The 54511-nt window shown below is 72.5% G+C and carries 57 protein-coding genes and 3 pseudogenes (2 of these 60 only partly in view); 33 read left to right on the forward strand and 27 right to left on the reverse strand.

Features of this window, described 5'->3' with window-relative positions; genetic code table 11:
• Positions 1–1186 carry the 5' portion of a catalase/peroxidase HPI gene (gene katG / locus ABZ154_RS05200; RefSeq protein WP_356829183.1) on the reverse strand. Its footprint begins 1070 nt before the window's first position, so 1186 of the gene's 2256 nt are visible here — the first part of the coding sequence; the start codon lies at positions 1184–1186; its stop codon lies off the left edge, out of view.
• A gap of 388 nt (positions 1187–1574) precedes the next feature.
• Here katG and ABZ154_RS05205 point away from each other — a divergent pair, with 388 nt between their 5' ends.
• A complete protein-coding gene (locus tag ABZ154_RS05205; RefSeq protein ID WP_356829185.1) occupies positions 1575–1985 on the forward strand; it encodes a transcriptional repressor in 411 nt (136 codons plus the stop codon).
• Between the two features lie 300 nt (positions 1986–2285).
• Here ABZ154_RS05205 and ABZ154_RS05210 read toward each other — a convergent pair whose 3' ends face one another.
• Complete coding sequence (locus tag ABZ154_RS05210) at positions 2286–2501, reverse strand: DUF6243 family protein (protein WP_356829187.1); 216 nt, start codon at positions 2499–2501, stop codon at positions 2286–2288.
• 218 nt (positions 2502–2719) lie between these two features.
• Complete coding sequence (locus ABZ154_RS05215; RefSeq protein WP_356829189.1) at positions 2720–3304, reverse strand: TetR family transcriptional regulator; 585 nt, start codon at positions 3302–3304, stop codon at positions 2720–2722.
• 85 nt (positions 3305–3389) lie between these two features.
• Here ABZ154_RS05215 and ABZ154_RS05220 point away from each other — a divergent pair, with 85 nt between their 5' ends.
• The 5 genes from ABZ154_RS05220 (at position 3390) to ABZ154_RS05240 (ending at position 9778) form a co-directional block, all read left to right on the forward strand.
• Positions 3390–4601 carry an FAD-dependent monooxygenase gene (locus ABZ154_RS05220; protein WP_356829191.1) on the forward strand — a complete coding sequence of 404 codons (1212 nt, stop codon included), beginning with the start codon at positions 3390–3392 and terminating at the stop codon, positions 4599–4601.
• A gap of 191 nt (positions 4602–4792) precedes the next feature.
• The gene (locus ABZ154_RS05225) at positions 4793–6073 is read left to right on the forward strand and encodes a pyroglutamyl peptidase (protein ID WP_356829193.1); all 1281 of its coding nucleotides are present in this window, start codon (positions 4793–4795) and stop codon (positions 6071–6073) included.
• Between the two features lie 135 nt (positions 6074–6208).
• On the forward strand, positions 6209–6844 hold the full coding sequence (locus tag ABZ154_RS05230; protein WP_356829195.1) for a class I SAM-dependent methyltransferase: 636 nt from the start codon (positions 6209–6211) through the stop codon (positions 6842–6844).
• Positions 6845–6906: 62 nt separating this feature from the next.
• Positions 6907–7776: an alpha/beta hydrolase gene (locus ABZ154_RS05235; protein ID WP_356829197.1), complete on the forward strand. Its 870-nt coding sequence runs from the start codon at positions 6907–6909 to the stop codon at positions 7774–7776.
• Positions 7777–7816: 40 nt separating this feature from the next.
• Positions 7817–9778: an acyl-CoA dehydrogenase gene (locus tag ABZ154_RS05240; protein ID WP_356829199.1), complete on the forward strand. Its 1962-nt coding sequence runs from the start codon at positions 7817–7819 to the stop codon at positions 9776–9778.
• Between the two features lie 54 nt (positions 9779–9832).
• Here ABZ154_RS05240 and ABZ154_RS05245 read toward each other — a convergent pair whose 3' ends face one another.
• The 3 genes from ABZ154_RS05245 to ABZ154_RS05255 all read right to left on the reverse strand — a co-directional run bounded on the left by ABZ154_RS05245 (position 9833) and on the right by ABZ154_RS05255 (position 12010).
• On the reverse strand, positions 9833–9979 hold the full coding sequence (locus ABZ154_RS05245) for a hypothetical protein (protein ID WP_356829201.1): 147 nt from the start codon (positions 9977–9979) through the stop codon (positions 9833–9835).
• The gene (locus tag ABZ154_RS05250; protein WP_356829203.1) at positions 9945–11297 is read right to left on the reverse strand and encodes an OFA family MFS transporter; all 1353 of its coding nucleotides are present in this window, start codon (positions 11295–11297) and stop codon (positions 9945–9947) included. The genes ABZ154_RS05245 and ABZ154_RS05250 overlap by 35 nt, the downstream gene beginning before the upstream one ends.
• A gap of 110 nt (positions 11298–11407) precedes the next feature.
• Positions 11408–12010 carry a helix-turn-helix domain-containing protein gene (locus ABZ154_RS05255; RefSeq protein ID WP_356829205.1) on the reverse strand — a complete coding sequence of 201 codons (603 nt, stop codon included), beginning with the start codon at positions 12008–12010 and terminating at the stop codon, positions 11408–11410.
• Between the two features lie 92 nt (positions 12011–12102).
• Between ABZ154_RS05255 and ABZ154_RS05260 the strand changes: the two genes are divergently transcribed.
• Both ABZ154_RS05260 and ABZ154_RS05265 read left to right on the forward strand, forming a co-directional pair.
• The gene (locus ABZ154_RS05260) at positions 12103–13104 is read left to right on the forward strand and encodes an oxygenase MpaB family protein (protein WP_356829409.1); all 1002 of its coding nucleotides are present in this window, start codon (positions 12103–12105) and stop codon (positions 13102–13104) included.
• Positions 13074–13350: pseudogene (locus tag ABZ154_RS05265) on the forward strand (iron chelate uptake ABC transporter family permease subunit); the annotation flags it as partial. The gene ABZ154_RS05260 and the pseudogene ABZ154_RS05265, both read left to right, overlap by 31 nt.
• A 16-nt stretch (positions 13351–13366) precedes the next feature.
• Here ABZ154_RS05265 and ABZ154_RS05270 read toward each other — a convergent pair.
• From ABZ154_RS05270 to ABZ154_RS05295, 6 genes and pseudogenes are all read right to left on the reverse strand, one after another.
• Complete coding sequence (locus ABZ154_RS05270) at positions 13367–13723, reverse strand: hypothetical protein (RefSeq protein ID WP_356829207.1); 357 nt, start codon at positions 13721–13723, stop codon at positions 13367–13369.
• Positions 13724–13829: 106 nt separating this feature from the next.
• A pseudogene (locus tag ABZ154_RS05275) lies at positions 13830–14123 on the reverse strand (hypothetical protein); the annotation flags it as partial.
• Positions 14124–14606: 483 nt separating this feature from the next.
• Positions 14607–14873 carry a DUF4235 domain-containing protein gene (locus tag ABZ154_RS05280; protein WP_356829209.1) on the reverse strand — a complete coding sequence of 89 codons (267 nt, stop codon included), beginning with the start codon at positions 14871–14873 and terminating at the stop codon, positions 14607–14609.
• On the reverse strand, positions 14870–15403 hold the full coding sequence (locus tag ABZ154_RS05285) for a DUF3618 domain-containing protein (RefSeq protein ID WP_356829210.1): 534 nt from the start codon (positions 15401–15403) through the stop codon (positions 14870–14872). Before ABZ154_RS05285 ends, ABZ154_RS05280 begins: the two co-directional genes overlap by 4 nt.
• Entirely contained in the window at positions 15400–15813 is a 414-nt protein-coding gene (locus ABZ154_RS05290) for a phage holin family protein (RefSeq protein WP_356829212.1), read from the reverse strand. Before ABZ154_RS05290 ends, ABZ154_RS05285 begins: the two co-directional genes overlap by 4 nt.
• A gap of 155 nt (positions 15814–15968) precedes the next feature.
• Complete coding sequence (locus ABZ154_RS05295; RefSeq protein ID WP_356829214.1) at positions 15969–17015, reverse strand: YihY/virulence factor BrkB family protein; 1047 nt, start codon at positions 17013–17015, stop codon at positions 15969–15971.
• 78 nt (positions 17016–17093) lie between these two features.
• Between ABZ154_RS05295 and ABZ154_RS05300 the strand changes: the two are divergent.
• Positions 17094–17535: pseudogene (locus tag ABZ154_RS05300) on the forward strand (sigma-70 family RNA polymerase sigma factor); the annotation flags it as partial.
• Between the two features lie 106 nt (positions 17536–17641).
• Here the strand turns inward: ABZ154_RS05300 and ABZ154_RS05305 are convergent.
• From ABZ154_RS05305 to ABZ154_RS05320, 4 genes are all read right to left on the reverse strand, one after another.
• The gene (locus ABZ154_RS05305) at positions 17642–18121 is read right to left on the reverse strand and encodes an ATP-binding protein (RefSeq protein ID WP_356829216.1); all 480 of its coding nucleotides are present in this window, start codon (positions 18119–18121) and stop codon (positions 17642–17644) included.
• A 286-nt stretch (positions 18122–18407) separates the two neighbouring features.
• Positions 18408–20030, reverse strand: coding sequence for an NAD(P)/FAD-dependent oxidoreductase (locus ABZ154_RS05310; RefSeq protein WP_356829218.1), 1623 nt, complete (start codon positions 20028–20030; stop codon positions 18408–18410).
• Positions 20031–20078: 48 nt separating this feature from the next.
• Complete coding sequence (locus ABZ154_RS05315; RefSeq protein WP_356829220.1) at positions 20079–20558, reverse strand: SRPBCC family protein; 480 nt, start codon at positions 20556–20558, stop codon at positions 20079–20081.
• Positions 20559–20687: 129 nt separating this feature from the next.
• Positions 20688–20909, reverse strand: a complete 222-nt coding sequence (locus ABZ154_RS05320; protein WP_356829222.1) for a DUF6480 family protein — start codon at positions 20907–20909, stop codon at positions 20688–20690.
• A gap of 186 nt (positions 20910–21095) precedes the next feature.
• Between ABZ154_RS05320 and ABZ154_RS05325 the strand changes: the two genes are divergently transcribed.
• The 16 genes from ABZ154_RS05325 (at position 21096) to ABZ154_RS05400 (ending at position 36481) form a co-directional block, all read left to right on the forward strand.
• The gene (locus ABZ154_RS05325; protein ID WP_356829224.1) at positions 21096–21512 is read left to right on the forward strand and encodes a CBS domain-containing protein; all 417 of its coding nucleotides are present in this window, start codon (positions 21096–21098) and stop codon (positions 21510–21512) included.
• Between the two features lie 316 nt (positions 21513–21828).
• Positions 21829–22815, forward strand: a complete 987-nt coding sequence (locus tag ABZ154_RS05330) for an NAD-dependent epimerase/dehydratase family protein (RefSeq protein ID WP_356829226.1) — start codon at positions 21829–21831, stop codon at positions 22813–22815.
• An 11-nt stretch (positions 22816–22826) separates the two neighbouring features.
• Positions 22827–24461, forward strand: a complete 1635-nt coding sequence (locus ABZ154_RS05335) for a carbamoyltransferase C-terminal domain-containing protein (protein ID WP_356829228.1) — start codon at positions 22827–22829, stop codon at positions 24459–24461.
• Entirely contained in the window at positions 24458–25447 is a 990-nt protein-coding gene (locus tag ABZ154_RS05340) for a glycosyltransferase (RefSeq protein ID WP_356829230.1), read from the forward strand. The genes ABZ154_RS05335 and ABZ154_RS05340 overlap by 4 nt, the downstream gene beginning before the upstream one ends.
• Entirely contained in the window at positions 25444–25998 is a 555-nt protein-coding gene (locus ABZ154_RS05345) for an HAD family hydrolase (protein ID WP_356829232.1), read from the forward strand. Before ABZ154_RS05340 ends, ABZ154_RS05345 begins: the two co-directional genes overlap by 4 nt.
• Positions 25995–27002, forward strand: a complete 1008-nt coding sequence (locus tag ABZ154_RS05350) for a glycosyltransferase family 9 protein (RefSeq protein ID WP_356829234.1) — start codon at positions 25995–25997, stop codon at positions 27000–27002. Before ABZ154_RS05345 ends, ABZ154_RS05350 begins: the two co-directional genes overlap by 4 nt.
• Positions 26999–27961 (forward strand): glycosyltransferase, encoded by a 963-nt coding sequence (locus ABZ154_RS05355; RefSeq protein ID WP_356829236.1) that lies wholly within the window; start codon positions 26999–27001, stop codon positions 27959–27961. Before ABZ154_RS05350 ends, ABZ154_RS05355 begins: the two co-directional genes overlap by 4 nt.
• Positions 27958–29196, forward strand: coding sequence for a glycosyltransferase (locus tag ABZ154_RS05360; RefSeq protein ID WP_356829238.1), 1239 nt, complete (start codon positions 27958–27960; stop codon positions 29194–29196). The genes ABZ154_RS05355 and ABZ154_RS05360 overlap by 4 nt, the downstream gene beginning before the upstream one ends.
• The gene (locus ABZ154_RS05365) at positions 29193–29819 is read left to right on the forward strand and encodes an SIS domain-containing protein (RefSeq protein WP_356829240.1); all 627 of its coding nucleotides are present in this window, start codon (positions 29193–29195) and stop codon (positions 29817–29819) included. The genes ABZ154_RS05360 and ABZ154_RS05365 overlap by 4 nt, the downstream gene beginning before the upstream one ends.
• Positions 29816–31399 (forward strand): D-glycero-beta-D-manno-heptose 1-phosphate adenylyltransferase, encoded by a 1584-nt coding sequence (rfaE2, locus tag ABZ154_RS05370; protein WP_356829242.1) that lies wholly within the window; start codon positions 29816–29818, stop codon positions 31397–31399. Before ABZ154_RS05365 ends, rfaE2 begins: the two co-directional genes overlap by 4 nt.
• Positions 31400–31404: 5 nt before the next feature.
• Complete coding sequence (locus tag ABZ154_RS05375; RefSeq protein ID WP_356829244.1) at positions 31405–32418, forward strand: glycosyltransferase family 9 protein; 1014 nt, start codon at positions 31405–31407, stop codon at positions 32416–32418.
• 49 nt (positions 32419–32467) lie between these two features.
• A complete protein-coding gene (locus ABZ154_RS05380) occupies positions 32468–33358 on the forward strand; it encodes a glycosyltransferase (RefSeq protein WP_356829411.1) in 891 nt (296 codons plus the stop codon).
• Positions 33355–34251: a glycosyltransferase gene (locus tag ABZ154_RS05385; protein WP_356829246.1), complete on the forward strand. Its 897-nt coding sequence runs from the start codon at positions 33355–33357 to the stop codon at positions 34249–34251. Before ABZ154_RS05380 ends, ABZ154_RS05385 begins: the two co-directional genes overlap by 4 nt.
• Before the next feature lie 483 nt (positions 34252–34734).
• Complete coding sequence (locus tag ABZ154_RS05390) at positions 34735–35094, forward strand: ANTAR domain-containing protein (protein ID WP_356829248.1); 360 nt, start codon at positions 34735–34737, stop codon at positions 35092–35094.
• A gap of 138 nt (positions 35095–35232) precedes the next feature.
• Positions 35233–35454, forward strand: a complete 222-nt coding sequence (locus ABZ154_RS05395; protein WP_356829250.1) for a hypothetical protein — start codon at positions 35233–35235, stop codon at positions 35452–35454.
• Positions 35455–35698: 244 nt separating this feature from the next.
• The gene (locus ABZ154_RS05400; protein WP_356829252.1) at positions 35699–36481 is read left to right on the forward strand and encodes a SigB/SigF/SigG family RNA polymerase sigma factor; all 783 of its coding nucleotides are present in this window, start codon (positions 35699–35701) and stop codon (positions 36479–36481) included.
• Between the two features lie 181 nt (positions 36482–36662).
• Here the strand turns inward: ABZ154_RS05400 and ABZ154_RS05405 are convergent, their stop codons facing one another.
• Entirely contained in the window at positions 36663–37199 is a 537-nt protein-coding gene (locus tag ABZ154_RS05405; protein WP_356829254.1) for an isochorismatase family cysteine hydrolase, read from the reverse strand.
• A gap of 124 nt (positions 37200–37323) precedes the next feature.
• On the opposite strand from ABZ154_RS05405, the gene ABZ154_RS05410 reads away from it, so the two are divergent.
• Positions 37324–38514 (forward strand): zinc-dependent alcohol dehydrogenase, encoded by a 1191-nt coding sequence (locus ABZ154_RS05410; protein WP_356829256.1) that lies wholly within the window; start codon positions 37324–37326, stop codon positions 38512–38514.
• A 34-nt stretch (positions 38515–38548) separates the two neighbouring features.
• Positions 38549–39595, forward strand: a complete 1047-nt coding sequence (locus ABZ154_RS05415) for an NAD-dependent epimerase/dehydratase family protein (protein ID WP_356829258.1) — start codon at positions 38549–38551, stop codon at positions 39593–39595.
• Positions 39596–39638: 43 nt separating this feature from the next.
• Here ABZ154_RS05415 and ABZ154_RS05420 read toward each other — a convergent pair whose 3' ends face one another.
• The 5 genes from ABZ154_RS05420 to ABZ154_RS05440 form a co-directional block, all read right to left on the reverse strand.
• Positions 39639–40907, reverse strand: coding sequence for a cytochrome P450 (locus ABZ154_RS05420; protein WP_356829260.1), 1269 nt, complete (start codon positions 40905–40907; stop codon positions 39639–39641).
• Positions 40908–40984: 77 nt separating this feature from the next.
• Positions 40985–41794, reverse strand: a complete 810-nt coding sequence (locus ABZ154_RS05425; protein ID WP_356829262.1) for an SDR family oxidoreductase — start codon at positions 41792–41794, stop codon at positions 40985–40987.
• Between the two features lie 115 nt (positions 41795–41909).
• Positions 41910–42839: a polysaccharide pyruvyl transferase family protein gene (locus tag ABZ154_RS05430; protein ID WP_356829264.1), complete on the reverse strand. Its 930-nt coding sequence runs from the start codon at positions 42837–42839 to the stop codon at positions 41910–41912.
• Positions 42840–42921: 82 nt separating this feature from the next.
• Complete coding sequence (locus tag ABZ154_RS05435; protein WP_356829266.1) at positions 42922–44031, reverse strand: FUSC family protein; 1110 nt, start codon at positions 44029–44031, stop codon at positions 42922–42924.
• The gene (locus tag ABZ154_RS05440) at positions 44028–44822 is read right to left on the reverse strand and encodes an RNA polymerase sigma factor SigF (RefSeq protein WP_356829268.1); all 795 of its coding nucleotides are present in this window, start codon (positions 44820–44822) and stop codon (positions 44028–44030) included. Before ABZ154_RS05440 ends, ABZ154_RS05435 begins: the two co-directional genes overlap by 4 nt.
• Before the next feature lie 354 nt (positions 44823–45176).
• Here ABZ154_RS05440 and ABZ154_RS05445 point away from each other — a divergent pair, with 354 nt between their 5' ends.
• Both ABZ154_RS05445 and ABZ154_RS05450 read left to right on the forward strand, forming a co-directional pair.
• Positions 45177–46388: a Vms1/Ankzf1 family peptidyl-tRNA hydrolase gene (locus tag ABZ154_RS05445; protein WP_356829270.1), complete on the forward strand. Its 1212-nt coding sequence runs from the start codon at positions 45177–45179 to the stop codon at positions 46386–46388.
• Between the two features lie 88 nt (positions 46389–46476).
• On the forward strand, positions 46477–47307 hold the full coding sequence (locus ABZ154_RS05450) for a VOC family protein (protein ID WP_356829272.1): 831 nt from the start codon (positions 46477–46479) through the stop codon (positions 47305–47307).
• Positions 47308–47346: 39 nt separating this feature from the next.
• On the opposite strand, the gene ABZ154_RS05455 is transcribed toward ABZ154_RS05450, so the two are convergent.
• The 3 genes from ABZ154_RS05455 to ABZ154_RS05465 are packed head-to-tail and all read right to left on the reverse strand — an operon-like array spanning position 47347 to position 48919.
• A complete protein-coding gene (locus ABZ154_RS05455; RefSeq protein ID WP_356829274.1) occupies positions 47347–48015 on the reverse strand; it encodes an HAD family hydrolase in 669 nt (222 codons plus the stop codon).
• A 58-nt stretch (positions 48016–48073) separates the two neighbouring features.
• Complete coding sequence (locus ABZ154_RS05460; RefSeq protein ID WP_356829276.1) at positions 48074–48547, reverse strand: DUF5709 domain-containing protein; 474 nt, start codon at positions 48545–48547, stop codon at positions 48074–48076.
• Positions 48548–48592: 45 nt separating this feature from the next.
• Positions 48593–48919: a plasmid stabilization protein gene (locus ABZ154_RS05465; protein ID WP_356829278.1), complete on the reverse strand. Its 327-nt coding sequence runs from the start codon at positions 48917–48919 to the stop codon at positions 48593–48595.
• Between the two features lie 607 nt (positions 48920–49526).
• Between ABZ154_RS05465 and ABZ154_RS05470 the strand changes: the two genes are divergently transcribed.
• A complete protein-coding gene (locus tag ABZ154_RS05470; protein ID WP_356829280.1) occupies positions 49527–49763 on the forward strand; it encodes a DUF5133 domain-containing protein in 237 nt (78 codons plus the stop codon).
• A 74-nt stretch (positions 49764–49837) separates the two neighbouring features.
• Here ABZ154_RS05470 and ABZ154_RS05475 read toward each other — a convergent pair whose 3' ends face one another.
• The gene (locus ABZ154_RS05475; RefSeq protein ID WP_356829282.1) at positions 49838–50569 is read right to left on the reverse strand and encodes a GAF and ANTAR domain-containing protein; all 732 of its coding nucleotides are present in this window, start codon (positions 50567–50569) and stop codon (positions 49838–49840) included.
• A gap of 220 nt (positions 50570–50789) precedes the next feature.
• Here ABZ154_RS05475 and ABZ154_RS05480 point away from each other — a divergent pair, with 220 nt between their 5' ends.
• Positions 50790–51275: an STAS domain-containing protein gene (locus tag ABZ154_RS05480; RefSeq protein WP_356829284.1), complete on the forward strand. Its 486-nt coding sequence runs from the start codon at positions 50790–50792 to the stop codon at positions 51273–51275.
• 490 nt (positions 51276–51765) lie between these two features.
• Positions 51766–52500: a GAF and ANTAR domain-containing protein gene (locus tag ABZ154_RS05485; RefSeq protein ID WP_356829286.1), complete on the forward strand. Its 735-nt coding sequence runs from the start codon at positions 51766–51768 to the stop codon at positions 52498–52500.
• A 27-nt stretch (positions 52501–52527) separates the two neighbouring features.
• Here the strand turns inward: ABZ154_RS05485 and ABZ154_RS05490 are convergent, their stop codons facing one another.
• Entirely contained in the window at positions 52528–53127 is a 600-nt protein-coding gene (locus ABZ154_RS05490) for an NAD(P)H-dependent oxidoreductase (RefSeq protein ID WP_356829288.1), read from the reverse strand.
• A gap of 212 nt (positions 53128–53339) precedes the next feature.
• Between ABZ154_RS05490 and ABZ154_RS05495 the strand changes: the two genes are divergently transcribed.
• Positions 53340–54511: the 5' portion of an ATP-grasp domain-containing protein gene (locus ABZ154_RS05495; RefSeq protein WP_356829290.1), read on the forward strand. The gene runs 145 nt beyond the window's last position; the window shows 1172 of its 1317 coding nt (coding positions 1–1172); the start codon lies at positions 53340–53342; its stop codon lies off the right edge, out of view.

The following is a 54511-nucleotide window of genomic DNA, read 5'->3' on the forward strand; positions in this document are numbered from 1 at the left end:
GGTCGGTGGTGAGCATCTGCGGCTTGTGCTTCTTCGACGCGTCGTGCGCGTCCGGGATGGTCGCCTCGGCGTCCTTGGCGACCCACTGCTTCGCACCGGCCGGGGACTCGGTCAGCTCGTACTCGTAGGCGAAGAGGTTGTGGAAGAACTCGTTGCCCCACGTGGTCGGGGTGCTGGTCCAGGTCACCTCCAGACCGCTGGTGATGGTGTCCCCGCCCTTGCCCGTCCCGTACGAGTTGCGCCAGCCGAGGCCCTGCTCCTCCAGCGGGGCGCCCTCGGGATCCGCGCCGACGCTCTCGGCCGGGCCCGCACCGTGCGTCTTGCCGAAGGTGTGGCCACCGGCGATGAGGGCGACGGTCTCCTCGTCGTTCATCGCCATCCGGCGGAAGGTCTCGCGGATGTCGCGGGCGGCCGCGATCGGGTCCGGGTTGCCGTTGGGGCCCTCGGGGTTGACGTAGATGAGGCCCATCTGGACCGCGCCGAGCGGGCTCTCCAGCTCACGGTCGCCGGAGTAGCGCTCGTCGTCGAGCCAGGTGGTCTCCGGGCCCCAGTAGACGTCCTCTTCCGACTCCCAGACGTCCTCGCGGCCACCGGCGAAGCCGAAGGTCTTCAGGCCCATGGTCTCCAGGGCGACGTTGCCGGTGAGGATCAGCAGGTCGGCCCAGGACAGCGCCTGGCCGTACTTCTTCTTGACCGGCCACAGCAGACGGCGGGCCTTGTCCAGGTTGCCGTTGTCCGGCCAGCTGTTCAGCGGGGCGAAGCGCTGCTGACCGGCGCCCGCGCCACCGCGGCCGTCGCTGATGCGGTACGTGCCGGCGCTGTGCCAGGCCATCCGGACCATCAGCGGTCCGTAGTTGCCGAAGTCGGCCGGCCACCAGTCCTGCGAGGTCGTGAGCACCTCGGCGATGTCCCGCTTCACCGCGGGCAGGTCGAGCGCCTGGAACGCGGTCGCGTAGTCGAAGTCCGCACCGAGCGGGTTCGCCACCGCGGGGTTCTTGGCCAGGATCTTCAGGTTGAGGCGGTCCGGCCACCACTGGCGGTTCCCCCCGCCCTGTGTGGGGTGCGCCGCGCGGCCGTGGGCCACGGGGCAGCCGCTCGCCTGCGCCTCGGGCACCTCGGGGATGGCCGTCTCAGGCGAATCCGGGACGACGGGGTCGAAGACATGTGACTCGTTGTTCTCGGTCATTGGGTGATCCTTCCGGCCCCGGCGGGACGTGGGGGCGCTGTACGGGGGAGGAGGATTCGGGCCGTGCAGAAGGGGCACCTGTGTTGCCAGGGCCTCGCCGAGGGTCGCCCGAGGGCCTTACGGACCACCGGGCCGGACGGTCCCGGGCGGTGCGACGAGGACGATGCTCGGACGGCGGGCGGCGATGCGCTCCCGACCGGCGGTGTCCCGTCACGTGTCTCTGCTGCCGTACCGGAGCCTTCCTGTCTCTTGGATGTCGCCGGGATCGATCCTACGATGGACTTCGTCCAAGTCAAGAAGTGCGCTAAAACGATAACGACCGGGGTGCGGCGCCGTCGGATCATTCCGGGGCCGCGCGTCCCCCGCGAACCGGAGCAGGTGAGACGAGATGAGCGACCTCCTTCAGCGGCTGCGCGGCCGTGACTGGCGGTTGACCTCGCAGCGGCGTGTCGTCGCGGAGGTCCTCGACGGCGACCACGTGCACCTGACAGCGGACGAGGTGCATCTGCGGGCCGCCGCGCGACTGCCCGAGATCTCCCGCGCGACCGTCTACAACACGCTGGGGGAGCTCGTCGCGATCGGCGAGGTGCTGGAGGTCTCCACGGTGGGCCGGGCCAAGCGCTACGACCCGAACGCGCGCCGCCCCCATCAGCACCTCGTGTGCTCCGGCTGCGGTACGGTCCGCGACGTCCACCCGGTCGGCGATGCCCTGGGTGATCTGCCCGAGGGTGAGCGGTTCGGGTTCGCCGTCGGCTCGGTGGAGATCACCTACCGGGGCTTGTGCCCGGCCTGCGCCTGACCGGCTGCGGCGGGATGCGCGCCCCCCGCCCAGTACGACCGGGGCGTCGGACGGGTCCTACGGGCGTGAGCCCGCGGCGCTTCGCGAGCTGGTGACGGCGCTACGTTGTGAACGGGCTGCGCTGTGAGGCGCCGATGGTGAGCGGCGCGGCCGGCCCCTGGGGCAGCCCTCCAGCCGCGGGGTCCCCCGGGCTGGGCACGGGGAACGCGCTGGTGGCGACACTTCTGGTGCAGCTCGGGGCGGTTGCGGCTTTCGCATGTGCGGCTGCCGCGTGCGGTGCCGCACTGCGGCGGAGGTGGGTCAGCCCTGTGCGGTGTCGTCGCCCGCCTGCTCGGTGCCCTCAGCCGCGCCTGCCTTCTCGCGCATCTTGCGCACCAGCTCCGCTTTCTGGGCGGCTGCACCCTGGCGGTCGAGGTTGCGGTGCGGGCCGTTGTTCTGCCGTTCGGCGCGGGACAGCTTCTTGCGCTGGCCGCCACCCATGCCCACGGGGTTGTTGATGTTCTTGCTCACGGTCATGGGTTCTCCCGGTAGTGATGTGAAGTGATCTACGGATTCATCGGTGGGGGACGGGCGGCGACGTCGGAGGGCGTCAGCCGGGGCCCGTCACGCCCTACTCGTGAATCGGAGTCTGGAAGAACATGACAAATACGTTACCCGGTTCCGCCGGCCCCGCGCACCAGCCTGCTCGCAGCCCACCGGGGCGCCCCCCAGGGTGGCCATGGCCTCCTGGTGCCTCAGGCGGCGAGCACGGCGGCGAGCATGCGCCGGACGACCGGGGTCAGTTCGGTCACGTCGGGTACCGGGCGGCTCGCGGCAGGTGCGCCGGCGAGCCGGTCGTACAACAGGCCGTCGGTCCAGGCGACGAGCAGGTCCGCCGCCTGCGCCGGGCGGGGGGCGCCGAGCGCCGCCAGCAGGGTGATGGCCCTGGAGCGCGCGGCGAGGCCCGCCGTCTCCAGGCCGGCGCGCAGCTCCGGGCGGCGGGTCGCTTCCAGGCTGAGTTCGAAGCGGGCGAGCTGGCGGTCCCGCCCCACGGTCAGCCAGTGGTGCAGCAGTGCGGCCAATGCCTGCGCGGCGGCGTCCGGGTCCGGGCTCCCGTGCTCCGTTTCCCACCGGTCCACGTCGGCGACCGACAGGGCGGCCAGGCGGAGGTAGCAGGCGCTGATCAGAGCGCTCCGCGTACGGAAGTAGTACGACGTGCTGCCGGCCGGCAGCGCCGCGGCGGTGTCGACCGCGCGATGGGTAAGGCCACGCAGGCCGACGGCGGCCACGGTGTCGATGGCGGCGTCGGCGATCAGGTCTCGGCGATCGGGGAGGGACACGCTCCGCACTCTACAGATGTAGAGTGCGGAACGTTGGCCTCTACAGGCGTAGAGGACGTGCGGGTGAGTGAGGGACGTGGCCGATATGGGTGTTCGTCATGCCGTCGTGGCCGGAGGCGGAATCGGGGGTCTCGCTGCGGCGGTGGCCCTGAGCCGCCGCGGATGGCGCGTGACCGTGTGCGAACGGGCTCCCTCCCTCACCGCTGTCGGCGCCGGCATCGTGCTCGCCCCCAACGCACTGCGCGCCCTGGAGTCGATCGGCCTGGGCCCCGACGTGTGGGCGGGTGACGCCCTGCTCGGTCCGGTCGGGCTGCGTACCCCCGACGGCACGTGGCTGAGCCGAACCGGCACCAGTGCCATGTCCTCGCGCCACGGGCCTCCCGCGTGCGCCGTGCACCGCGGCTTCCTGATCGACGCCCTCGCCGCCGCCCTGCCGCCCGGCGTCGTACGCCTCGGTGTATCGGTGACCGGTGTGGACGACGCCGGGGGCGCGGTGGTCGTGCGTACGTCGGGGGGAGACCTGCGCGCCGAGGTCGTCGTGGCGGCCGACGGCATGCGCAGCGTGCTCCGTGGACAGCTCTTCCCCCGGCACCCCGGCCTGCGTCACGCCGGTGAGGCCGGATGGCGGGCGGTGCTGCCCGGCGTCGGCCCGCCGGGCAGGTCGGCGGCCGAGACCTGGGGACGAGGGGAGCGGTTCGGCATCGTCCCCCTCGTCGACGGCCGGATCTATGTCTACGCCACCGCCGCCGTCGGCCCCGGTACGAAGCCGGCCGACCACCACGCGGAACTGACCCGGCGCTTCGGCGCCTGGCACGACCCGATACCCGCACTGCTGGACCGGCTCGGCCGGCGGAACCCCGACGCCGTCGGCATCCTCCACCACGACTTCTACGAACTGGCCTCGCCCCTGCCCCGATTCCACTCCGGCCGGGTGGCCCTGCTCGGTGACGCCGCGCACGCGATGACGCCCAACATGGGCCAGGGCGGCTGCCAGGCCATCGAGGACGCGGTGGTCGTGGCGCACCTCCTCGCGGATGACGCGGACGTACCGGCTGCCCTCGCCGCCTACACGACGGCCAGACACCGGCGCACCACCCGTGTCAGCCGCCGCTCCCGGCGCATCGGTGAACTCGCCCGGCTCTCCCGCCCCCTGGCCGTGTCCGCCAGGAACCTCGCCGTACGGGCCACGCCTCCGGCGGTCACGGCCAGGGCTCTGGACACGGTCCTCGGGTGGCAGCCCCCGTCCTGCCCGGCATCGCCCACGCGCCCATCCGCCACCACCGAGGCGCAACCGTGAACTGCGCGGTCACCTCCAGCCCTGGCCCCGGAGCGGAGTGAAGCCGAGACGGTCATGAGCAAGTCCGCGCTCGTCCTGGATCGTCGTTCGGTACTCCGCGGGATGGCGGCGTCTGTGGTGGTGCCGCGATACTGCGACCAACCGTTGTGTCGAAGCCGTTGTGTCGAAGCCGTACTGTCGAAAGGGTCCACGTGTCGCACCAGTTCCCTGCAACCACCCGGCTCGGTCTGGGCGGGGTGGCGCTCCTGCTCGTCCTCGCGGGCTCCGCCCTGCCTGCTACGGCGTCCCCCGACGACGCCGCGCCCGGCACCGCCCGCAGCACCGCGCAGCCCACCGTCGAGGAGCAGCGCCTGGACCGGGCCGTCCCCCAGGAGATCCTGCGACGCAGCGGATTCGACGCCCTCGCCCCGCACTTCGCCCACGCCCTGGAGGGCGCCCGCGGTCACGCGCAGGCGGAACGGGCGGTGAACCGCCACGCCTCGGCGCTGTGGCAGCGCGCCGTGGACCGCGCCCAGGGCCGCGGACCCGCCGCGGGCGACCTGAGCCGGGGCGACGACCGTCCGTTGTACTGGGCCCGACTCGCGCTCAGCCGTGAACTGCGGGCGTGGAAGCCCCGGTTCGGGCTGGACGACCAGCAGCGCAGGGCCCTGCACACCGCTCTGGAGACCTCCTCGCGAGGGCAGCAGGACATCCGCTACCCCGGCCGTCAGGTGAAGCGGATCCTCGTCACCGGATTCGATCCGTTCACCCTGGACAGGGACGTCCGGATCGGCAACCCCTCGGGTGCGAGCGCGCTCGCCCTGGACGGCACCCTGGTGCGGACCGCCGAGGGGCCGGCCCGGATAGAGGCTGCCGTCTTCCCGGTGCGGTGGACGGACTTCGCCGAGGGGGCCGTCGAGCGGGCCCTCGCCCGGCACCTGCCGTACGTGGACGCGTTCACCACCATCAGCCAGGGCCGCCAGGGCCGCTTCGACGTGGAGCGCACCAACGGCGCCTGGCGCGGTGGCTTCCCCGACAACGAGAACCTCGCGCGCACCGGGACCGTCCCCGTCACCGACCCCGCGTCGCAGCCGCAGTGGACCTCCACCACCCTGCCGTACCGTCGGCTCACCGAAGCGGACACGGGGCGCTTCCCCGTGTACGACAACACCGAGGTCACCGAGATCCCGGCGGGCACCACCCAGCCGGTCACCAGGCCGCACGGGCCCACCCCCGGTTCCACCGCGCGAGCCGGGGGCGGCGGCGACTACCTGTCCAACGAGATCGCCTACCGGGCCACCCTGCTCCGCGACCGGATGGGGCTGACGAAGCTGCCGGGCGGTCATCTGCACACGCCGGTCCTGCAGTTCGGCGCGGGGAACGAGAACCCGGCGACCGGTGAGGTCACCGACCCCGGCTTCGAGCGCAACCGCTCGGACATCGTGCGCCAGGTACGGACGCTGGTGAAGACCGCGGTGAGTGCGACCCGGTGAAACACCCGCGGTGCCGGCGCGGCCCACGACTGCGACGGTGCGGGGGCACCGCACTACCCTCGAAGACGTTCCCGCTCCCTCCGGGTGGGGCCGACCAAGAAGGCACGCTGACATCACCGGGAAAGGCACACCGACATGACCGGAAAACGGGACCGCTGGGCGGAACTGACCGGCGGACAGGCCGGCGAGGAATACGCCCGGCGTTTCGCGCGCCTTGCCGAATCGGGGCACGACATCCACGGCGAGGCCACTTTCTGCGCCGCGTTGTTGGAGCCTGCAGCCCGGGTGCTCGACGCCGGCTGCGGCACCGGACGGATCGCTGTCCGGCTCGCCGAGCTGGGGTATCGCTGCACCGGTGTGGACATCGACGCCTCGATGCTCGCCGTCGCCCGCCGCCACGCCCCCGCACAGGATTGGCTCCTCGGGGATCTGACCCGTACGGACGCCCTCGGCCTGCAACCGGACTTCGACCTGGTGCTGGCCGCCGGAAACGTCATCCCGCTTCTGGCCGCCGGCACCGAAGCGGCCGTCATCGGGCAGTTGGCCGCCGTGCTGCGGCCCGGCGGCCTGCTCGTCACGGGTATGGGACTGGACGCCGCGCACCTGCCGCTGCCGGAAGCGCCCTTCGGCCTGGCGGACTTCGACCGGTGGTGCGACGGGGCCGGACTGACCCTGCGGCAGCGCTACGCCACGTGGAGCGGCGATCCCTATGTTCCGGGCTGCGGCTACGCCGTCAGTGTGCATATCCGTCCGGAACCGGACAGCTACTGAGTTCCGTCCCGGCGAACCGTCCGGACCGATGAGTTTTCGGGGCGGGGACGGTCTGCCCAGGTATGAAGACTCACACGCTCGAGACAGCCGGCGCCGATCTCGTCCACGACGTGCACGGGCCGCTGCCCGCCACCGACGGCCGCCCGCCGCTGTTCATGATCGGGCAGCCCATGGACGCCACCGGGTTCGCCGCGCTCGCGGCCCGTTCCTCCGAGCGCACGGTGGTCACCTACGACCCGCGCGGAATCGGCCGCAGCGTCCGCAGGGACGGGCGGGTCGACCACACCCCCGGGACCCAGGCCGACGACGTGCACGCCCTGATCCAGGAAATCGGCGCCGGTCCGGTCGAGATGTTCGCCAGCAGTGGCGGAGCGGTCACCGCGCTCGCGGTCGTGGCGAGATACCCCGACGATGTGACCGTCCTGGTCGCCCACGAGCCGCCGCTCATCACCCTTACCCCGGACGGCCCCGCCGCCGTGCGGGCGCGCGCCGCTGTCCGGGACGCGTACGAGAAGCGGGGGTGGGGGGCCGGAATGGCCGCCTTCGTGGCCATGACGTCCTGGGAAGGCGAATTCACCGAAGCGTACTTCGCTCAGCCGGAGGCCGATCCGGCCGCGTTCGGGATGCCTGTCGAGGACGACGGATCGCGTGACGATCCGCTGCTGTCCGACCGGTCATGGGCGATCAGCAGCTACCGGCCGGACGTCGCCGCGATCACCGGCGCCCCCACCCGCGTGGTGATCGCCGTGGGGGAGGAGTCCCGGGCCGTCCAGACCGGGCGTACCTCCGCTGCGACCGCCGAACTGCTCGGGCAGCCGGTCACCGTGTTCCCCAGCCATCACGGCGGATTCCTCGACGGGGAGTTCGGCTACCCCGGGAAGCCGGACGACTTCGCCCGCCGTCTGCGTGAGGTACTCGACGGCGCAGCGTGAGTTGCCGCGTGATCGCTCCCGGGCGGGGTAGCGAGAGGTTATGAGCACCGACAGGACATCCACCGCTCCCGCCGGATACGTGCAGCCGGAACTCGACGTCCAGGCCCTCGCCGAGGTCCTGGACGGCGAGTACGCCGAAGTCCGGGACCTGGTCCGCACCAACCTGGTGACGTACGCCTCGGTCCTCGAGGAGGCCGAGGAGCTCGGCATCGACGCGTACCGCGAGCGGGTGCGCGAACTCGTGGTCGAGATGGCGGCGACGGGGCAGACCGGCATGGGTTTCCCGAGGCGGTACGGCGGAGGCGGTGACGTCGGGGCCTCGATCGCCGCGTTCGAGACGCTCGCCTTCGGTGATCTGTCGGTGCTGGTGAAGACCGGCGTGCAGTTCGGGCTCTTCGGCGGCGCGATCCTGCACCTGGGCACCGAACGCCACCACGAGGCCTATCTGCCGGACCTGATCACCGGGAAGCTGATGGGCTGCTTCGCGATGACCGAGACCGGGCACGGCTCCAACGTGCAGGCGCTCGGCACCGTCGCGCGGTACGACGCCGCCGGCCAGGAGTTCGTCATCACCACCGAGGGCGACCAGGCGCGCAAGGACTACATCGGCAACGCGGCCCGCCACGGCGAGCTGGCGGTCGTCTTCGCCCAGCTGGAGGTGGGCGGCGCATCCGAGGGGGTGCACGCGTTCGTCGTACCGATCCGGGTCGGCGGCGAGGCGGCGCCCGGCGTCGGCATCGAGGACGACGGCCGCAAGATGGGCCTCAACGGCGTGGACAACGGGCGCATCCGGTTCGACGGCGTGCGGGTTCCCCGCGAGGCGCTGCTCAACCGGTTCGCCGACGTGACCCCGGAAGGCGTCTACCGGAGCACGATCGACAGCCCCGACCGCCGCTTCTTCACCATGCTCGGCACCCTGGTCCAGGGCCGGGTCAGTGTGGGCGGCGCCGGGGTCAACGCCGCCAAGGTCGCCCTCGCCGTCGCCACGAAGTACGCCCTGCGGCGCCGGCAGTTCGCCGCAGGCTCCCAGGAGGAGGAGCGGCTGCTCCTCGACTACGGCCTCCATCAGCGCCGTCTGCTGCCGCTCATGGCGCAGACGTACGCGCTCCACTTCGCGCAGGACGTCGTACGCACGCAACTGCACGAGGTCTTCTCCGGCGCGGAGGACGACCCGCAGGGGCGGCGCCGGCTGGAGGCACGGGCCGCCGGCACCAAGGCGCTCGCCACCTGGCACGCCACCCGGGTGATCCAGGAGTGCCGCGAGGCGTGCGGCGGCGCCGGCTATCTCGCTGTCAACCGGTTCGCCGCCCTCAAGGCCGACAGCGACATCTTCACCACCTTCGAGGGCGACAACCACGTCCTGCTGCAGCTCGTCGCCAAGGGCCTGCTCACCGACTACGCGAGCGAGTTCGAGGACCTGGACCAGCTCGGCATGGTCCGCTACGTCACCAACCTCGCCGTCGAGACGGTCATCGAGAAGACATCGGCCCACAAGCTGCTCGAACGGGTACGTGACCTGCTGCCGGGCGGCGACGAGTGGGACCAGGAAGCCGGCCTGCTGGACTCGGAGTACCAGCTGGCCATGTTCCGCTACCGGGAGGAGCACATGCTCGCCGGGGTGGCCCGCAGGCTCAAGGCCGGGATCGACCGGAAGCGCGACCCGGGCGCCGTCTTCTCGGAGGTGCAGGACCACGTCATCGCCGTCGCCCACGCACATGTCGAGAGGCTGGTGCTGGAGGCGTTCGTCGACAGGGTGCGTACGTTGCCCGAGGGCGGCGACAAGGTCGCTCTGGGCCTGCTGTGTGACCTGTTCGCCCTCTCGACGATCGAGGCGGACCGGGCGTGGTTCATGGAACACGGCCGGCTGACCGTCCAGCGTTCCAAGGCGATCACCCGCGAGGTGAACGACCTCTGCCGCAAGGTCCGGCCCCTGGCGGACGGCCTCGTCGACGCGTGGGGCATCCCGGCCGCCATGCTGCGCGCCCCGGACCTGGTGGGCTGACCGGCCGACGGCACCCGCCGCCGGGGCCCGGTCCACCGGGCCGACGGCGGCGGTTCAGTCGGTGAACAACTGGGTCGCCTTGCGGAACAGCTCGTACAGCCCGTACGCGAGCGGGGCACCCACCCACACCCAGGTGAAGGCGATCAGCGGCCGCCGGTCCTTCACCTCAGGCGGGCTCTGACTGACGGCGTCGTCGGACATCGGGCGCTCCCTTCTCCTGTGAGACGGCGTCGAGGTGGTGGGACGGGTGCACCGGACGGACCAGCTCGTTGGCCAGGAAGCCGACGACGAGCAAGCCCATCATGATGAAGAGCGACGTCCCGTACAGCTCCGCGCCGTGCTTCCCGGCCGCCTCCTGCCGGTCGGCGATCCAGTTCACGATGAGCGGCCCCAGAACACCGGCGCTGGACCAGGCGGTGAGGAGCCGACCGTGGATCGCACCGACCTGGTAGGTGCCGAAGAGGTCCTTGAGATAGGCGGGGATCGTGGCGAAGCCACCGCCGTAGAAGGAGAGGATGACCAGAGCGCACAGGACGAACAAGGGCTTGGAGGAGCTGCCCACCAGCGCGATCAGCGCGTACATGAGGACGCCCGCGCCGAGGTAGACGCGGTAGATGTTCTTGCGCCCGATCAGGTCGGACGTGGAGGACCAGCCGATGCGGCCGGCCATGTTGGCCGCGGACAGCAGGGCGACGAAACCGGCGGCGGCCGTCGCCGAAACGGGTGTGGGGGTGTCCGCGAAGAAGTCCGCGATCATCGGCGCGGCCTTCTCCAGGATGCCGATGCCGGCGGTGACGTTCATGCAGAGCACCACCCACAGCAGCCAGAACTGCGGGGTGCGCAGAGCCTGACGCGCCGGCACCTGGGGTCCCTTCGGCGCCGCGGTGTGATCGGCCGCCCCCCGCTCCTCGCCGCTCGGGCGGGGCACCCGGATCAGCAGGACGCCGAGCAGCATGAAGACGGCGTAGGACAGGCCGTGGACGAGGAAGGCCAGCGCGATGCCGGAGCCGTCGCTGCCGAAGGACTCCAGCATCTGGGCCGACCAGGGCGAGGCGATCAGCGCGCCGCCGCCGAAACCCATGATGGCGATGCCCGTGGCCATGCCGGGACGGTCGGGGAACCACTTGATCAGCGTCGAGACGGGCGAGATGTAGCCGATACCGAGGCCGATCCCTCCGACGAAGCCGTACCCGAACACGATCAGCCAGAACTGCCCGGTCGCGGCGCCGAGAGCGGAGAGCAGGAAGCCGGAGGAGAAGCATACGAGGGCGACCGTCATGGCCCAGCGCGGTCCTCGGCGCTCCACGAGGGTGCCGCCGAAGGCGGCGGAGAGGCCGAGCATGACGATGCCCAGCTGGAAGGGCAGTGCGCTCTGCGTGCCGCTGAGGCCGAGGGCGTCTTCCAGCGGGGGTTTGAATACGGACCAGGCGTAGGCCTGGCCGATGGAGAGGTGGATCGCGAGGGCCGCGGGCGGCACCAGCCAGCGACTCCAGCCCACGGGGGCGATGGGGGGACTCATGGGTCCCCAACCGTACTGAGTGGGAAAGTGGTTGAGAAGGTCGTTGTTTAATCTTTTACCGTGTTCGTTCTATGTGACGGCAGGCGTACGCGTCTCGCACCAGGGGAGGGCTATCCCCGGGGCGACGTCGCCGCCAGCACCAGTTCCACGCAGTGCGCCTCCAGCCGCTCGCGTGGCACGTCGAGCGTGCCGTGCAGCCACCCCGCGAAGAGGTTCGCCAGGCCGCCGACCAGGGCGTGCGCGGCCATCCGGCGGTCGACGGCGTCCCCCGTACCGGCGAGCTGACCGCCGACGAGGTCGGTGAACACCGGCATGAGCCGGTGGCTGTGGGCCCCGAGAACCGGGTCGGCGAAGGGCTCCAGGAGGAGCAGGCGGCCCTTGTGCGGCGCGTCCAGGACCAGGGCGACGAAGGCGGCGACGGCGGCCCGGGCCCGGTCTTCCAGCGGTGGACCGCTGAGCGACACGGCCTTCTCCAGGGCGTTCCTGGCCTCGCCGGCGACCCGTTCGAAGGCGGCGAGGAGCAGGTCGTCGCGCCCTGTGAAGCTCTCGTAGAAGTAGCGGTCCGTCAGGCGCGCCCGTCTGCAGACGGACCGGACCGTGACGGCCGCACACCCCTCCTCGCCGGCCAGGCGCTCGGCGGTGTCCAGCAGGATCTGCCGACGGGCCGCGCGACGATCGGCGAGCTTGGTCCCGCCCCAGCTCCGCTCGGCCAACTCGACTTCCTCGCCGCTCTGTTGCGTGCCGACCCATTGACGACAGGCGTCCTCACATTTTACCTTTCCCTGTGATGACAGGTGTCCTCAGAGTGGAGGCGCACGTGGAAACATCGGCTCCTGGCCCGGCCCCGAGCGGTCGGGGCCCGACCGGCCCGTCAACCCCCGAACCCCTCGGCCCCGACTCCCTCACCTGGCGCTGGTTCGGCGACTGGAGAGCCCTCCTCCTCGCCCCCTGGGCCGGGTCGATGCAGAACATGCACCCCGAACTGGGCGCGGGTGTCGCCGAGCACTCCCGCTTCTTCGAGGAGCGCTGGCAGCGCCTCTTCCGCTCTCTGTACCCGATCGGGGGAGTGGTCTACGACGGCCCGCTCGCCGCCCGTACGGCCCGCGAAGTGCGCGGCTACCACGCCTCGGTCAGCGGGGCCGACGAGCGCGGCCGCCCGTATCACGCGCTCGACCCGGGCACGTTCTACTGGGCGCACGCCACGTTCTTCATGCTGACCGTGCAGGTGGCCGAGCGTTTCGGCGGCGGCCTCACCGAGGCCCAGCGATACACGCTCTTCGACGAGCACGTCCGCTGGTACGCGCTGTACGGCCTGTCCATGAAGCCCGTCCCCCGCAGCTGGGAGGAGTTCCAGAGGTACTGGGACCACATGTGCGCCGACGTCCTGGAGGACAACCGGCCGACCCGGGACGTCCTGAACATGCGACGTATCGCCCGGCCGCCCGCCCTGCGGCTCCTGCCGTCGCCGCTGTGGGCCCTCGTCCGGATCCCGGTCGTCCGGCTGACGCTGTGGATGACGGTCGGTCTGTATCCGCCCGCCGTCCGCGAGCGCCTCGGGCTTCGCTGGACGTCCCACGACGAGCGGCTGCTGCGCGCACTGGGACGGCTGGTGCACCACGCCTGGCAGTGCGTTCCCGAGCGGCGCCGGTTCCACCCGCGCGCGCGTGCGGGCTGGGACCGCGAGCGTGGCCGGTCGGTGGCGGGCCCGGTGGAGACGCCCGCCCGGAACCTGCCGCCGGAAGAGCGGCGCGGGCTCCCGCAGCACTACGTACCGACGTCCTCGGGGTGGCCGCGACGGACGCGGTGACCGCCGCGGCGGGCCCCATCGGCTTCGTCGCCCTGGCAGCGCCGCAGATCGCCTGCCGTCTCACCGGACGCGCGACGGTCGGCCTCGCCGGTGCGGCGCTCGCGGGCGCGCTCCTGCTGCTCGCGCCGACCTCGTGGCGCAGCATGCGATTGCGGGCGTGTCGCTGCCGACGGGCGCGGTCACCGTGTGCGTCGGCGGGGGTATCTGCTGGTCCTGCTGGTGCGGGCCCGACGTGGGGGGAAGTGACGTCTTTCCGCAGCGGTCAGTCGGCAGGAGCACCCCAGGCGCGGGGGGAGGAGCGTTTCGGCTGAGTGCTCGGGGTGCTCGGCCTGCTCCGACGATCATCCGATGATTCGCGGGAGGCGGTCCAGATGGCCTCGATGCCGAGCGGACGGTAGCCGTCCTCCGGTGCCCACTGCGACGAGCTGGAACGTTCCTGCGAGTGCACGTGCGTCAAGGGTGTCGGCAGCGCCTTGCGTTCGATGCCTCCCAGTCGTCGCTCGAAGTCGGCCTGGAGCCGGTTCATGGTGTCGAGGAAGTCCTCGAGCGGAATGCTTCCTTCGTACATCTGCTCCTCTTTTCCTGCGTCGTCCCGCAGCACGGCCTCGGAAGTCGTCACATTCGAAACGAAATATGCTGTCCGTCGTTGCACCCCGCACAACGATCTCTTCCGCCGGGGGGAATGCTGCATTGGGGTGAACCGAGGCGTGACGTGGCACGGCGGCTCAGCCGCGCCCCCAGGGCTCACGCACGTACAGGTCCTCACCCGTGCACCCCAGGCCGTTGGAGAGCCCCGCCGTGTCCAGGTTCCAGCCCACGACGCCGTTGCCCTTGCGGCTCAGCTCGATCAGGCGGTTGTTCTCGGCCCGGGTGCCGCCGGTGACCTGGCAGCGGACGATCGAGGTCCACGCCTGCCCGTCCCGGGCCGAGACGAAGGCCAGGACCGGGAGTGCCACGGTGGTCAGGCCCGGGGCCACCCACTGTCCGAGGGCCGCCGCCCGGCGCAGCCGGAGCGAAGGCAGCTCGTCGCTGTCACCGCGTGCTGTGCGTCTGCGGTCGCGCCCTCTGCCACGGAGCACGTGTCCGGCGCGAGGCGCGAGAGGGATATCGCCGATACGCGGAAAGACAGCGGTGGTTCAGCCACGGCAGCGGAAGCCGCGGACGGCTCGGTTCAGGGGGGAGCGATGTTCAGAGGGAGGCAGACTCCGCTGGGAGGCTGAGCTGACGCCGTTCGAGGTGCGCTTGCCTGCGGCTCCGCTCATCGCCGTTCAGCGGGGGCAGGTACGTCCGGTGGCGACGGTCTCTGCCAGGCCCGGCTTCCCCGCCCCTTCAGATGGTGCGACGGGTCGTCTGCCGCGCGATGCCCCAGCCCGAGCTGCCGCGGACGCTGTCCTCCGGCGCCGTAGAGGTCCCTCTCCAGATGCTCAGCGCCTGATCCGTGCCCCCCGCTTGCCGCCGGGGCGGTGCCGGCCCGTCCTCGGGAGGACCGGCACCGCGGCGGGTCAGGCCGGCCAGGTGCCCGTGACGCGCCGGGTCGCCTGGGCGCCCGAACGTTCGACCGCTGCCTTGACCACGGCGAAGATCGCGCCCTGTACGGCGGCGGCGAGGAGGATCTGCCGCCACGGACGGTCCTCGTCGAGGGCGTCAGGGGCGTCGCCCTCGCCTTCGACGAGCTTCCACGTCTGCTTGAACGCGGCGCCCGCCAGCATGCCGCCGACGGCACCCAGGGCGAGCCCTACCGGCTTGTACGCGATCCGGAACGCCTTCATCGGTTACGCCCCCGGCTACGACGGATCAGCAGAAAGGCGACCAGCAGCGCACCGCCCGCGATGAGCGGGGTGCGGTTGGCGCGGGCGGCCGTGGCGGCCCGGTCCGCTTTCTCCAGCAGCGGATCGGGGGTCTTCTCCGCCGCGTACCGCCGGGCCTGGGCCGCGCTCTCGCGCACCTGCGCGGCTGCCTGTGCCGTCTTCTCCAGCACGGCGTCCGGCGTCCTGTCCTTCACCAACTGCGCGGCCTGCTCCGTCTTCTCACGGATCTGGCCGGAGGCCACCGCCGCCTTCTCAGCGGCCTGTTCCCTGATCACCGCGGTCTTCTCAGCTGCCTGATCCCTGACCACCGCGGTCCTGACCGCTGCTTGCTCCTTGACGGCTGCGGTCTTCTCCTTCGCCTGCGCCTTGATGTCAGCCTTGGCCGCCAGCGCCTCGACGGTCTGCCCGAGCTCGTCGCGCGTCCGCTCGACCCGCTCACGCAGCTCCTCAGGGGTGGGCGTGCCCATCTTGTTCTGCGATTCGTCATTCATCGGTGAGCCTTCTCCTTGACCTCGGCCAGATCGGCCTTGACGCTGTCGATGGTCTGTTCGGGTGCGGGGGTACCCGCTCGGGCGATCTGCTTCCTCCCCGCCAGGGCGGCCACACCGGCCACCGCCGCCAGCACGGCCGTGACGATGAGCGCTGCCGCCCAGAGGGGCAGCACCAGGGCGAGTGCGGCGATGCAGGTCGCCACCAGGGCCTGGGCCGCCAGGATGCCGACGAGACCCGCGGCGCCGAAGAGGCCGCCGCCCTTCCCGAACCGCTTGCCCTTCTGCGTCATCTCCGAACGTGCCAGCTGCATTTCCTCTCGGACCAGCTCCGAGATCTGCTGTGAGGCACGCGAAACCAGGGCGCCCACCGGTTCGCCGGTGGTGTGGGCGTCCCGCCCTGCTGTGCTCATGATGAGGTCACCTTGCTCTCCTCCTCGATCGGTCGGAATCGTCGCGGAAGACGTGGGCCGCCGCGACGGAACACCCTCGTCCGGATGTGTACGCCGTCGTCGTCCGGCTACCCGGCAACGGCGGCGGCATCCATCCTGCGAAGAACGGACGCCACTCACTGCTCCATGCGCCGGCGGTCCCCGTCGCTCCAGGCGCGGGTGTCACGTGGTTCCACGTACGGCTCCTCGTCCTCCGGGTGGCCGCCGGCGATCGCACGCTGGCGGACCATCTCGGCGTCGAACTCCAGCCCCAGGAGGATGGCCAGGTTGGTGATCCACAGCCACACCAGGAAGACGACCACGCCGGCGAGGGTGCCGTAGGTCTTGTTGTACGAGGCGAAGTGCGCGACGTAGAAGGCGAAGCCGGCCGATGCGGCCAGCCAGATCACCAGGGCCAGGAAACTACCTGGCGTCACCCACTTGAACCCGCGCCCCTTGGCGTTCGGCGCGGCCCAGTACAGGACCGCGATCATGACGGTGACGAGCAGGACCAGGACCGGCCACTTCGCGATCGACCAGATGGTCAGGGGAGTGTCCCCGATCCCCAGGGCGGCACCGGCCTGCCGTGCCAGACCCCCGGAGAAGACCACGATGAGCGCGCTGGCACACGCGAGGACCATCAGCGTCACGGTCAGGGCCAGGCGCAGCGGCAGGACCTTCCACACCGGTCGGCCCTCCGGCATGTCGTAGACGGCGTTCGAGGTACGGACGAACCCGGCGACGTAACCGGAGGCCGACCACACCGCGACGGCCAGACCCACGATCGCCATGAACGAACCGACACCGGCGTTGCCCTGGAGCTGCTCCACGGCATCACTGACGACGTCCCGGGCGGAGCCGGGTGTGAACTTCTGCAGGTTCTTCAGGACCTGCCGGGTGGCGGACTCGCCCGCCACGCCCAACAGGGACACCAGCACCAGCAGGGCGGGGAACAGCGCCAGCACCCCGTAGTACGTCAGCGCGGCTGCCCGGTCGGCGAGTTCGTCGTCCTTGAATTCCTTCACGGTGCCGCGCAGCACTGCCGTCCAGGATCGCCGGGACAGCTCGGCCGGCTGGTCCGGCGCCCGCTCCTCCACCTGTTGATCAGGTCCCGCTCCGCTCTCTCGTTCCACGTTCCGGCGCTCGTGTTCCTTGCCGGGTCCCGGCTTCGGTGTGTCCGTCATGCCCAGCGGGTTTCCACCACAGCGGTACTCATGTGCGTGAGGTGCCGGACCCGGCGGACTCCTGATCGCCGTTGCTCACAGGTCGGCACCATCGGCCTGATCAAGGCGATCGGCCGCTTCGAGCTGTCGCGCGAGGTCGAGTTCACCTCCTTCGCGATCCCGTACATCGTCGGCGAGACCAAACGCCTCTTCCGGGACTCCACCTGGTCCGTCCATGTGCCCCGGCGCCTGCAGGAGCTGCGGGTGGCCCTGGCCAGGGCCAGGAAGGAGCTCACCTCCGCCCTGGGCCGCGACCCCCGCGCCGCGGAACTCGCCGATCACCTGGGGATCGGCGAGGAGGAGAGCCCCGCTCCGCGAGACCCTGGAGCCCCGCGGCCGTGAGATCGTCCGGATGCGGTTCGGCCAGGAGATGACCCGGGCTCAGACCGGCGGGCACCTGGGCATCTCCCAGACGCATGTCTTCCGGCTTCCGGCCCGGCTCCTCACCACGCTGAGGACAGGCAGCCTCACCCGGAGCTGAGCCATCGGCAGCGCAGCGCGTCACAGCGGCCCGGCAGCCGCTGTGACGCGCTGCCGGGCCGCTGTGTGCGGGGGGAGAACCCTGCGGAGTCCCGCAGGACAGAGCTCTACCAGGACGAGTGGCCGACCGCGTCACCGTGCGGTGCGTCGAGCAGCGAGATCCGCACGCGGACGCGCTTGCCCACGGGTTCACGGCGCACTTCGAAGCTCTCGCAGACCGCGAGAACGATCTCGAGTCCGTGCTGCCCCGTGCGCGTCGGGTCGGCCTGCCGACTGGTGGGCAGCACCGAGCCCGTGTCCCACATCGTGATGACCAGCCCGCTGTCGCCCGCTTCGAGGTCGAGCAGGCACGGGCCCGGAGCGTACTTGCACACGTTGGTGGCCAGCTCGCTCACCACCAGCTGCGCGACATCCATCGCCCGCGCGGACACGTGCAGTCCGTGCAGCGACCGCGCGTCCGTCAGGAACTCCCGGACGAAGCCCCTGGCCCGGGCGATCTCGCCCGAAGCCATGTCATACGCGGCACTGCCCAGCACGGTGCCCGTACCCACCGCCGGCCGGTCCTGTCCGGTCTCTCGGTCCGCCATCAGCAGTTCCACGTCATGTCCCCCCGTCGGCTCGGCTGCACCACACAGCCCTCAAACACCACCCGCCTACCCGCTGCCGAACGTTTCAGTCCCGGGAGGACGCCGCGTCCAGGCCGCGGTCCTCGCGCCGGAGACACGACGGCCGGGCTGCCGCTTCCCGCGGCCCGTGGGCTTCGCCTCGCGGTGCTGTCCGGGCCGCGGGCCGCCCGAAGGGGTTGAGTCGGCTGCCGTCACGCGCGCCAGGGTGTCGTCCGGGGGAGCGGGGGACCACCGCAGCCCGTGCCCCTCACGCCTCCCCGCGCCGCCCCCGACGGCTCGTCATCCGCTGCGCGGCGGACAGGACCGTCGCGGTGGCGCGGGTGGAACGGAGAGCGGCCCGGGCCGCGTTGGCGCCGGGGGCGCCGTGGACGCCGCCACCGGGGTGCGCGGAGGCCGAGGCCAGGTACAGCCCCTTCACCGGGGTCTCGGGGCGGCCCGTGCCCGGCACCGGGCGGAACACCAACTGCTGGTGCATCGCGGCTGTGCCCCCGTTGATCGCGCCGTGGTGGAGATTGCGGTCCGCCGCCTGGAGCGTGGCCGGTGCCAGGATCCGCCGGGCCCGGACCCGGCCGCGGAAGCCGGGAGCGTACCGCTCCACCTGCTCCTCCACCCGGTCCGCCATCCTCTCCTGCTCCGCCCGGTCCCAGGCCCCGGACAGGCCGTCCGCCCCGGCGTCCGCCTTCACGCTGTGGGGGACATGGGTGTAGGCCCAGGCCGATTCGGTGCCCTGCGGCGAACGTGTCGCGTCAGCCGTGGTCATCTGCCCGACGAGGAGGAAGGGGCGGTCCGGGATCAGGCCGCGTGCGATCTGGGAGGCCCACCGGCTGAGTTCGTCGACGCCTTCCGCCAGATGCACGGTCCCGGCCGTGGCCGCTGCCGGGCTGTCCCACGGGAGGGGGCCGTTCAGTGCCCAGTCCACCTTGAACGTGGCGAAGTCCCACTGGAACCGCCGTATGTCGTCGAGGAGCCGGTCCGGCAGATGCTCCGTGGCGACCAGCGATCCGTACAGGCTGGGGGCGGACACATCGGCGAGCACCGCCCGGCGGGCCGGGACCGCGTCCCCGGACGTGGTACGCACCCCTACGGCACGGCCCTGCCGTACGACGACCTCGCTCACCCGCTGCCCGCACCTCAGCCTTCCTCCACGTGCCTCCAACCGGCGTACCAGGGCTGCGGTGAGCGCACCGGCGCCCCCGACCGGAACCGGGAAGCCGTGGGCCTGCCCCAGCATGGACATCAGCCAGCCGTAGCCACCGCTGCCCGCCGCCTCGGGCGCCAGATCCGCGTGCAGCGCGTTCCCGGCCAGCAGGAGTCGGCCGCCCTCGCCGGTGAACTCCTCCTCGCCGAGCCTGCGTACGGGAAGGAGAAGGCTGCGGGCGAGCCGCAGCCCGCCCGCCGCCCGCAGCCGGGCGAGCAGCTTCCCGCCGGCGAGGACCGGCGGGAACGGGGCGAAAAGGGAGGAGACGATGTCGTCGCCCAGCCGGTCCCAGATGCCGCACAGGTCCAGCCAGCCCTGCCCGTCGCCGGGGGCGAAGCCGTCGAGCCCCTCGGCGGTGACCGCCCGGTCGCGGTCGAGCACGGCACAGCTGCCGTCCAGCAGCGGATGGGCGAGCACCCGGGGAGCACGACTCCAGCGGAGCCCCTCCCGTTCGAGTTCCAGCGCCGCCAGCACGGGGGAGGCCGCCGCCAGCGGGTAGAACGAGCTGAACAGGTCGTTGACGTAAGCGGGATGGACCCCCCGGTCACTGCGGACCGCACCACCCGGCTCGTCCTGCTCCTCCAAGACCTCCACGGACCAGCCGGCGTCGGCGAGCACATTGGCGGCCACCAGGCCGTTGGGGCCGCTTCCGATCACTACCGCGTCGACCATGTCATCGCCCTTCGCCCGGGAGCACGTGTACCAGGCGCAGGCCCGGGATCAGCCGGCCGGTGCGGTGGCACGCCGGCCATCGTTCGGTTCGGGGGCCGTCACGCGTTCGACCAGCCGGGCGAGGCGCGCCAGCATGGTGCGGTGGCGGAGCTGGAGCAAGGTGTCCAGCAGGGGATTGTGCAGCGTGCCGCCGAGGCCGCGCAGCGGGTGCTCGTCGACGATCACGAGGGTCCGCTCGCCCCACGGCCGGATGTCGAAGGCGATACGGGCCGTGCCCCAGGGGCCGCCGTCCGCCTCCAGCTCCAGCTTGCCCGGCCGGTCGATGTGCCGGACGACCGTGCGTCCGGTGAACCGCTTGGGCCCCAGGTGGACGTGGTAGGTGATGGAGGCGCCGGTCTCGGGCCAGCGACCCTCGTCCGGGCGGGAGCCGGAGGTCCCGACCACCCACTCCCCGTACAGGGTCTCGTCCTCCAGGACCGACCAGACCGCAGTCGGCGGCCGGTCGATGAGGTGGTGTCGTACGGCCATGATCCTCCTTGCTTCGCACAGCGGACGATCTGTTCCCGCCTGCAATTGTTCCCTGCGCCGGGCCGTTCCGCCGCTCGGCGGGTACCACCGCTGCCGGGGTTCAAACGCGGGGCCGGGACCGGGCTCCCGTCACAGCAGGAGGGCGTAGACGAGGAAGAAGGCGGCCACCAGTACGGCGACCGTGACGATGGCGATCAGCGGCGCTTTGGCCCATCCCCGGGGCGGCGAGTGGCGCGGCCCCGCTTCCGAGGTGCTGCCCTCGGCGGGGGGAGTCTCACCGGCGGGGACCGAGCCACCCGGTTCCAGGCCGGGGGTGTCGCGGGGGTCGGGGTCGGGGTTTCCAGTGCTCATGTCCTGCGGGTACCCCTTGAGGCCGAGACGCACCACGAAAGCTCCGAACGGGTGCATCGGACACGGGACGCGCCCCGCGGGCCCGACAGGGGAAACAGCATGAGAAATGCCCTGAGCCGTTAGGAACGCCCTGAGAGGGGAACCCGCCGCGCCACGGACCGATCCACACCTACGAAGGGAAAGACCATGGCAACCGCACGCGAGATCATGACCAGCGGTACCGAGTGCGTCGGCGAGAACGAGAGCGTCCTGGACGCCGCGAAGAAGTTGACGCAACTCGGTGTCGGCGCCCTCCCGATCTGCGGTACGGACAACAAGCTCAAGGGGATGCTGACCGACCGCGACATCGTGACCAAGGTGCTCGGCGCCGGCAAGGACCCCGCCGACTGTACGGCCGGCGAGCTGGCCCAGGGGGAAGCGGTCACCATCGGCGCCGACGACCGGGCGGAGGAGATCCTCCGCACGATGACGGAGCACAAGGTCCGCCGGCTGCCGGTCATCGACGGGCACACCCTCGTCGGCATGGTCGCCACCGCCGATGTGGCACGCTCTCTGCCCGACCCCGACGTGGGCTACCTCATCGAGGTGCTCTCCACCGATTGAGCTTCCCCCGCGTGCTCATTCCTCGTGCCGGGCCGGGGCATCGGCGTGCCCCGGCCGGGCCGCCCCTATGCGACAGCGGAAACGAATGTTCGCCACCGCAAGCTGAATTCGATGTGTGAACCGTACTCGCCGGGGAACTCAGCCAGACGTGGCCGTCGGGAACACGGCGGCCACGCCGCTCGTCCGCCGTTTCGCCGCACGCTGCGAGACGGCCCGCGAGGCGGCGACTCTCCCGCTGGCGTCACGCTTGTTGTCCGGTGTGCGCAGGGCGTCGGACCCATCTCCACCGCGGATGAAAGGCCGTCCTATGTCTTTGATGACGACACCAGCCCCCTGGTGCCGCGCCGTCATCACCGGGGGCGCCGGTTTTCTCGGCTCCCACCTGTGCGAACGGCTGCTGGATTCGGGAGTCGAAGTCGACTGCGTGGACAATCTGCTTTCCGGCTCCGAGGGCAACATCGCTCATCTGATGGGGCGGTCCGGATTCCGCTTCGTGCGGTCCGACGTCTCCTCCGATGCGGTGATCGGCCACCTGCCCGGCCCCTACGACCTCGTCCTGCACTTCGCCTGTCCGGCCTCGCCCGCCGACTACCTGCGCCACCCGCTGGAGACCATGGACGTCGGGAGCCTCGGAACCCGTAACGCGCTGGCCCTCGCGCACCGCGACGGCGCCCGCTTCCTGCTCGCCTCCACCTCCGAGGTGTACGGTGATCCGCTCGTCCACCCGCAGCGCGAGGACTACTGGGGCAACGTCAACCCGGTCGGTCCGCGCAGCGTGTACGACGAGTCCAAACGGTTCTCCGAGGCGCTGGTCACCGCGCACGTCGGCGCGAGGAACCTGGACGCGGGCATCGTGCGCATGTTCAACACGTACGGCCCCCGGATGCGCGCCCACGACGGACGTGCCGTGCCGACCTTCGTCCGCCAGGCGCTTGCGGGGGACCCGGTGACGGTGGCGGGCGAGGGCAGCCAGACCCGCTCACTCTGCTATGTGGACGACACCGTCGACGGCGTCCTTCTCGTGGCGGCCAGCCAGGCGGTCCGCCCGGTGAACATCGGCGGAGGTGACGAGGTCACCGTCCTGGACATCGCCCGCCGGGTGATCGCCCTGACCGGGTCCGCCTCCCCGCTCTCCTTCGTCGAGCGCCCCGTGGACGATCCCGAGCGGCGCAGGCCCGACACCACCCTCGCGCGTGAACTGCTGGGGTGGGAACCGCGGGTGGGCTGGGAGGAAGGCATCAAGCGGACCATCGCGTACTTCTCCGCCCTGCCCGAAACCGTTTCCCAGACCCCGCGGTTCTGACGGAGGTGCCCATGCGTGTCCTCGGTATCAACGCCCTGTTCCACGACCCCGCAGCCGCTCTCATCGTCGACGGCCGGATCGTCGCCGCCGCGGAGGAGGAGCGCTTCAGCCGCCGCAAGCACGGCAAGCGCCCGATCCCGTTCTCCGCCTGGGAGCTGCCCGAACTCAGCGCCCACTGGTGCCTGGAGCAGGCAGGACTGCGTCCGGCCGACCTGGACGCGGTGGCCTACTCGTACGACCCCGCCCTCGCCGCTCCGGCGGAGCAGCTGGGCCTGGACGACCCGTGGGACCACCTGCGCCAGGAGTACGCACGCCGCGCCCCGGAATTCCTCGCCGAGGCCCTGCCGGGACTGGACCCGGGCAAGGTGCGGTTCGTCCCCCACCACGTGGCGCACGCCGCGTCCGCCGGACAGGCCTCACCGCACGCCGACTGCGCGGTCCTCGTACTCGACGGCCGCGGCGAGTGCGGCTCCCACCTCTCGGGCCGCTACGTGGACCGCCAACTGACTGTGCTGGCCTCCCAGAAGCTGCCGGACTCCGTCGGCCTGTTCTACGAGGACCTCACCCAGCACCTCGGATTCCTGCGCAGCAGCGATGAGTTCAAGGTGATGGCCCTCGCCTCGTACGGGAAGCCGCGCTTCGTCGAACGTTTGCGCGAGTTCGTTCACGCGGACGGCGCGGGCGGCTTCACGGCCCGGCCCGTGCCATGGGAGTCACTGGTACCCGGCCGGGCGCCGGACGCCCCTTGGACGCAGGAGCACGCCGACGTCGCGGCCAGCGCCCAGGCCTGCCTGGAGGACGTCATGCTGGACCTCGCCCGGTGGCTGCACGGCCGCACGGGTGACGAGGTCCTCGCCCTGGCGGGCGGCGTGGCGCTCAACTGCGTGGCCAACACCCGCCTGCACCGCGAGAGTCCCTTCCGGGAGATCTGGGTGCAGCCCGCGGCGGGTGACGCCGGAACGGCCCTGGGAGCGGCCCTCCATGTGGCCAACGAGAAGGAGCCCGTGGAGGCGATGCCGACGGCCGCGCTGGGCCGGGGCTGGAGCGACGACGAGCTGCGCGGCTGGTTGGAGCGGGCGGCCGTCCCGTACGAGGAGCCCGAGGACATCGCCGAGACCGTGGCGGAGGAGCTGAGCCGGGACGGTGTCGTCGCCTGGTTCCAGGGGCGTTCCGAGTTCGGTCCCAGGGCCCTGGGACACCGCTCCCTGCTGGCGCACCCCGGACGGGCGGAGAACCTGGAGCGGCTGAACGCGGTGAAGGGGCGCGAGGAGTTCCGTCCGGTCGCGCCCATGGTGCTGGAGGAACGGGCGGCGGAGCTTTTCGACGGCCCTGTGCCGAGCCCGTACATGCTCTTCGTCCACGAGGTCGCCGAGCAGTGGCGCGACCGCATCCCCGCCGTCGTCCATGTCGACGGCACCGCCCGCATCCAGACGGTGGACGCGCACACCGAACCGCTGGTGGCCCGGATGCTCGGCGCCTTCGAGCGGCGCACCGGCCTGCCCGTCGTCGTCAACACCAGCCTGAACACGGCGGGCCGGCCCATGGTCGACGACCCGCGCGACGCCCTGGAGTGCTTCGGGTCCGCCCCCGTGGACCTGCTGGCACTGGGGCCCTTCGCGGTACGGCGGGGGAGGGCCTTCGGATGAGCGGGTCCGTGGAGTACGCCGTCGTCGTCCCCACCATCGGACGGCCATGCCTGGAGGACTGCCTGCGGGCACTGGCCGCCTGCGCCGGGCCACCGCCCACGGAAGTCGTCGTGGTCGACGACCGGCCGGCCCCCGGCAGTCCCCTGCCGCTGCGGGCGGCCGGAGACCTCTCCGTACGCTCCCTCGCCACGGGCGGCAGAGGGCCGGCCGCCGCACGCAACGCCGGCTGGCGCGTGGTGAGCACCCCCTGGGTCGTCTTCCTCGACGACGACGTCCAGGTGGAGCTCGACTGGGCCGACCGGCTCGCCACCGATCTCGCCGCGGCCGACGGGACCACCGGGGGCGTCCAGGGGCGGCTGGCCGTCCCGCTCCCCGAGGACCGCGCGCCCACCGACTGGGAGCGGGGGACGGCCGGCCTGGAGCAGGCAGCCTGGGCCACCGCCGACATGGCCTACCGGGCGACGGCGCTCAAGGAGGTGGGCGGCTTCGACGAGAGGTTCCCGCGCGCCTTCCGCGAGGACGCCGACCTCGCCCTGCGGATGATGGACGCGGGCTGGTCGCTGCACCGGGGCGAGCGGCTCACCCGTCACCCGGTCCGTCCGGCCGGGCCGTGGGCCTCCGTCCGCGCCCAGCGCGGCAACGCCGACGACGTCCTGATGAACCGCCTCCACGGCCCCGGCTGGTGGACCCGCGCCGAGGCACCCCGGGGCCGCCTCCCCGGCCATCTGGCCACCACGGCCCTGGCCGGCGCGGCCGCTCTCTGCGCGGTGGCCGGTCGGCCCCGGACCGCCGCCCTGGCAGCCGGGCTGTGGGCGGCAGCCACCGCCGAGTTCGCCTGGGCGCGCATCGCCCCCGGGCCCCGGACCCGCCACGAGATCGCCACCATGGCCGCCACCAGCACCGTCATCCCGCCCCTCGCCACCTGGCACTGGCTCGGCGGACAGGCCCGTCACCGCACCGTCCGTCCGCTGGGAGGCGGCCGATGAGCGGCGGAACCCCGACGCCCCGCCCGGTGGCAGCGGTCCTCTTCGACCGCGACGGAACGCTGGTGGAGGACGTGCCCTACAACGGGGACCCGGAAAAGGTCCGGCTGCTGCCCGGCGCCCGGGAGGCGGCCGACCTCCTGCGCGCCGGTTCCGTCCCCACCGGCGTCGTCAGCAACCAGTCCGGCGTCGGCAGAGGGATCATCACCGAGCACGACGTGATACGGGTCAACCGGCGGGCGGACGATCTGCTCGGCACCCTCGGCACCTGGGTGTTCTGCCCGCACACCTTCGAGGACCGCTGCGCCTGCCGCAAACCGCGGCCGGGTCTCGTCCTGGAAGCCGCCCGCAGGCTCCACGTACGGCCGGAGGACTGCGTGGTGATCGGCGACATCCGGGCCGACGTCCTCGCGGCCCGGGCCGCTGGAGCCCGCGGAGTCCTCGTTCCCAACGCGGTGACCCTGCGCTCCGAGATCGATGCGGAGCGCTGGACCGCCCCCGACGTGCTGACGGCCGTACGGATGGTCCTGGGACGGCAGGGGGACCTCTCATGAAGGCACTGGTCGCACGGCTGGACAGCTTCGGTGACGTCCTCCTTGCCGGGCCCGCCGTCCGGGCGGTCGCCGCCCACGCCTCCCACGTGACCCTGCTGTGCGGTCCGCGGGGCGAACCCGCCGCCCGGCTGCTGCCCGGAGTCGACGACGTACTCGTCTGGGAAGCGCCCTGGGAAGGTGTCGAGCCGCCGCCCGTGGACCGGGCGGACATCGACGCCGTCGTGGGGCGCATACGCGAGGCCGCGTACGACAGCGCCCTGGTCCTCACCTCGTTCCACCAGAGCCCGCTGCCCACCGCCCTGCTGCTGCGCATGGCCGGGGTCCGCCGGATCGGCGCCGACAGCGTGGACCACCCGGGCCGCCTCCTCGACGTACGGCACCGGCGGCTCCCGGGCCGCCATGAGGCCGAGGCCGCCCTCGACACCGCCGTGGCCATGGGCTTCGCGCCGCCGCCGGGAGACGACGGCGGACTGCGGGTCGTGCCGACACCGGACACCGTCTCCCTGACCGGCAACGGCCCCTACGTCGTCGTGCACCCGGGCGCGAGCGCCCCCGCCCGCGCCTGGAGCCCTGACCGCTGCGCCGCCGCCGTCCAGCACCTCGCCGACGCCGGCCACCGCGTGGTGGTCACCGGCGGACCGGACGAGAGGGGTCTCACCCGGCGTGTCAGCGGCGACGTGGCGATCGACCTCGGCGGCCACACCGAGCCCCGCACGCTGGCCGGTGTCCTGCGCAACGCCGACGTCCTGGTCAGCGGCAACACGGGGCCGGCCCACCTGGCGGCGGCCGTCGCCACCCCTGTCGTCTCCCTCTTCGCCCCGGTGGTCCCGGCGGAACGCTGGGCGCCCTTCGGGGTCCCCACCGTCCTGCTCGGCGACCAGTCGGCCAAGTGCGCCGACAGCCGCGCCCGGCACTGCCCCGTCCCGGGGCATCCGTGCCTGAACGACGTCACCCCCCAGGACGTGGTGCGAGCCGTCCGCGAACTCGTCGAGGAGCACGCATGAACATCCTCATCTGGCACGTCCACGGCTCCTGGGCCACCTCGTTCGTCCAGGGCCCGCACACCTACCTAGTGCCCGTCACCCCGGACCGCGGCCCGGACGGCCTCGGCCGGGCGGCCACCTGGCAGTGGCCGCCGGACGTCCGCGAGGTGAGCCCGCAGGAGCTGCGGGAGCAGGACATCGACCTCATGGTGCTGCAGCGGCCCCACGAGCTCGCCCTCGCCCACGAGTGGACCGGCCGCCGCCCGGGCGTCGACGTACCGGCGGTGTACGTCGAGCACAACAGCCCCGACGCCACCCCCGTGGACACCCGGCACCCGCTCGCCGACCGGGACGACATCCCCCTCGTCCACGTCACCCACTTCAACCGGCTGATGTGGAACAACGGCCGCGCCCCCGCCACGGTCATCGAACACGGCATCATCGACCCCGGGCCCCTGTGGACCGGCACCGAGCCGAGGGCGGCGGTGGTGGTCAACGAGCCCGTGCGGCGTGGCCGTACGACCGGGACCGACCTGCTGCCCCGCTTCGCCCGGTCCTCGCCGCTGGACGTGTTCGGGATGCGTACCGAGGGGCTCGCCGCCCACCTCGGCCTGGACCCGGACCGCTGCCGCACCCGCGACCTGCCGCAGGGCGAGCTCCACCCGGCCATGGCCCGCTGCCGCCTCTACCTCCACCCGGTGCGCTGGACCTCGCTCGGTCTCTCGCTGCTGGAGGCCATGTTCCTCGGGATGCCCGTCGTCGCCCTGGACACCACCGAGGTGCGGGAAGCGGTGCCCGACGACGCCGGGGTCGTCTCCAACCGGCCCGATGTCCTGGACGAGGCGGTACGCGCCTTCCTCGCCGACCCCGGACAGGCGCGGTACGCGGGGGAGCGGGCCAGGGCCGCCGCACAGGCCCGGTACGGGGTGCAGCGCTTCCTCGATGACTGGGAACACCTGATGAAAGAGGTCACGCGATGAGCACCGGCCGACCGGCTTCCCTGTGTGTCGCCCTGGTCTCCGAGCACGCCAGCCCGCTGGCCGAGCTGGGCGGACCGGACGCGGGCGGACAGAACGTGTACGTCGCCCAGCTCGCCGACCACCTCGCCCTGCGCGGCCACGACGTCACCGTGTACACCCGCAGGGACGCGCCCGGTCTGCCCCCGGAGGTGCTCACGCCCGGCGGTGTGAAGGTCGTCCATGTGCCGGCGGGTCCGGCCGCCCGGGTGCCCAAGGACGAACTCATCGCCTTCATGCCGGAGTTCGGGTCCTTCCTCGCCCGGCGCTGGCGGGCCGCCCGGCCGGACGTGGTCCACGCCCACTTCTGGATGTCCGGGACGGCCGCCCTGAGCGGCGCCCGCGGCCTCGGGGTCCCCGTCGTGCAGACGTACCACGCGCTCGGCACGGTGAAGAGGCGTCACCAGGGTGCCGAGGACACCAGCCCGCCCCAGCGCCTGGAGGTCGAGGCGGCCGTCGGCCGCGCCTGTCGGCGGGTGCTGGCCACCTGCGCGGACGAGGTTGCCGAGCTCGCCGCGATGGGTGTGGCCCGCGACCGGATCTCCGTCGTGCCCTGTGGGGTGGACCCGCGTCATTTCACGCCGGTCGGCAGCGACCGCCGTCCCGCCTCCAGCCCGCGCCGGCTGCTGGCGGTCGGCCGACTGGTGAGGCGCAAGGGCTTCGACCGGGCGATCCGCGCGCTGGCCGAGGTGCCCGACGCCGAACTGCTCGTCGCGGGCGGCCCGGAGGCCGGCCTGCTCTTCGCCGAGCCGGAGGCGGAGCGGCTCCGGAAGGTGGCTGAGGAGCACGGTGTCGCCGACCGGGTCACCCTGCTGGGCGCGGTGCCCCACGACCGGATGCCCCACCTGATGTCCGGCGCGGACCTGGTGCTCTCCCTGCCCGACTACGAACCCTTCGGCATCGTGCCCATCGAGGCCATGGCCTGCCGCACTCCGGTGGTCGCCACCGCCGTCGGCGGCCACCTCGACACCGTCGTCGACGGCGTCACCGGAGCCCTGGTGGCGCCCGACGGAGAGGACCACCGCCTCGCGGCGGTGATCCGCACCCTGCTCGACGACCCCGAACGGCTGGCCCGCTACGGCAAGGCGGGCCGTGAACGCGTCCTCGCGCACTACAGCTGGGACCGCGTGGCCGAAGGAGTCGCCCGCGTGTACAGCGCCGTGCGCACCACCCCCTCACTCTCGGGAGCCGTCCGATGAACCTCACCCATCCCGGCCAGCACTGCGACGACCTGATGGAGGCGCTCGCCACGTTCCGGGGCTCGGGACCCGTCGTCCACCGCTGGGGCGCCGAGCTCGCGCACCGACTCGGCGGCGGGGCCCGGCTGCTCGTCGCCGGCAACGGAGGCAGCGCCGCCCAGGCCCAGCACCTGACGGCCGAACTCGTCGGCCGCTACCGCGACGACCGGCCGCCGTACTCGGCGCTCGCCCTGCACGCCGACACCTCCTCCACCACCGCCATCGCCAACGACTACGGCGTCCAGGAGGTGTTCGCCCGGCAGACCTGCGCCCACGGCCGCCCCGGCGACGTCCTGATGCTCCTGTCCACCAGCGGAGCCAGCGCCAACCTGCTGTCGGCGGCGGCCGAGGCCCGCCGCATCGGCATGACCGTCTGGGCGCTGACCGGCCCGGCTCCCAACCCGCTGGAAGCGGCCTGCGACGAGGCGCTGTGCGTGGACGCCCCCGTGTCGGCCACCGTGCAGGAACTGCACCTCGTGGCCGTGCACATGCTCTGCGAGGCGTTCGACCGGGCCTGCGAGGAGGCACCGGCGGTCGCCGAGCGACACCCCGCCGCGGAGGCCGTCGGAGAGGGGGCCCTGTGAGCCGCCCCGCTCCGCTGCTCGTCGTCGGGGACGCCCTCCTGGACCACGACCTCTCCGGCCGGGCAGACCGGCTGGCGCCCGACGCGCCGGTGCCGGTGGTGCACGGCGCGCATCGCACCACGAGGCCCGGCGGCGCGGCCCTCGCCGCGTACTTCGCCGCCGCCGACGGCCGTGACGTCACCCTCGTCACGGCGCTGGGTGACGATGAGGCCGGGCAGACTCTGCGGCGTCTCCTCACGGACCGCGTCCGCCTCGTCGAGCTGCCGATCACCGGTCAGGTGCCCAGCAAGACACGGGTGATGGCGCGGGGCGTTCCGGTGCTCCGGCTGGACGAAGGCGAGGGCCACGCGTCCGGCGCGACGGACGACGCCCGGGCGGCCATCGAGGCCGCCCGGGCCGTCCTGGTCGCCGACTACGGCCGGGGAGCGGCCGATGTGCTCCGGGAGCCCCTCACCCGGGCCGCCGCCCGCGTCCCCGTGGTCTGGGACCCGCATCCCCGGGGCGGGCCCCCGGTCAAGGGCGTCAGGCTCGCCACCCCGTCGGCGGCGGAGGCACGGGCCTTCGCCGCCCGTACGACGAAGGGGAGGGGTGAGGATCCGTACCCCGCCGGGACCCTGAACCATGCCGGCTCCGCCCTGCACCGCGCGGCCGATGACGCCCGAGAGCTGGTCCGGGTCTGGGGCGTCACCTCCGTGGCGGTGACCCTGGGCGAGGGCGGCGCGCTGCTCTCCCACGGTGAGGACCCGCTGCTGGTCTCGGCTCCCCGCACCGCGGCGGGCGACGCCTGCGGAGCGGGCGACCGGTTCGCCGCGAGTGCCGCCGGGCTGCTGGCGGACGGCGCACTGCCAGAGGCCGCCGTGCAGGGCGCGGTGCGCGCCGCCACGCAGTACGTCGCGGACGGCGGCGCCACGGCCCTCCGCCTCGACGCGCCGTCGGCCGCCGCCCCCGCAGGGTCGGCGGCGTACCCCGACCCGGTCCGGCGCAACGCTGTGCGCGCCGTCGCACGGCAGGTGTCCGACGGCGGCGCCACGGCAGTCCCGCTCGACGCGCCGCCTCCCACCGCCACCCCCGAGACTCCCGCCGAGGTCCCGGACGCGATCGGTCTGGCCGCCCGGGTCCGCGCGGAGGGCGGCACCGTCGTGGCGGCGGGCGGCTGCTTCGACCTGCTCCACGCGGGCCATGTCGCCCTTCTCCAGGCGGCCCGGCGCATCGGTGACTGCCTCGTCGTGTGCGTCAACTCCGACGCCTCCGTACGACGGCGCAAAGGCCCCACGCGGCCCCTCGTCCCGGCCGCCGACCGGGTGAGGGTCCTGCTGGCCCTCGGCTGCGTCGACGCCGTCGCCGTCTTCGACGAGGACACGCCCGAGCGCCTGCTGAAGGAGGTGCGCCCGCACATCTGGGCCAAGGGCGGCGACTACGCGCTGGCCCAGCTCCCCGAAGCCTCCCTGGTACGCAGCTGGGGCGGCGAGGTCGTCCTCCTGCCCTACCTGGACGGCCGCTCCACCACCGACCTCGCCGCCCGCGCGGCCGTCGACCCCGCCGACCGGGCCGCCGTGCGCGCCCGTACGGCCCGGAGGTGATCACCGTGCCCGGCCAGGCTACCGTCCGGCCCCGCGTCCTCGTCCTGCGCGCCCTGGGACTTGGCGATCTGCTGGCCGCGGTGCCCGCCCTGCGCGGGCTGCGCCGCGCCTTCCCCGGCCACGAAATCGTCCTCGCCCTTCCTCCGTCGCTGCGGGACGCCGCCCTGGCCACCGGCACCGTGGACACCGTCCTCCCGGCCCAGGCGCCCGGACGCGGGGTCCCCACCCTCACCGGCTGGCACGGAGACCCGCCGGACGTCGCCGTCGACCTGCACGGCAACGGGCCGGAAAGCCACGCGGCGCTCGCCGCACTGGGACCGCGCCGGATTCTCTCGTACGCCTCCCCGTCCCCCGCCCCGGCCGACGGCCCGCCGCCCGTGTGGCGGCGGGAGGACCACGAGCGTGAACGCTGGTGCCGGCTCCTGGAGGCGTACGGCATCAAGGCGGACCCCGCCGACGTACGCCTGCCGCCACCCTCCCGTCCCTCCCCGGCCCCCGGCGTCGTGGTGGTGCACCCCGGGGCCGAGGCGCCCGCCCGACGCTGGCCGGCCCGCCACTACGCCGCGGTCGCCCGCCGGCTGGTCGCGGCGGACTGCCGGGTCGTGGTGACCGGCGGGCCGGGGGAGGAGGAGCTGACGAAGAGGGTGGCCGAGGACGCCGGGCTGGGCGCCGAGGACGTGCTCTCCGGCGGGCTGCCCTTCGCGGAGCTGTCCGCACTCGTCGCCGGCGCCTCGTGCCTCCTCAGCGGTGACACCGGGCCCGCCCACCTCGCCGTCGCGCACGGCACGCCGTCGGTCACCCTCTTCGGGCCGGTGGCACCGCAGCTGTGGGGACCGCCCGCGGACCCGCGCCACACCGCCCTCTGGCACCCCGGTCCGCCGGGCGACCCGCACGGGTCCGAACCCGATCCGTCGCTCCTGAGGATCGGGACCGTCGAGGTGCTGGCGGCCGTCCTCGCGCACGCAGGCCGGGCAGAGACCGACGGCCTGCGGCCCGCGGAGGCGAGCCACCGTGCCTGAGTACGCTGCCGAGGGCGCCGCGGCCGCCGATGTGCGGATCACCGTGGCCATGATCACCAAGGACCGGCCGCGCAGTGCCCTGCTCACCCTGGGTAGGCTGGCGGAGCTGCCCGAGCGGCCACCGGTCGTGGTGGTCGACAACGGCACCGACCCGGCGGTCGGGGCCGCGCTGCGCGCCCACCCGGTCGGCGCCCGCGTGCTGTCGCCCGGGCGCAACCTCGGTGCCCTCGGCCGCAACCTCGCCGTGGGCCACGCCCGTACCCCCTACGTCGCCTTCAGCGACGACGACTCCTGGTGGCGCCCCGGCGCCCTGCGGCGCGCCGCCGACCTCCTCGACGCCCACCCGCGCCTGGGTCTCCTGGCAGCCCGCAGCCTGGTCGGCCCCGAGGAACGGGAGGACCCGCTGAACGAGCTGCTGGCCCGCTCCCCGCTCCCGGCGGAACCGGGCCTGCCGGGCCGCCCGGTGCTGGGCTTCCTCGGCTGCGCGTGCGTCGTCCGCCGGGAGGCCTTCCTCGCGGTCGGCGGTTACCATCCGCTGCTCTTCTTCGGAGCCGAGGAGACCCTCCTGGCCTACGACCTGGCAGCGGCCGGCTGGGGCGTCTCCTACGACCCCTCGGTGACCGCCCATCACCACCCCGACCCCGGTGAACGCCCGGGCCGCGCCGCACTTCTGCGCCGCAACGCCCTCCTCACCACCTGGCTGCGCCGTCCGACGCACGTGGCGCTGCGGCACACCGTGGCACTGGGCACGGCGGCGGCGCGGGGCGACGCCGGAGCCGCCACGGCGCTGCGTGGAGTCCTGGAGAGAGCGCCCGCCGCCGTACGCCGGCGGCGCCGGCTGCCACCACAGGTCGAACAGAAGGTGCGACTGCTGGAGAAGCACAGCAGGGAGAGGTGTCCGAGCGTGGCCCACAGGGATGAGGAGGAGGCGAGCACATGAACGACCCCCGCACCACGGTCGTGGTCATCACCCACAACCGCCGCCCCGAACTCCTGCGCACGCTGGGTTCCCTGCGAGCCCTGCCCGAGGCCCCCCGGGTGGTCGTCACCGACAACGGCTCCCAGGACGGCACCGCCGAGGAAGTGGCCCGGCTGTACCCCGAGGTGACGCTGCTGACCCCCGGCCGCAACCTGGGGGCCGTCGGCCGCAACCTCGCGGTCGAACACGTGCGCAGCCCGTACGTCGCCTTCTGCGACGACGACACCTGGTGGGAGCCGGGCTCCCTGCGGCACGCCGCCGACGTCCTGGACCCGCGGCCGCGCCTGGCCGCGGTGACGGCCCGCATCGTCGTCGAACCGTCGGGGGAGGAGGACCCCGTCGTCGCCGAGCTGCGCGATTCCCCGCTGCCCGGCCCCGACTGGCTGCCGGGCCCCGCCCTCGGTTCGTTCCTGGCCGCCGCGACCGTGATGCGGACCGACGCCTTCCGGTCCGTTGGCGGATTCCATCCCGGCCTGTGGCTGGGTGGTGAGGAGGAGCTCCTGGCCACCGACCTGCTGCGACGGGGGTGGTGGCTGAGCTACGTACCCGAGCTGCTCATCCACCACGCGGCCTCCACCGCCCGGGACAGCACCGAACGGCGGACCCTGGGCCTGCGGAACACTCTCTGGTTCACCTGGCTGCGCCGGCCCTGGATCCCCGCCGTCCGCCGGACCGTCGAACTGGTGCGTACGGTGCCACGGGACCGGACGTCACTGCGGGCCTTCGCCCAGGCGGCGGCAGGGCTTCCCTGGGTGCTCAGGCAGCGCGCACCCGTTCCGCGTCCTCTCGAAGCACGTATCCGCACCCTGGAGCTGGCCCGTCGGACATCGGCGGCGCGCCGCTACGTGGGGTGACCGAAGGCGGCGTCCTTCGACGGCGGGTGCGAACTGCCACGGTCGGCACGGAGGATGACGGGCTTGCGCGCGAGACGCCGTCGAGCGGGGAGGAACGTTGCTCCGGATCACGCCGCCGCACGGCCGCGTGTCGGGTTCGTCGTGCCCTCGGCGCCATGCCTATGCTCCGTGCGGTGGAAGGACGTTCCGGGCACACCGCGTATGTCCTTCCGCCGACAAGTCGGCCGGGCGAGGAAGTCAGCCAGCCGCGGGTGGTACCCCTCCGGCCGTCCTGGGCGCCCGGGGTATGTCGGCGGGTGTGCTCGCCCCACGGGCCGCGCCTGCCGTGGGCCCCCTGCGCCGCCCCCCGCAGGGGGCCCGGCCATCCTCTCCGGCTTCACGCAGACGAGTGCGTCATCCGGGACGGGTGCGTCCTGCCGGACGACCGGCGGCCGGCGTTCGACACGACACGGACCCGGGGAGCGGGGATGGAGAGATCCAGACATGCGAGAAAAACTCGACCAGGCCCACGACATGCGCATCGCACCGTCCGGCCCTGGGGCCCCGGCGGAGCCTGACCCCGGGCCGGCCGCCGAGATCGCCGAGCTCCGCAGCGAGATCGAAGGCCTGCGTGCCGCGCTCAACAGCCGCCCCGTGATCGACATCGCCCGCGGCGTCCTCATCGCCTCCACGCCCTGCACCAGCAGGCAGGCCTGGGAGATCCTGGTCAACGCCTCGCAGGAGAGCAACGTCAAACTGAGGGAGATCGCCCGCCAACTCGTCGAGAGCTTCCACGGCACCCCTCTGCCGCCCGCCACCCGACGCGCACTCCAGACCGCCATCCGGCACGTCCGCGTGCGCTGAACGGCCCTTCCGCGGGCCGACGGCTCGCAGGCATGTTTACGTGCGCGCCTCCGGGTCACTCCACACATACGGCGCCCGGGTCAACCCCGGGAGACAAGCGCCGCAGCGACCGGCTGCTCGGCCGCCCTGTGAGGAGAGATGAACCGTTCCACCGTCGAACTGCTGCTGACCGCTCAGGAGGACACCGTGCGTGACATGCGCAGGCTGCTGCGGGCCAAGGCGCTCAAGGCCCGCGGACTGATCAAGGAATCGGACGGAAAGGCCCTCGCCGACCCGGAGCGCGTCGCCGAGGGCCGACGCCGCCAGGCCGAGGCTCGTGACGAGGAGCGGAACCGGCCAGACGGCTCTTCCGGCCGCTGAGCACGGATGGCTCACGAAGCCGCAGCGGATTGGGGCAGTGACGCGCGCGTGACGCCCGGTCGGGTGAACGTACCGCTTCCCGGTTTCGGCGGGCCCTGGTAGGTGGGAAGACCACGGGGTGCTTCGGAGGTGAGGCACGCCCCGGCGACGGATACCGCGCGGGCGTGCTCACCCAGGTGTTGCACAGCGGCGCACCATCCTCCCGGCGACAGCGATCCCGTACGGCGAGGAGTTGAGCCGCCTCATGGCCGAGGAAAGCCGGTACGCCGACGACCCCGACACGGAAGCGGACTTCCGCCGTCTCGTGGAACTGCGTGATGGACCGGGCAAGACGCGACTGCGCGGACAGATCATTTGTGCCTGGCTGCCCATGGCCCACCGGCTGGCCGCCCGCTACCGCAACCGCGGTGAGACGCTGGAGGACTTGCGGCAGGTCGCGGCGATCGGCCTGGTCAACGCCGTCGACCGCTACGACCCGGCTATCGGCCGGGCTTTCGCGCCCTTCGCCGTGCCCACCATCACCGGGGAGATCAAACGGCACTTCCGGGACCGCATGTGGTCGGTACACGTCCCCCGCCGAGTCCAGAACCTTCGCAACGTCGTCCGCCTCGCCCGCTCCGAACTCGCCGCCATGGGCATCGCCCCCTCTCCCGCCCGGATCGCCGAGCACACCGGACTCACCGAGGACGAGGTGCGGCAGGGCAGCGAGGCGCTGCACGGTTTCAGTGCTCTGTCCATCGACGCCGAGACCGTTTCCGGGGATCTGCTCCTGGGCGACCGTCTGGGCTCGCTCGACGACGCGTTGGACCTGGTGCTCGACCGCGAGGCGGCGAAGCCCGGAATCCGCCGGCTGGCCGAGCGCGAGAGACGGGTGCTCTATCTCCGGTTCTTCGCCGGGATGACCCAGAGCGCCATCGCAACCGAGCTGGGCCTCTCCCAGATGCACGTCTCCCGCCTGATCACCGAGTCCTGCCGTCGGATCCGCGAGAGCGCCACGCGTGAACGCACATCTGTCCCAGGCCTGTGAGGCCGGTGCCAGGGACCGCCGCGCCCGACCGTCTGCCTCCTGGAGTGCTGCGTCCACGACCTGACCGGGCCCTGCAGAGAGACGCCCGGTTCGACGCCGGTATCTGACCGGATCCGACAGGCAAAGGCTCTCCCCGTCGGAGCGGAGGAGCCGTTGCCCGCAGTCCGGCCCCGCACGTCCCTCAGAACTCGACCGTCTCCGCCTTGAGGATCGAGGCACTCATGTTGCGCTCCATCATGCGCAGTGCGGCCTCGGCGAGGTCCTCGTGGATATGGGCCACCGCATCCTCGGGCACGGTGACGCGCAACTGCCGGATATGCGCGTCGAGGGCCGAATACAGAATGCACTGCTCCGTCACCTGGCCGCAGAGCACGATGTGGTCCACCCCCAGTTGGGAGAGCAGATAGCTGAGCGGGGTCTCGTAGAAGATGGAGTGCCTCGCCTTGACGACGAAGAGGGAATCGTCGTTCGGCAGGATCGGCTCGACCAGTTCGGCGTTCTTCCCGGCGAGAGTCGTCGCGATGATCTCCCCGTGATGCGATCGCCATTCGCCGAAATTGTCGTTCGCGTAGATGACCGGAACCCCTTCCGTGCGGGCGCGGTCGATGAGACGGGTGAGCGGTGGAAGCGCCGTGCGGACGGTGGGAACAAGGAGCTCGGCGTCCGCGTGGTCGTATGCGTTGATCATGTCGATGACGATGAGAGCGCTATTTCCCATGAGGTCATCCTCTCACCGCGTCCGCGCAGCGACATACCGGTGTTTCGCCGGGCCCCCCGTGGGAACTCGGCACTCGTTCGAGACCCCGGGGAAAAGCCGTGAAATACGAACAGGGAGTGGCACCGTGCGCGCACTGACCTATCAGGGAAAGCGGGACGTCCGCGTGGAGACCGTTCCGGACCCTCGGATCCAGGATCCCACGGACATCGTCGTCAAGATCACCTCCACCGGTGTCTGCGGCTCGGACCTGCATCTCTACGAGGTGCTGGGCCCCTACCTCGACCCGGGTGACATCCTCGGCCACGAACCGATGGGCGTCGTCGAGGAAGTGGGGCCCGAGGTCCACGCCGTCGCCCCGGGAGACCGGGTGGTCATACCCTTCAACGTGTCCTGCGGCCACTGCTACATGTGCGGTCAGGGACTGCACTCCCAGTGCGAGACCACCCAGGTCCGCGAGCGCGGCTCAGGCGCCTCTCTCTTCGGGTACACCAAGCTCTACGGGCAGGTGCCCGGCGGCCAGGCCGAGTACCTGCGGGTGCCCTTCGGGAACGATCTGCCCATCAAGGTCCCGCACGGCCCCTCGGACGACCGGTTCGTCTACCTCTCGGACGTCCTGCCGACCGCCTGGCAGGCCGTGGAGTACGCGGACATCCCGCCCGGCGGCAGCGTCACCGTCCTCGGCCTCGGCCCCATCGGCGCGATGGCCGCGCGGATCGCCCTCCACCGGGGCGCCGGTCTCGTCATCGGCGTGGACCTCGTCCCCGAACGCCTCGACCGGGTCAGCGCATACGGGGCCACCTGCCTCGACCTGCGCCGGTACGACAAGGACAAGGACCTCGGCGACGCCGTCCGGGACCTCACCGACGGACGCGGCACCGACGCGGTGATCGACGCGGTCGGCATGGAGGCTCACGGAGCACCCGTCGCCAAGGCCGCGCACGCGGCCGTCGGCCTGCTCCCCGACAAGGTCGGGCGGCGGCTGATGGAGACGGCGGGAATCGACCGCCTCACCGCTCTCCACACCGCGATCGACCTGGTGCGCAGGGGCGGCACGATCTCCGTCTCCGGCGTCTACGGCGGCTCCGCCGACCCGATGCCGCTGCTGACCATGTTCGACAAGCAGATCCAGCTCCGCATGGGCCAGGCCAACGTCAAGCGCTGGGTCGACGACCTGCTGCCGCTGCTGGTCGACGGCGACCCCCTGGGAGTGGACTCCTTCGCCACGCACCACCTGCCGCTGGAGGAGGGGCCCCGGGCCTACGAGACGTTCCAGCAGAAGGCCGACGGCATGATCAAGACGCTGCTCATCCCCTGACGCAACGGTTCCGGCAAGGGAGAAGGGAACTTTCATGGACACCACCGGACGGCCCGACGGCAAGCGGATCGTGGTCACCGGGGCCACCGGCAACGTCGGGACGAGCGTCGTCCGTGCCCTGGCCGCCGACCCCCAGGTCGGCTCGGTCCTGGGCCTGGCGCGCAGGCGGCCCTCACTCGAGATCGCCGGGGTGGAGTGGGACACCGTCGACCTCTCGTGCGACGACAGCGAGGAGCGGCTCACCGGCCTGCTGCGCGGCGCATACGCCGTCGTCCACCTGGCGTGGCGCTTCCAGCCCACCCACGACCCGGTCGTGACCTGGCAGAGCAACGTGCTCGGCTCCCAGCGGGTCTTCCGCGCGGTGGAGCGGAGCGGGGTGCCCGCCCTGGTGCACGCCTCGTCGGTCGGCGCCTATTCACCCGGCCCCAAGGGCGAGCCAGGTGTGGACGAGCAGTGGCCGACCCACGGCTGGCCGGACGCGGCGTACTGCCGGGAGAAGGCCTACCTGGAGCGCGTTCTCGACACCTTCGAGCTGCGGCATCCGCAGATCCGGGTGGTCCGGATGCGCCCCGGTTTCCTCTTCAAGGAGACGGCCGCACCCGAACAGCGGCGCATCTTCGCCGGCCGCCACGTTCCGGGCAACCTGCTCCGCCCCGATCTGCTGCCCTTCGTGCCCGACCTGGAAGGGCTGCGGTTCCAGGTGCTGCACACCGACGACGCCGCCGAGGCGTACCGGCTGGCCGTGCTCAACGACGTACGTGGCCCCTTCAACCTGGCGGCGGACCCGGTGATCGACGCACGCCTCCTGGCGGAGCTGCTCGACGCCCGGATCGTACGGGTCCCGAGGGCGCTGGTGCGTACGGCGCTCGCGGGCGCCTGGCGGGCCCACGCCGTACCGGCCTCCCCGCACCTGTTCGACGCGGTGCTGCGGTTGCCCGTACTGGACTCGAGCAGGGCCCACGAGGTGCTGGGCTGGCAGCCCGCCCGCAGCGCGGAGGAGGCGCTGAGGGCCTTTCTGCACGGGGTGCGGGAGGGCCGGGGCGAGGACACCGCACCGCTGGCCGGCCGTAAGGTCGGCTGAGGCCGGAGGGGCGGTGCCCCGCTGGTTCAGCTACGGCGCCGGTTCAGCGACCGTTCGCAGCCCCGGCGCGGACACCGGCCGGGGCGGCCGCCACGTCACTGATCACGAACCCGCTCCTGGGCGCCGTCGGGATCCGGCGCAGCGGGATGCGCAGGTCCTGTGCCACGACGTCGTACGAGGTCCGGGCCAGGAACCTCGCCACCTCGGCCAGGACCGCGACCGTCACGTCCTCCCCGGGGCACCGGTGGCCGTCCACCGGGCCGCCGCCCTGCGGGACCAGCGCGTCGACGGGCGGGGCGCTGCCGAGGAAGCGCGTCGGGTCGAAGCGGTACGGCTCCGGCCACAGGTCCGGGTCGTGGTCCAGCCCGTACAGGTCCAGCAGCACCATCGTGCCCGGCTCGATCGTCTGGCCGGCCCACTGCAGCCGCTCGGCCGCCAGGCCCCCCACGAAGGGCGCGAACGGATAGAACCGGCGGACCTCCTGGGCGAACGCCCACGCGTACCCGGGTCCGTCGCCGCCCGCCAGGACCTCGCGGTGCTCGGGGTGGCGGTGCAGCGCGTGCGCGGCGAACACGGCGAACCAGGTGATGGCCACCGTCGGCCGCACCACGTTGAGCACCTCGACCGCCGCGGTGCGCGGGGTCAGCAACGCACCGTCCGCGTCCCGGTGCTCCGCGATCGTCCGGAACACCGTGGGGCCGGAGCCGTCACCCTCCGGGGCCGCCCCCTCCCGCGCGGCCTCCACCAGCGGCGCCAGCCGCTCCTCCTGGTGGCGGCGCGCCCGCCGGGCGGCGAAGTGCCGGGGACCGACGGCGGCGAAGCCGTCGACCATGGCGATCATGTCCCGCGCCGCCGCTGCCACCGCGTCCGCCGCCAAGGGCACCCCCGCCCAAGCATGCACGGAGCGGGTGAGCACCTGCGCCATCTCGTCGAAGAGGACCACCCGCCCGCGCGTGGCCCAGTCGTCCCGGGCCGCTGCCAGCTCCCCGGCGACCCGCTCGGAGAGGTCCCGCACCCGGGACGGCTCCTTGAGCAGACCGGTGAAGAGCGCCTTGCGCACCCCGTGGCGTTCGCCGTCCAGGGTGTGCACCGCGCCCCGGCCGAAGAGCGTGTCGATCACCGGCTGCGGCAGGGCGTCGGTGCGGCGGATGTGCTTCTCGTCGTAGAAGAACCGCACCGCCTCCGGACCGTGCAGAGCGATCGCCCGCTTGCCGAGCAGCCGTGTGCGCACGGGCGCTCCCTCGCTGCGGCGCCTGCGGTCGGGCAGCCAGGCGTATCCGCGCAGCAGGAGCGGAAGGGTGTCATCGGCCATGGGGTCCTCCGTGGTGGGTGGGGGTGCGGGTCGTACGGTCGTTCCGGTGCGGGCTCGGCTCCCGGTGCCGCCCCGGCTCAGGGGCGGCGCCAGTCGTCGGAGCGCAGGTGGGAACCCGCCTGCGGCCCCATGCGCAGCATCCCGCCGTCCACCACCCAGGAGGCTCCGGTCGTGTACGACGACTCCGGGCCCGCCAGGAAGGCGACGACGGCGGCGACCTCGCGGGCGTCGCCCGGCCGCCCGAGCGGGATGCCGGGCCGGTCCACGCCCTCGACCTCGGTGTCCTCCTGCCCCGTCATCGGTGTGGCGATCTCGCCCGGGGCCACCGCGTTCACGGTGATGCCGTACTCGGCCAGCTCCAGGGCCATCACCTGTGTCAGCAGGCCCAGGCCCCCCTTGGCCGCGCAGTAGGGGGCCGCGCCGACCCTCGGCTGGTGCTCGTGCACCGAGGTGATGTTCACGATGCGGCCGCCGTCCCCCTGGGCGATCATCCGGCGGGCGGCGCGCTGCGAGCAGAGGAACGGCCCGACGAGGTCCACGTCGATCACCTGCTTGACCGTCGCGTGGTCCAGGTCGAGGAACCGGGTGGAGGTCCCGGTGCCCGCGCAGTTGACCAGGACGTCGACGCGGCCGAGCTCGTCCGCCAGGGCGTCCACCACGTCGGCTGCCTCCGGCAGCTCGGTGAGGTCCAGTCGCGTCAGGGCGGCGCGCCGCCCGGCCGACCGCACTTCGTCGGCCGTGCTCTCGCCGCCCTCGCGGTCGCTGTGGTACGTGATGCCTACGTCCATGCCCTGCTGCGCGAGCCTCACGGCGACGGCTCGGCCGATACCCGAATCCGCGCCGGTCACCAGCGCGACCGGGGCGACGGGCCGGGTCTCTTCGGTCATCTCTCCTCCTGGATCCGGGGTGGCGGCGGGGAAGCCGGACGGCCGGCGTCCGCCGCGCGGGCGGGTACCACCGTCACCCGGTGCCAAACATCCGGCCGTCCCCCAGGCGGCGGGCTCAGGAGCGGCCGGCGCGCTCCGCCTCGACGTCCGGGTGCAGCCGTGCGCGGCGCCGCCGGGCCGCGGCCGCGCCGGCGGGGGAGAGACACCAGTCCCACCAGTGGTCCAGGAGCCCGATCGTCAGTCCCTCACCGGGCAGCAACGCGGGCCAGCGGGCCACCTTCGCCTGCGCCGAGACCTTGGCGCCGCCCCTGACCGGGTCCACGGCCAGCGCGGGAACACCCGCGCGCAGGGCGAGCACGAGACCGTGCAGCCGGTCGGTGACCAGGGCGTCGAGTCGACCGACGAGGGAGAGGTACTGGTCCGGCGTCCGGCAGTGGCTCCACTCGTCGTACGCCAGCCGGGTGTCGGTCTCGACCCGCGCGCAGTCCTTCCCGGCCAGCCAGGGGAGCAGGACACCGGCCACGCTGTCGTGGGCTCGCCGGTCCCCGTACTCACCCTGCCCGTATGTCAGAGCCACTCCCACCACCGGCGTGGCGGGCAGCGTCGGCGCGGTCGTGGCGAGGTCCGGCAGCGGGGCGCTGCCCGGTCCGTCGCGCGCCTCGATGCGGTGGAACCCGCCGGCGGCCGGGCCGTCCGGCTCCACGACACTGACCCCGACGGCGACGCGTCGGCAGGAGGCGTACCGGCGGTGCAGGGCCTCGAGCTGCTCCCCATGGACGGGCCCGCAGACGAAGAGAAGCTGTTCGTAGGCGGAGGGGAGCGCGGCTTCGAGCGTCAGCTCGCCGGGGGCGAAGGCCGGGCTCCAGGCCGTGTCGTGGGCGATGCCCAGCCGGTCGAGCGCTGCCGACACGGCCCGCTGGGCAAGGGCGTCGCCCGCCGTCACCTCCCCGTCCAGGAAGCTGAACCAGCCGGTGACCAGGACGCGGCCCGCGGGGCTGCGGGGCCTGAGCAGGTCGTCGAGTCGCGCAGCGAGGGGTGGTCGCATGTCGTCCGTCGGCTCCTTCTTCTCGATGCCAGGCTGTCTCCGCCGAGGCTGCCCCGGATCTCGCGGCTCCGCGAGCGACCGGTCAGGTGGCAGCGGACGTCGCCCCGTCCTCATCGGGCGCGAGATCGTCGAGCAGGGCCTGGCAGGCGGCCACCAGACTGCCGAGCGAGGCACCCGCATCGGGCTCCGGCCCATGGAGGTGCCGCTTCGCCGAGACGAGGGCCCGGTGGGCCTCGGCCAGACGGATGCTGCGCCGGCCGCGCCGCTCGTCGTCCGGGCCGTGCTCCATCAGCAGCTGGTCGACGTCGCAGACCTCCGCGGCGGCGGCGAGGAGAGCACTGAGGTCGTCCAGGGCCGGGCGCGGTGGCCGAGGCAGTCCCCGTCGCTCGGCCGCGGTCTCCCACAACGTCAGTGTCAGCGTGAGGAGGCGGTCCCCCACCCGCGCCCAGATGACGTCCCACGTTTCGGAAGGCTCGGGAGTCTTGCGGCGGAGGCGGTGACCGGGGTTGAACCGGAAGCTTTCGGAGGCCCACCCGCGGGCTTCCCGCAGTTCCGACAGCGCGCCGAGCATCTCCCCCGCGGCCCGGTACCACTGCTCCGCCTGCTCCTCGTCGTAGTCGTCGGCGATGCCGTCGCTCAGCCGCCGCAGCAGGTGCGCGCAGTCGCGCGGCAGCGCGCACGCCAGCCGGTTGACGTGCTCGGAGTGCACGGGTGGCAGGACGAAGGCGTTCACCGCGATGCCCACGGCGGCCCCCACGGCGGTCTCCAGCAGCCGGTGCCCGACGGCGACCAGCGAGTAGGAGCCGTAGGCCAGCACGAACAGCGCGGTGGTGGGCGCGTACAGGCCCTGTCCGCCGACCGGGGCCCAGTTGCCGAGCAGCACGGCGATCGGCAGGGCGATGATCATGGCGGTCATGGTGTCGCCCGTGAGGAGAGCGGCTCCGGCCGCGAGCAGCGTCCCGGCCGTGATCATCAGGAACAGCTGGAGCGCGGTGCGCACCGACCGGTACACGGTCCCCTGGACCAGTGCCACGGCTGCCCAGGGAGCCATCAGCGCCATCGGCGCCGCCAGCCACCACCCCGTGACCGCCCAGGCAAGGGAAGCCGCTGCCGCGGCCTTGAGGGACTGCACGACCTGGTACCGGTCGGGACGCCCGACGCGTGGAATCAGGCGGGCGAGGCGTCCCTTCACACGGCTTCCTCGAGGGCTCCGGCGCGCACGCGCTCGCAGGACTGGCTGATCAGGCGGGAGACGTGCATCTGGGATATGCCGAGGCGTTCCGCGATGCTGCCCTGGGTCATGTCGCGGAAGTACCGCAGGTACAGGATGGTCCGCTCGCGCTCGGGCAGCGTACGCAGTCCCGGCTTGACGGCCTCGCGGTCCACGGCGACGTCCAGGGCGTGATCGCAGGAACCCAGCCGGTCGGCCAGAGTGGTTCCACCCTCGCCACCCGCCGGTTCCGCATCCAGGGACAGGGCGCTGTAGCTCTCCAGAGCCTCCAGGCCGAGCAGGACGTCCTCCTCGGGAAGGCCCGCCTCCGCCGCGATCTCGGCGCAGGTGGGGGCGCGTCCACCGAGCCGCTGGGCGAGGTCGCGCCGCGCTGTCCGGACCTGGTTGCGCAGGTCCTGTACCCGGCGGGGAACGTGCACATCCCAGGTGTGGTCGCGGAAGTGCCGCTTGAGCTCACCCGTCACCGTCGGTACGGCGAACGTCTCGAAGGCCTTGCCCCGCGCGGGGTCGTAGCGGTCCACCGCCTTCACCAGCCCCATCGCGGCGACCTGGCGCAGATCGTCCATCGACTCGCCCCGGTTGCGGAAGCGGGCCGCCAGCCGGTGCGCCATCGGCAGCCAGGCACAGATCGTCTCGTTGCGCAGAGCCTCCCGCTCCGGTCCCGGAGGGAGTGTGCTCAACCTCCGGAACGCCGCGTCGGACGACGCGGCGTCCGCGTCCGACAGCAACTCGGGGGTGGGTGCAGCCTGCATGGTGGTCACTCCTCGACGACGATGCTCGGTCACCGTGGAAGTGCTCGTGACCGGACACACACCGCCCGGGACTCCCACGGGCGCCTCATGTCCGAAGCACAATCTGGCCTCTACCCGGACTAAACTGGGCTAAACGTGTTGAATATGCTCGGCGTGACCGAAGCGGCGCCGACGCCCATCGGCGGGTCGGCCACCCGGCCGGGTTCCCCTTCCCACCAGCGGCAAACGGCCCGACGCGTCACCCGGCCGGGGCGGAGAGCAGAGCCGGCAATCGTGGTGTCCCGCAGCGTATGGCCCGGGGCGAAAGGGGTACTCGCCTCGGCTGAGCCCACCCCGACGGACCGGGAGGAAACCATGGATCTCGCACCCCTCACGCCCCTGTACGAACGCCCTGGCCCCTGGGCGTCGGCCTACATCGACACCTCGTTCGCCGACGAAGCCACGCTCAGCCGCCGTGAGCTCAAGGGACGGCAGATCAGCGAGGAACTGGCCGCGCAAGGGGCGGACGAGGAAACCTGCCGGGCGGTGCGCCGGGCGATCGACTCGTACGCGTACGGACAGACGCCGGGCAGGGCCGTGTTCGCCGCCCACGGCGAGGTCGTGTTCGAACCGGTCCTGGGCGTCCCGCCGCCGGACGAGTCCTCCGCCGTATGGGCGCCGCTCCCGCACGTGACCCCGCTGCTGGAGCTGACCCCGGAGGAGCCGGACACGCTCGTCGTCCACATCGACCGGATCGGCGCCGACTTCGAACTGCGGACAACGGCCGGCAGCCGACCCGAGGGCACGGTGGAGGGCCGTGACTGGCCGGTGCACCGCACGACCGCCTCCGACTGGTCCGAGCGCCACTTCCAGCTCAGCGTGGAGAACACCTGGGAGGAGAACGCCCGCACCGTCGCCTCGGCCGTCGAGGAAGCCGTCACCAGGACGGGCGCGGCGCTGGTCGTCCTGGTCGGGGACGAGCGGGAGCGGCGGACGGTGCACGAGGCGCTGCCCGCGCAGTTCTCGGCGACCGTCGTCGAGACGGACCACGGCGGCCGCGCCGCGGGTTCACAGAGCGCGCCGCTGGAGGAGTGGATCGCGGCCGAGCGCCGGGAACAGGCGCGGCTGCATGCCGACAGGACGCTGGAGCGGTTCACCGCGGCCAAGGGCCGCGACGGCAGCACCGGGGCGGCCGACGGCGTCGAGGCGCTGGTCGACGCCGCGCGCGAGCACCGGATCGCCACGCTGCTGCTCCGCCCGGACGGGCCCGACACCCACCGCGAGGTCTGGGCGGGCCCGAAGGCCGAGCAGATCGCCCTGCGCCGCACCGACGCCCGCGCGCTCGGCGAACCCGAACCCTTCTCCGTCCGGGCCGACGACGCGCTGCTGCGGTCGGCGACGCTGACCGGCGCTGACGTGGTCGTCGTCGGCGCTGCCGCCGCCCGGGACCGGAGTCCCGCCGAAGACCTGGCGGCCGACAACCGCCCGGGGACCGGAGAGAGCGGATCCGAGCCGGTGGGCGGCCTCGGAGCCGTACTGCGCTGGCCCACCGAGGGGGACCACCCGCTGGTGGAGAAGGGCACCTGAGCCAGGTGGAGGGGGCCGCGGCGGCCGCCCCGAGGCGGCCCCCGATCCGCCGGCGCCGAGGGGCACCCCGGCCGAGGAGACGAGGACCATGCCGACCATGACCGAGGCCCTGCCCGTGCGGGGCGCGCCGTGCTGGGTCAATCTGCTGGTGCGCGACCTGCCCGGCGCGCAGGCCTTCTACGCCGCCGTGCTCGACTGGAAGTTCGACGGCTCCGGGATCCCGGGGGAGGGCTTCTCGGTCGCGCTCGCCGACGGGCGTCCGGTCGCCGGTATCGGGGCCCGCTCCCCCTTCCTGGCCGCCCCCACGGTGTGGACGCCGTACTTCGCCTCCGCCGATGTGAACGGCACCGCCGACCGGATCCGCGAACGAGGCGCGACCGTCGCGGTCGGCCCGCTCGCCGTGGGTGAGGGCCGGGCGGCGATCGCCTCCGACCGGGACGGTGCCGTCTTCGGGGTCTGGGAAGGCGCCGCACCCGTCTGGTCGTCCGGCGCGGCGGGCACTTCGCCGTGGCTGGAGCTGTGGACCCGGGACGCCTTCGAGGCCGCCCTGTTCTACGGCGAGGTCTTTTCCTGGCCGCGCCCCGGGCCGGACGCCATCGACGTCGCGTACGAGGAGGAGCAGGTCGTGGCCCGTGTCTCCGGTCGGCCCATGGCCGTACTCTCCGGCGGGGCCGTCGGCAGCGCCCCGGACCCGAGGATCCGGCCGCGGTGGATCGTCCACTTCCCGGTGGAGGATGCCCCACGGGCGGCGGCGCAGGCGGACCGGGCCGGCGGAGAGACCTTTCCCGCGCCCGGGGTACGAAGCTCCGAGTACGTCGTCCGGGACCCGGAAGGAGCGCTGTTCACCGTGGCCGAGGGCGCCGGTGTCTTCGGGGGCGGGGGCACTCCGGGCGCGACGGCTGACTCCGCCCCCGGCTGACCTGGCTCCCGGCTGACCTGGCCCCCGGCTGGCCCGCCCTCAGCCCGGCAGAGAGGCGAAAGGGCTCTCGTCCAGGCGGGCGAGCAGGTCCGCGGTATCCCGGAAGACCACGTCCGCCCCCGCCGCCTCCAGGTCCGCGCGCGGAATGCCGCCCGACAGCAGCGCCACCGCACGCACCCCGGCCCGGTCCGCCGCCTGCATGTCCCACACCGTGTCCCCCACGAACACCCCCTGACCGGCACCGACGCCGGCGAGCTCCAGTGCGAGTCGCACGGGTTCCGGGGCGGGCTTGCCCTCGTCGACGTCGTCCGAGCTCGCCGTGTCGTCGATGGCCTCGTCCGCGTCCACCGCCCGCCGCAGCGCCGTCAGCTCCCCCCCGCTCGCCGAGGTGGCGAGGACGACCCGCCAGCCGCGCCCGGCCAGGGCTCGCAGCAGATCACCCGCGCCCTGGAAGGCGGGGAGGCGGTCGAAGTACGTCCCGTAGAGCACCTTGTGCGCGGAACTGATGGCCGAGTCCTGGTCGGGGTCCCGGTCCGCGCCGAGCAGCCGCTCGATCAGATCGCCGGAACCGAGGCCGATCGCCCGGTGGATGTCCGGCATCGGCACGGTGTGCCCCGCCTGCCGGAACGCCTCCCACCATGCCACCACGTGCAGGTGGTTGGTGTCGGTGAGCGTGCCGTCCACGTCGAAGATCGCCGCGCCTGCCATGTGCACCCGCTTCCTCCGCTGCGTGCTCCGCCTGTCCATCTGGCCCGCCGAACGCGGGTCAGCCCCGTCGTCCTCCGCCGTCCTCGTCGTCCGCGACGTGCACGGCGGCCTCCTCGGCCGATGCCGCTCCGCCGTCGATGCCCACGTCCTCGGCGAAGATATCGGTGTTCCGGCCCGTGGCGTCGTCCGCCGCGGCGAGCCTCCCGGCCCGCGCGTCACCGTCGATCCGCTCCTGCGGCTCGCCGTCGCCCTCCGCGACATCGCCGATACCGTCACCGTCCGGCGGCTCCACGTCCGCCACCTCCTGGGCGAGCCGCTGGTCGAGCGATTCACCCTCGCGCTCCTCCTCGCCCGTGGTGCCGAACTTGTCCACGCCCAAGGGGCGTTCGGGAGGGGAGTAGCCCTCTTCCATCTGGTCGTCCAGATCACGTTCGCCGAGCGTGTTCTCCAGGTCGAGATCGTCGTTCGGCGGATCCTGGCCGTCATCGGCCTGGGGCTGGTACACATCGTCACCGCGTGCTTGGTCGCTCACGGCGTCCTCCTCTGCGTAGGGTCCATCCGCTGCACGGAGACGTCGTCAGCGCCCGAGAGCCTTCCGCAGCTCGTCCTTGTTCATGGAGGAGCGCCCGTCGATGTTCTTCTTCTTCGCCTCTTCGTAGAGCTGGTCCTTCGTCGGGCCCTGCGCACCCTGGTGGGAGCGTTCGCCACCGCGCTCGTACGCGGACTTCTTGTCCTGCGTCGACGTCTTGCTCGCGGTCTTCGACTCGCCGGACCGGGCGCGCTCCTTGTTCACCGTCCTGGCGGCGATCTCCTTGGCGCGCTTGTCGGAGGTGCCCCGCTCCTCCTGGCTCTCCTTGATGTGCTCGTACTGGCGCTCACGCTTCGCATTCGATCCAGCAGGCATATGACGTTCTCCTTCTCCGTCCCGTCGGCCGCACGGCCGCGAGACCTCCATCGGAACGGGTGAACTACCCGAGGGACGCCCACCCGCGTTTCCCGTACGAGCCCCAATAAACCGCGCCGCGAGGAAGGGGGCACGCCCATCGAGTCGTTCCGCGTCCACTGGAGTGAAGGCACCTCGGGGAGTGGCGGACGTTCTCTCGGTGCGGCGCCGGGGGCTGTCTTCCCAACCCGTCGGCGCCTGAGCTCCGCGTACGCCGGATACCTGATATGGGGAGTACCCCTCGCCAGGGCGCTAAACGTGTCCGGGAACACCGGCCCGGGACGGGTGGGCGCGCCTCCCACGCTTGCATGAATCGCGTAGTGCTGGGCACAGTTGTAGAACGAGGTCAGGAAGCGGCCGGCTCGAATGCTCCGCGTCCCCTCGGGTGAGCCGTGCTGTTCCCGGATCACTCCTCGTCCTCCTTCTTCCGTCCGAATGCGTGCCACCCGGTCATGCGCGATACGCGCTGTCGGTGTGTCGCTGTCTGTCGGTTGTCCGTCTCGGGAAAGCTGTCCGCGCTCGTTCACTTCGTCGGGCGCCCTTGGTCGTGAGAGAAAGGCAGAGCGCGATGCTGATGGCACACCCCGCGGTTCTCGAGGAACTCCTGCGCCGCTACGAAGAGTTGCGGGCGCGGTACGGCGGGGGCGACGAAGGGCTGTCCCGCAGTCTGGAGGACGTGACCTACACGTTGTGCGTCTCCACCGGGACCCGTGACATCGCCGCGGCGCTCGTCGCCGCCCGCGAGCAGCTGCAGCGCTCGGCCCCGAGAGGGAAGGCGCCGGCGTCCGCCGCGGTCCCCGCCTGACGAACCGCCCGCGTCGGTTCCGCCGGGCCACCCCGCGTGCGGTCTCGTTCCGCCGGGCCACCGCGCGCGAGGTCTCAGGGACGCGGGCGCAGCCGGGGGGCGCTCACCGGCGGATCGCCCGAGACGCTGCCGACGAGTTGTGCGCAGAGGTCACGGAGTTTCACATTGCGGTGCTGCGACGCGGTGCGCAGGGTGCCCAGAGCCTCTTCGGCCGAGCAGCGACGCTGACTCATGACGATGCCGATCGCCTGGTCGATGACCGTGCGCGACTGCAGGGCCCTCTGCAGGTCCGAGGTGAAGGTCTGGGCGTCGGAGAGCCGCTGGGCCAGCGCGATGGCACCCGTCGCCTGGGCGGCCAGGTCGCGCAGAACGCCGAGGTCGGCGTCCTCGAAGCCTTTCGCCTCGGGCGAGTAGATGTTCAGCGCGCCCGCGGTGTGGGAGTGCGCGGCGATCGGCAGGGAGAACGAGGACAGGGTCCCGGCGGCGACGGCGAAGGCCGGGTAGCCGTTCCAGCGGGCCTCGACCCGCATGTCGACCACACTGACCTCATGTCCTTCGCGCAGAGCCTCCAAGCAGGGGCCGTCGTCCTGCCCGTACTGCGCCTCGTCCAGGGCCGGCGCGCTGGTTCCCGCGCTCGCCACGGTCAAAGGCCGGTTCTCCCGCTCCAGCGTGATGCCGCAGCCCTCGGCTCCGGGAGCGTTGCCCAACGCTTCCTCGGCCAGCGCCTGGAGGAAGTCCTCCAGCGTGTCGGTCTCCAGCAGCAAGGAGACGAGGTCGGGCGTCCCGGATGGCAGGGCGTCGGTCATGGTGGCTCCCTTCCGGGCCAGGGCCCTTGCAGCCAGCATGGCACGATACGAGAAGCGGCGTCGCAGCCCCGCTGGGGACGCGCCCCGGCCGCGCGCAGGCCGAAGAGGCGGCGAAAAGTGGTGTCGGACACCCCGACGGCGGGCAGACGCGGAGCGAGGTCAGGAAGCGGCCTGCCCATCAGTCTGCCGCCCCGCCCGGCCTGCTTTCCCGGAGTACACGATGTCCTTGCTGAGCTATCGCCTTGACGAGTCCCATGTGGTCGTGGAGCTGTGGGAGGCCGTCGACCCCGACAACGAGTCGACGATCGAGCAGGAGCTTGGCCGGCTGCTGCCCTGCTGCGGTCCGAGCACCGTCATCGTGGACGTCCTCACCCCTGTGCTGACCCCGCGTGCCCTGGGCGTGCTGCTGCGCGTGCGCGGGGCCGCCGAGCAGCGCGGCGTATCGATCGCGGTGGTGGCCAGGCACGGGACGGCGCGTGAGGTTCTGAGTGCCGCGGGACTCAACCGCCTCCTCCGCGTCGCGTTCAGCCTCCCGGGCGCCGAGCTCAGGAGCCGGGGGTGCGGACCGGGCGCCGACGCCTCCCGTAGGGAGCAGGCCCGGGAACGGCCGGACCGCCGGATCGCCCTGCCGGACATCGCCCGGCGCCCGCGCAAGGCGGTGGGGCCGTACACCGACACGTCCCTTCCGCGTCTTCCCGGAAAATGAATGCCGGGGGGTGAGAGGCCGGGGCCCCGACGTCCGCAGGCGCTCTCCGACCCTCCTGGCCGCGCCCCGCGACGCCGGGCGGACCGTGGCGGCCGAGAGGGCATAATGAAGCGCTGGAGGTCAGGAAACGGCCCTTGAGATTTCTTCCTGCCTCCTTGGAGTTCCCGTGAACCACGCTCTCCCCCGCCGCTTCGCCGCGGTCGCCGGCGCTTCCCGCCCGGTACGCATCGCGGCTTCGGCCGCCCGCAGCCGACCCCCGTCGGCCCGGCCTCTTCCCCGGGGAAGCCTCAGCAGTCCTGCAACCACGGCCGGTGACGCGCCCGCCCTTCCGCGGCCACCGCTCACCCACGTCTGAAACGCCCGCCGCACGCCCGGCGCCTGTCCCAGGTGCCGGTGCTTCGGTGGAGGTTGCCCTGTCCCAGCGGCCCCGGACTGCGCCGCACCAGCTCTGCCCCGCCCTTTCGGGAGGCGGGTCACCGCCCAGAACGAGATGAACATGACTGACAGGCCCGTGGCCGAGGCGCCGGACGCGACCGCGCTGCTCCTGGAGACGACATCGCTGGACGAGTTCCTCCGCGCGCTCGCCCGCAGCGCCCTGGCCCTGGTGGAAGCGGCCGACGGGTGCGGCATCACCCTGGAGAGACAGGGGCGTCCTGTCACCGTCTCCAGCGTGGGTGCCTCCGCCACGAAGCTGGACGAGGCCCAGTACGGGCAGGACGACGGCCCGTGCCTCCAGGCGATGCGCACCGGACTGGAGGTCAGCGTTCCCGACACGCTCCGGGAGAGCCGCTGGGCCGACTACCCCGCCTACGCCGCCGTCTGCGGCGCCCGGTCCTCGCTGTCGCTGCCCATCGCCCCGCACAGCCACACCGCCGGGGCCCTCAACCTGTACGCGCCGGTCCCGGGCGCCTTCGAGGAGGCCGACCTGACGGCCCTGCGGCTGCTCACCGCGCAGGCCACCGGCGCCATCGCCCTGGCCCAACGCATCGCCGACACCGAGGAGTTCGCCGCCGACCTGGAGGCCGCCCTCCAGTCGCGTACGGTCATCGACCAGGCGATCGGCGTGGTCGTCGGCCAGCAGCGCTGCACCCCGGAGAAGGCCTTCGAGGTCCTGCGTACGGCATCCCAGCACCGCAACGTCAAGCTCCGGGTGCTCTGCGCCGAGCTGATCGCCAGCATCACGGGCGAAATCCCGCCCGAGGCGCGGATCCAGCCCCGGGCGTGACGCGCCGTCGGGCGGCGGTCCGCCGGGTCAGGACGCCGGGTAGGGGTGGTCGGCGAGCAGCCGGGCCAGGTGGACGGTGTTGGCGGCGAGTGTGCGGGTCGTCGATGCGACGGTCTCGGGCGTCTCGTCCAGGTCCTGGTAGTCGGTGCCCTGCATGGCTTCGCCGACCCAGTACGTGACCGCCCCGGGCGCCAGGGAGAAACCGACGTCGTCGAGCCCCTGGAAGAGGTCGGCGCTCACCTTGTGGGCCCCGTCCTCGTTGCCCACGACGGCCACGGCCGCGACCTTGCCGTAGAGGTAGGGGCGGCCCTGGTCGTCGGTCTCGGACAACTCCCCGTCCAGACGCTCCAGGACGCGCTGGCAGAGGCTGGAGGGGTGGCCGAGCCAGATGGGTGTGGCGATCAGCAGGATGTCGGCGGCCAGCATCTTCTCCCGGATGGCGGGCCAGGCGTCGCCGTCGCCCATGTCCACCTCGACACCCGGGCGGACGTCGTGGTCGGCGATCCGGACGATCTCGCCCGCTACCCCGTGGCGCTCGAACTCGGTCATGACCTGCTCGGCGAGGTGATGGCTGCTGGAGCGGGCGGGCGAGGCGTTCAACGTACAGACGAGGGCGAGTGCGCGCATGACGGTATGTCTCCTTCGGGCTGACGGGCGGGGAGGTGCCGGCCGGGGGCACGGCGACACTGGTGCCCCGTCAAGCGCGCGGGCACGCACGGGTACCCGGAAATGCCCCGATCGGAAGGGGCCCGGCATTCCCTCGCAACGGCCGTTTCTGTTTGAACCTCCGCACAGGGGTAGACGGCGCAGAACCCTGCCACTCGACGAGAGGAATCCCTGTGTCCCGAGATCAGCGCAAGAACATTTTCGTCATCGGAATGGACGAGGCCAACCTGCGCACTCTGGAAGCCGTTCCGGACGCCGACGAATTGCGCCTCCACCCGCTCCTCAGCCTCAAGCAGCTGCAGGAGGACGCCACCACCGTCGACGAACTGCTGACCCGCGCACGTGCCGTGCTCGACGCGCACGAGGGCAGCATCGACGCGATCGTCGGCTACTGGGACTTCCCGGTGAGCACCCTCGTCCCCCTCCTGAGCAAGGAGTACGGGACGACCAGCACCAGCCTCGAATCCGTCGTCAAGTGCGAGCACAAGTACTGGAGCCGGCTGGAACAGCAGAAGGTCATCGACGAGCACCCCCGCTTCGGCATCGTCGACCTGGACAGCGACGATCCGCAGCCGCCGGAGGGGATGAGCTTCCCCATGTGGCTGAAGCCCGCCCTGGCCTACTCCTCCGAGCTGGCCTTCGGCGTCTCGGACATGGAGGAATTCCGGACGGCGGTCGCGGAGATACGCGGGGGAATAGCCCGGGTCGGAAAGCCCTTCGAGGCGATACTCGATCTTCTGGAACTCCCGCCGGAGATGGCGGGCGTGGGGGGCCAGGTCTGTCTCGCCGAAGAGACCATGACCGGAATCCAGGTGGCCGTCGAGGGATATGCGCACAACGGCGAGGTCACCGTCTACGGCGTCCTCGACTCGATCAACTACCCCGACTCCTCGTCCTTCCTGCGCCACCAGTACCCGAGCACCCTCCCGGCCCCCGTCATCCAGCGACTGCACGAGGTCAGCGAACGCACCATGCGGCAGATCGGCATGGACTCCGCCACCTTCAGCATCGAGTACTTCTACGACCCGAAGACCGGCGACATCAGCCTGCTGGAGATCAACCCCCGGCACTCCCAGTCGCACGCGGAGATGTTCAACTTCGTCGACGGGGTGCCCAACCACCACCGCATGTTCCGGCTCGCCCTGGGCGGCGACCCGGCCCTCCCGGCGGGCGGCGGCCGCTACAAGGTGGCCGCCAAGTGGTACTACCGCTGGTTCGGCGAGGGGCGGGTCCACCAGGTGCCCACCGCCGAGGAGATCGCCGCCATCGAGCGGGACATCCCGGGCGTCCACATCGACATGGTCCCGTCAGAGGGCCAGCGGCTCTCCTCGGTCAGGGCCCAGGA

This window comes from Streptomyces sp. NPDC006261 (genome assembly GCF_040613515.1).
In the GTDB taxonomy this organism is placed as follows: domain Bacteria; phylum Actinomycetota; class Actinomycetes; order Streptomycetales; family Streptomycetaceae; genus Streptomyces.

What these genes read in the sequence shown, in the direction of transcription:
- ABZ154_RS05205 (WP_356829185.1), top strand. Translation starts at nt 1,575, where the DNA reads ATGAGCGACCTCCTTCAGCGGCTGCGCGGCCGTGACTGGCGGTTGACC.
- ABZ154_RS05210 (WP_356829187.1), bottom strand. Translation starts at nt 2,501, where the DNA reads ATGACCGTGAGCAAGAACATCAACAACCCCGTGGGCATGGGTGGCGGC.
- ABZ154_RS05220 (WP_356829191.1), top strand. Translation starts at nt 3,390, where the DNA reads ATGGGTGTTCGTCATGCCGTCGTGGCCGGAGGCGGAATCGGGGGTCTC.
- ABZ154_RS05230 (WP_356829195.1), top strand. Translation starts at nt 6,209, where the DNA reads ATGACCGGAAAACGGGACCGCTGGGCGGAACTGACCGGCGGACAGGCC.
- ABZ154_RS05235 (WP_356829197.1), top strand. Translation starts at nt 6,907, where the DNA reads ATGAAGACTCACACGCTCGAGACAGCCGGCGCCGATCTCGTCCACGAC.
- ABZ154_RS05240 (WP_356829199.1), top strand. Translation starts at nt 7,817, where the DNA reads ATGAGCACCGACAGGACATCCACCGCTCCCGCCGGATACGTGCAGCCG.
- ABZ154_RS05245 (WP_356829201.1), bottom strand. Translation starts at nt 9,979, where the DNA reads ATGTCCGACGACGCCGTCAGTCAGAGCCCGCCTGAGGTGAAGGACCGG.
- ABZ154_RS05250 (WP_356829203.1), bottom strand. Translation starts at nt 11,297, where the DNA reads ATGAGTCCCCCCATCGCCCCCGTGGGCTGGAGTCGCTGGCTGGTGCCG.
- ABZ154_RS05280 (WP_356829209.1), bottom strand. Translation starts at nt 14,873, where the DNA reads ATGAAGGCGTTCCGGATCGCGTACAAGCCGGTAGGGCTCGCCCTGGGT.
- ABZ154_RS05285 (WP_356829210.1), bottom strand. Translation starts at nt 15,403, where the DNA reads ATGAATGACGAATCGCAGAACAAGATGGGCACGCCCACCCCTGAGGAG.
- ABZ154_RS05290 (WP_356829212.1), bottom strand. Translation starts at nt 15,813, where the DNA reads ATGAGCACAGCAGGGCGGGACGCCCACACCACCGGCGAACCGGTGGGC.
- ABZ154_RS05295 (WP_356829214.1), bottom strand. Translation starts at nt 17,015, where the DNA reads ATGACGGACACACCGAAGCCGGGACCCGGCAAGGAACACGAGCGCCGG.
- ABZ154_RS05305 (WP_356829216.1), bottom strand. Translation starts at nt 18,121, where the DNA reads ATGGCGGACCGAGAGACCGGACAGGACCGGCCGGCGGTGGGTACGGGC.
- ABZ154_RS05310 (WP_356829218.1), bottom strand. Translation starts at nt 20,030, where the DNA reads ATGGTCGACGCGGTAGTGATCGGAAGCGGCCCCAACGGCCTGGTGGCC.
- ABZ154_RS05315 (WP_356829220.1), bottom strand. Translation starts at nt 20,558, where the DNA reads ATGGCCGTACGACACCACCTCATCGACCGGCCGCCGACTGCGGTCTGG.
- ABZ154_RS05320 (WP_356829222.1), bottom strand. Translation starts at nt 20,909, where the DNA reads ATGAGCACTGGAAACCCCGACCCCGACCCCCGCGACACCCCCGGCCTG.
- ABZ154_RS05325 (WP_356829224.1), top strand. Translation starts at nt 21,096, where the DNA reads ATGGCAACCGCACGCGAGATCATGACCAGCGGTACCGAGTGCGTCGGC.
- ABZ154_RS05330 (WP_356829226.1), top strand. Translation starts at nt 21,829, where the DNA reads ATGACGACACCAGCCCCCTGGTGCCGCGCCGTCATCACCGGGGGCGCC.
- ABZ154_RS05335 (WP_356829228.1), top strand. Translation starts at nt 22,827, where the DNA reads ATGCGTGTCCTCGGTATCAACGCCCTGTTCCACGACCCCGCAGCCGCT.
- ABZ154_RS05340 (WP_356829230.1), top strand. Translation starts at nt 24,458, where the DNA reads ATGAGCGGGTCCGTGGAGTACGCCGTCGTCGTCCCCACCATCGGACGG.
- ABZ154_RS05345 (WP_356829232.1), top strand. Translation starts at nt 25,444, where the DNA reads ATGAGCGGCGGAACCCCGACGCCCCGCCCGGTGGCAGCGGTCCTCTTC.
- ABZ154_RS05350 (WP_356829234.1), top strand. Translation starts at nt 25,995, where the DNA reads ATGAAGGCACTGGTCGCACGGCTGGACAGCTTCGGTGACGTCCTCCTT.
- ABZ154_RS05355 (WP_356829236.1), top strand. Translation starts at nt 26,999, where the DNA reads ATGAACATCCTCATCTGGCACGTCCACGGCTCCTGGGCCACCTCGTTC.
- ABZ154_RS05360 (WP_356829238.1), top strand. Translation starts at nt 27,958, where the DNA reads ATGAGCACCGGCCGACCGGCTTCCCTGTGTGTCGCCCTGGTCTCCGAG.
- ABZ154_RS05365 (WP_356829240.1), top strand. Translation starts at nt 29,193, where the DNA reads ATGAACCTCACCCATCCCGGCCAGCACTGCGACGACCTGATGGAGGCG.
- ABZ154_RS05380 (WP_356829411.1), top strand. Translation starts at nt 32,468, where the DNA reads ATGATCACCAAGGACCGGCCGCGCAGTGCCCTGCTCACCCTGGGTAGG.
- ABZ154_RS05385 (WP_356829246.1), top strand. Translation starts at nt 33,355, where the DNA reads ATGAACGACCCCCGCACCACGGTCGTGGTCATCACCCACAACCGCCGC.
- ABZ154_RS05390 (WP_356829248.1), top strand. Translation starts at nt 34,735, where the DNA reads ATGCGAGAAAAACTCGACCAGGCCCACGACATGCGCATCGCACCGTCC.
- ABZ154_RS05395 (WP_356829250.1), top strand. Translation starts at nt 35,233, where the DNA reads ATGAACCGTTCCACCGTCGAACTGCTGCTGACCGCTCAGGAGGACACC.
- ABZ154_RS05400 (WP_356829252.1), top strand. Translation starts at nt 35,699, where the DNA reads ATGGCCGAGGAAAGCCGGTACGCCGACGACCCCGACACGGAAGCGGAC.
- ABZ154_RS05405 (WP_356829254.1), bottom strand. Translation starts at nt 37,199, where the DNA reads ATGGGAAATAGCGCTCTCATCGTCATCGACATGATCAACGCATACGAC.
- ABZ154_RS05415 (WP_356829258.1), top strand. Translation starts at nt 38,549, where the DNA reads ATGGACACCACCGGACGGCCCGACGGCAAGCGGATCGTGGTCACCGGG.
- ABZ154_RS05420 (WP_356829260.1), bottom strand. Translation starts at nt 40,907, where the DNA reads ATGGCCGATGACACCCTTCCGCTCCTGCTGCGCGGATACGCCTGGCTG.
- ABZ154_RS05425 (WP_356829262.1), bottom strand. Translation starts at nt 41,794, where the DNA reads ATGACCGAAGAGACCCGGCCCGTCGCCCCGGTCGCGCTGGTGACCGGC.
- ABZ154_RS05430 (WP_356829264.1), bottom strand. Translation starts at nt 42,839, where the DNA reads ATGCGACCACCCCTCGCTGCGCGACTCGACGACCTGCTCAGGCCCCGC.
- ABZ154_RS05440 (WP_356829268.1), bottom strand. Translation starts at nt 44,822, where the DNA reads ATGCAGGCTGCACCCACCCCCGAGTTGCTGTCGGACGCGGACGCCGCG.
- ABZ154_RS05445 (WP_356829270.1), top strand. Translation starts at nt 45,177, where the DNA reads ATGGATCTCGCACCCCTCACGCCCCTGTACGAACGCCCTGGCCCCTGG.
- ABZ154_RS05450 (WP_356829272.1), top strand. Translation starts at nt 46,477, where the DNA reads ATGCCGACCATGACCGAGGCCCTGCCCGTGCGGGGCGCGCCGTGCTGG.
- ABZ154_RS05455 (WP_356829274.1), bottom strand. Translation starts at nt 48,015, where the DNA reads ATGGCAGGCGCGGCGATCTTCGACGTGGACGGCACGCTCACCGACACC.
- ABZ154_RS05465 (WP_356829278.1), bottom strand. Translation starts at nt 48,919, where the DNA reads ATGCCTGCTGGATCGAATGCGAAGCGTGAGCGCCAGTACGAGCACATC.
- ABZ154_RS05470 (WP_356829280.1), top strand. Translation starts at nt 49,527, where the DNA reads ATGCTGATGGCACACCCCGCGGTTCTCGAGGAACTCCTGCGCCGCTAC.
- ABZ154_RS05475 (WP_356829282.1), bottom strand. Translation starts at nt 50,569, where the DNA reads ATGACCGACGCCCTGCCATCCGGGACGCCCGACCTCGTCTCCTTGCTG.
- ABZ154_RS05480 (WP_356829284.1), top strand. Translation starts at nt 50,790, where the DNA reads ATGTCCTTGCTGAGCTATCGCCTTGACGAGTCCCATGTGGTCGTGGAG.
- ABZ154_RS05485 (WP_356829286.1), top strand. Translation starts at nt 51,766, where the DNA reads ATGAACATGACTGACAGGCCCGTGGCCGAGGCGCCGGACGCGACCGCG.
- ABZ154_RS05490 (WP_356829288.1), bottom strand. Translation starts at nt 53,127, where the DNA reads ATGCGCGCACTCGCCCTCGTCTGTACGTTGAACGCCTCGCCCGCCCGC.